The organism is Streptomyces sp. NPDC053069 (assembly GCF_044546895.1).
In the GTDB taxonomy this organism is placed as follows: domain Bacteria; phylum Actinomycetota; class Actinomycetes; order Streptomycetales; family Streptomycetaceae; genus Streptomyces.
The window spans coordinates 107131-163507 of record NZ_JBITZN010000019.1 but is presented as its reverse complement, the minus strand read 5'-3'; the positions used below and the strand labels follow the sequence as shown (position 1 = coordinate 163507).

Here is a 56377-nt window from a genome sequence, read left to right as displayed (position 1 = left end):
ATCGAGATCGCCGCCACCCGCGAGGGAAGGGTGCTCGGCCTGAAGGTGGACCTCCTCGCCGACATGGGCGCCTACCTGATGCTCGTCACCCCGGGCATCCCGATCCTCGGTGCCTTCATGTACCCGGCGATCTACAAGATGGACGCCTACGAGTTCACCTGCACCGGCGTGTTCACCACGCGCACCCCCACCGACGCCTACCGCGGCGCCGGACGCCCCGAGGCGACCTTCGCCATCGAGCGGACCATGGATGAGCTGGCGGCCGAACTGGGGCTGGACCCCGTCGAGTTGAGGCGTCGGAACTGGATCCGGCACGAGGAGTTCCCGTACACCTCGATCGCCGGGCTGACCTACGACAGCGGCAACTACGAGGCGGCCACCGAGAAGGCCCTCGCCCTGTTCGGCTACGACGGCCTGCGCGCCGAGCAGCGCGAGCGCAACGAGCGCGGCGACCCCGTACGGCTCGGCATCGGCGTGTCGACGTACACCGAGATGTGCGGTCTGGCGCCGAGCCGGGTGCTGCGCGACCTCAGGTACGGGGCCGGCGGCTGGGAGGCGGCGAGCATCCACATGCTGCCCACCGGCAAGGTCGAGGTCGTCACCGGCACCAGCCCGCACGGGCAGGGCCACGAGACCTGCTGGAGCCAGATCGCGGCCGACGTGCTCGGCGTGCCCTTCGACGACATCGAGGTGGTGCACGGCGACACCAAGGCGGCTCCGCAGGGCATGGACACCTACGGCTCGCGGTCGCTGGCCGTCGGCGGCGAGGCCGTGCACCGGGCCGCGCGGACGGTCGTGGAAAAGGCCCGGAAGGTCGCCGCCCACCTGCTGGAGGCCAGCGAACAGGACCTGGAGTTCAGCGGCGGCGTGTTCTCCGTCAGGGGGTCACCGGAGGCCCGCAAGACCATCCAGGAGATCGCGTTCGAGGCGTTCACCAACCACGACCTGCCCGACGGTGTCGAGCCCACGATCAACGCCGAGCACGTCGTGGACCCGGAGAACTTCTCCTACCCGCACGGCACCCATCTGTGCGCGGTCGAGGTCGACACGGAGACCGGGAAGACCAGGATCCGGTCGTACGTCTGCGTCGACGACGTGGGCCATGTCGTCAACCCGATGATCGTCGAGGGGCAGGTGCACGGCGGTCTCGCGCAGGGCATCGCCCAGGCGCTGTACGAGGAGGCCGTGTACGACGCCGACGGCAACCTGGTCTCCGGCACCCTGGCCGACTACCTCGTGCCGTCGGCGGCCGACCTGCCGGAGTTCACCACCGACCGGACGGAGACACCCGCGACGTCGAACGCCCTGGGCGTCAAGGGAGTCGGGGAGGCGGGGACGATCGCGTCGACGCCCGCCGTGGTCAACGCGGTCGTGGACGCGCTCAGGCCGCTGGGCGTGCGGGACGTACGGATGCCGTGCTCGCCGCACCGGGTGTGGCAGGCCATCCAGGAGGCACGCTCAGGAGGGGCCGACGGGACCAGCACGGCCGGCGGCACGGGCCAGGCCCGGTCCGGGCAGTCCGGACAGGCCGCGCAGTCCGGCGAGCTGGGCCAGTACGGCCAGCCGGGTGAGGAGGGTTCGGCATGATTCCGCCCGCGTTCGAGTACACCCGTCCGATGAGCGTGGACGAGGCGGTCCGCGCGCTCGCCGACGCCGGCGAGGACGCAAAGGTGCTGGCCGGCGGGCAGAGCCTGCTCCCCCTGCTGCGGCTGCGGCTGGCCTTCCCGGAACTCGTCGTGGACGTCGGCCGGATCCCCGAGCTGCGCGGGGTCCGCGAGGACGGCGACACGCTCGTCATCGGCGCGCTGACCACGCACCACGAAGTGGTCCACGACCCGCTGGTGCGCGAGCACGCCGGGCTGCTGGCCGAGGCGGCGGGCACGGTCGCCGACCCTGCCGTCCGGCACCGGGGCACCCTCGGCGGCTCGCTGGCGCACGCCGACCCGGCCGGTGACCTGCCCGCCGTGGCCCTGGCCCTGGACGCCGGCCTGGTCGTGACCGGTCCGGGCGGCCGGCGCACCATCCCGGCCCGGGAGTTCTTCGTCGACTACCTCCAGTCCGCGCTCGCCCCCGACGAGCTGCTGACGGAGGTACGGATCCCGAAGACGGACGGCTGGGACTTCCACTACGAGAAGTTCCACCCGGTCGCCCAGTCCTGGGCCATCGTCGGCGTCGCCGCGCTGGTACGGCGCGACGACGGGCGCGTCACCGACGCCCGCATCGGGCTGACCAACATGGGCTCCACCCCCCTGCGGGCCACGGCCGCCGAGGAGGCGCTGTCCGGCGCCGACGGTCCCGACGCCGTGGCGCGGGCCGCCGAGGCGGCGGCCGAGGGCACCCGGCCGTCGCAGGACCTGTCCGCCTCGCCCGAGTACCGGCGGCACCTGGCACGGGTGCTGACCCGGCGGGCGGTGCTGACCGCCACCGGAATGGGGTGAGCGCCGATCATCCGGATCGACGACCCGGAGCAGGTGGGGGCCCGCCTGGAGGAGACGGGATACCTCGTCGACGAAGGGCTGGCCGTCACCTGTTACCTGGCGCTGAGGCTGCACCGGCCGCTGTTCTGCGAGGGCGACGCGGGTGTGGGCAAGACCGCGCTCGCCGCCGCCCTGTCCGAGGCGCTGGGCGCGCCGCTGATCCGGCTGCAGTGCCACGAGGGCATCGACGCCTCGCAGGCCCTGTACGACTGGGACTTCCCGCGTCAGCTGCTGCACCTGAGAGCCGCCGAGGCGGCCGGGGTGACGGACGCGGACCGGCTGGAGAGCGAGCTGTACGACCGGCGCTTCCTGATCGCCCGGCCGCTGCTGCGCGCGCTGCAGACGCAGCCGTCGGTGCTGCTGGTGGACGAGATCGACCGGGCCGACGACGAGTTCGAGGCGTTCCTGCTGGAGCTGCTGTCCGAGTACTCGGTCACGATCCCGGAGCTGGGCACACTGCGTGCCGAGAACCCGCCGGTCGTCGTCCTGACCTCCAACCGCACCCGCGAGGTGCACGACGCACTGAAGCGGCGCTGTCTCTACCACTGGTTCGACCATCCCTCCTTCGCCCGTGAACTGGCCATCGTGCGGCGCCGGTTGCCCGGGGTGTCGGCGCGGCTGGCGGAGCAGGTCACGGCGCTGGTGCAGGCGCTGCGGGGCGCGGACCTGCTCAAACCGCCCGGCGTGGCCGAGACCCTGGACTGGGCCGAGGCCCTGGACGCGCTGGGGGCGAGCGAGGTGGACGCGGAGCTGGCGGTGGCGACGCTGGGCTCGGTACTGAAGTACCGGGAGGACACGGACCGGGCGCGGGGCCTCGATCTCGCGGCGGTCCTCGCGGCCCGGGGCGGGTGAGGGCGATGGCCACGACCGGGAGCGGTGCGAACCCGCCGCCGGGAGCGGACGCCGCGCAGCAGGGCGGGAACCCACGGCTGCGCCCCCCGCCCACGGAACCGCAGGCCGCGCACGCCGAGCGGCTCAGGACAATCACCGACCCGCTGGGGACGGACCCCGCACGACCCGACACGGACACCGACCCCCTCGGTGCGCGCCCCGGGCGGCTGGGGGCGGATGCCGTGTTGCTCGGGTTCGTGCGTGCGCTGCGGGCGGCGGGTGTGGACGCGAGCAGCGAGCGTCTGTACGCGTTCCTGCGTGCCGCGAGCGCCCTGCGGCCGGGAGTGCGTGCGGACGTGTACTGGGCGGGGCGGGCGACGCTGTGCGGCGGGCACGACGATCTGGAGCGGTACGAGCGGGTGTTCGCCGCGTACTTCGGGCCCTCCGGCGAGCAGGCCCCGCGCCCGGTGCGCGCCGCTCCCCCGCCCCGGCTCCGGCTGGTCGCCCGGCAGGCGCCGCACGGCGCGCCCGCACCCGGTGAGGGAGAACCGCCGGGACCGCCGGTCGCCGCGCTCGCCAGCTCGGCCGAGGTGCTGCGGCACCGCGACGTAGCCGAGCTGGACGCCGTCGAGCGTGCCCAACTGCGCCGTCTGCTGGCCGCGTTCGCGCTGCACGGGCAGACCCGGCGCTCGGCGCGGCGCAGGCCTGCCCGGCGCGGCGAGGTCGATCCGCGCCGCACCGTGCGGGAGTTGCTGCGGCGGGGCGGGGAGCCGGCCCGGCTGCGGCGGCACACGCGGGTGGCGCGGCCCCGCCGGGTGGTGCTGCTCGTCGACGTGAGCGGCTCGATGGCGCCGTACGCCGACGCGCTGCTGCGGTTCGCGCACGCGGCGGTGCGCACGGGCCGCACCGAGGTGTTCACCATCGGCACCCGGCTGACCCGGGTGACCAGGGAACTCTCGCACCGCGACCCCGATCTGGCGATGGCGGCCGTCGCGGCGGCCGTGCCCGACTGGCGCGGCGGCACCCGGCTCGGCGAGCTGGTGCGCGACTTCCTGAACCGCTGGGGGCAGCGCGGAATGGCGCGCGGGGCGATCGTCGTGCTGCTCTCGGACGGCTGGGAGCGCGGCGATCCGGAACTGCTCGGGCAGCAGATGCGCCGCCTGCATGCCCTGGCGCACCAGGTGGTCTGGGCGAACCCGCGCAAGGCGCGCCCCGGTTACGCGCCGCTGGCCGCCGGGATGGCGGCGGCCCTGCCCAGTGTGGACGCCTTCGTGGAGGGGCACAGCCTGGCGGCGCTGGAGCGGCTGGCGGCGGTGGTGCGGGGCGCTCAGGGGGGTGCGGGCCCGGTGGTCCCGCCGGCCCCGGTGGTCCCGGACCCGGTGGTCCCGGTGAAAGGAGCGGATGGTGCGTGAGATCCTGCCGGCGCTGGCTCGCTGGCACGCGGCCGGTGTGCCGTTCGGGCTGGCCACGGTCGTCGCGGTCAGCCGCAGCGCGCCGCGCGGCCCCGGTGCCGCCATGGCGGTGGGCCCGGACGACGAGGTCGTGGGAAGCGTGTCCGGGGGCTGCGTGGAGGGCGCGGTGTTCGAGCTCGCCCAGCAGGTGGTGGCGAGTGGCGAGGCCCGTCTGGAGACGTTCGGCTACAGCGACGAGGACGCGTTCGCGGTCGGGCTCACCTGCGGTGGTGAGATCACCCTGCTGGTACGGCCGGTGACGTCCGAGTCGGATCCGGAGTTCGGTGCGGTCGCCGCGTCGGTCGCCGGGGGCGAGCCGGTGACCGTGGCGACGGTGGTGGACGGACCCGCGCCGCGCGGCGCCACGCGCGCCGTCTGGCCGGACCGGGCGGCGGGCACGCTCGGCACGAGCGGCCTCGACGTCGCCGTCACCGCCGACGCACGCGGCGAACTCGCGCTCGGCGCCTCTCTCCTGCGGCACTACGGTCCGCACGGCGAGCGCCGCGAGGACGCCGTGACCGTGTTCCTCCAGTCGTTCGCGCCGCCGCCGCGCATGCTGGTCTTCGGCGCGATCGACTACGCCGCCGCCGTGGCCCGGATCGGTGACTTCCTCGGCTATCGGGTGACCGTGTGCGACGCGCGCCCGGTCTTCGCCACGCCCAAGCGCTTCCCCGCGGGCGTCGAGGTCGTGGCCGACTGGCCGCACCGCTATCTCGCCGGGACGGAGACCGACGACCGCACCGTGATCTGCGTGCTCACGCACGACCCGAAGTTCGATGTACCGCTGCTGGAGGAGGCGCTGCGCCGCCCGGCCGCCTACATCGGCGCGATGGGCAGCCGGAAGACCCACGAGGAGCGCCGCGACCGGCTCATGAAGGCCGGCCTGACCGAGGCCGAGCTGTCCCGGCTGCGCTCGCCGCTCGGGCTCGACCTCGGGGCCCGTACGCCCGAGGAGGTCGCCGTCTCCGTCGCCGCCGAGATCGTCGCCCTGCGCTGGGGCGGCACCGGCGCGCCCCTGACGACGACCGCCGGGGCCATCCACCCCACCCCCGCCTGACGCCTCCGGAAGGAGCAGGTCATGGAGCTGCACCACGAGTTCACCGTCCCCGTCCCGGTCGACGACGCCTGGCGCGCACTCCTCGACATCGAACGGGTCGCGCCCTGTCTGCCGGGCGCGGTCGTGGAGGACTACGACGGCGAGACCGTGACCGGCTCGGTGAAGGTCAAGGTCGGCCCGGTCACGGTCGCCTACCGGGGTACGGCCGTCTTCGAGGAACAGGACGCGGCGGCGCACCGCATGGTGCTGGTGGCGAGCGGCCGGGAGACCCGGGGCCAGGGCACGGCCCGCGCGACGGTCACCGGCACGCTCAGCGAACGCGACGGCGCCACGACGGTGTCGGTCCGAACGGACCTGACGGTGACCGGGCGCCCGGCGCAGTTCGGGCGGGGGGTGCTGGCCGAGGTGGGCGACCGCCTGGTGAGCCAGTTCGCGACCTGCCTGGCGGAGCGCCTGACGGAGCCGCCCCCGGCCGCCGAGGAGCCCGCGCGGGCCGACGGCACGCAGCCGCCGCCGGCCGAGGAGCCGGAGCCACTTGACCTGCTGCGCACGGCCGGGCTGCCGGTGGCCAAGCGGGCGACGGCCCTGGCGGCCGTGGTCGGCGTACTGGCATGGGCGGCGGTGCGACTGCGGCGGCGAAGGGGACGCACCACCCGGCGCCGGTGGCGGACCGTCCCCCGGAGGGAGGGTTGCCGGTGTGAGCCGTACCTCCGCCGGTACCACCGGTACTGACAGCCCATGCCCGCTACCGCGGCAGGCGGTGCAGGGTGACGTCGGTGAGCGCGCCGTCGGTGACGGTCGCCGTGAGGTAGGTGCAGTGGGGCTGGCGGCGCCGGTCGGTGGGTGAGCCGGGGTTGAGCAGGCGCAGGCCGGTCGGGGCGGTGGTGTCCCAGGGGATGTGGCTGTGGCCGAAGACCAGGACGTCGAGGTCGGGGAAGCGGGCGGCGCAGCGGGCCTCGCGGCCCTGGGCGGGGCCGGTCTCGTGCACGACGCCGAAGCGCAGCCCGTCCAGCTCGGCGTACGCCACCTCGGGGAGCCGGGCACGCAGCTCGGGGCCGTCGTTGTTGCCGTAGACCCCGATGAGCCGGCGGCTGCGGCTCTCCAGCAGGTCGAGGGTGGCGGTGTCCACCCAGTCCCCGGCGTGGAGGACGACGTCCGCGTGCGGGAGTTCGGCCAGCAGCGGCTCGGGGAGCAGCTTGGCGCGCTTGGGCAGGTGCGTGTCGGACATCAGCAGGAGGCGCACCGGACCAGCCTAGGTCGTCCGGGAGGTCAGCCGGCGCAGGCCGGTGACCGCGCCGAGTACGGCGGCGCCGGTGCCGAGGGCGGTGACGGCGGGGTGCCGGGCCAGGGCCTGCTGCCAGGAGCGGGCGTGGGCGCTGTCGTCGAAGGAGCCGTGGGCGCCCTGGTCCGCGGCGGGCTCCGTGTCCACCGGTTCGAAGAGGTTGTCCAGGCCAGCCGGCGGGATGCGGTCGGTCTGCTGGGAGTCGAAGCCGGTGCGGGCGAGGTAGCGGTCGAGCAGGGCCGGGGCCAGGCGGTTGGCCCAGATGGTGGCCACGGTGCTGGCACCGACGTAGTACTGCTTGCGGCGCGGATGGTCGGCCGCGTACACCACGCCCCGCGCGGCGACCTCCGGCTGGTAGATCGGCGGCACCGGCATCGGGTGCTCGGACAGCCGGGAGCGTACCCATTCGAACTGGGGTGTGTTGACCGCGGGCAGCTGGGCGACGGTGACGTGGACGTTGCTGCCGCGGTGCAGCAGTTCGGTGCGCAGGGAGGAGGTGAAGCCGTTGATGGCGTGCTTGGCGCCGCAGTACGCCGACTGCAGCGGGATCGACCGTTCCCCGAGGGCCGAACCGACCTGCACGATCGTGCCGCGGTCGCGGGGCAGCATGCGCCTGAGGGCGGTCCGGGTGCCGTTGACGAAGCCGAGGTAGGTCACGTCCGTGATCCGGCGGAATTCCTCGGGGGTGATCTCGTCGAACGGCGCGAACACCGATGAGAAGGCGCAGTTGATCCAGACGTCGATCGGGCCGAACTCCTTCTCCGCGGCCTCGGCGACGGCCTCCACCCGGGCCGCGTCGGCCACGTCGGCCGCCTGCACGAGCGGGCGTCCGCCGAGCGCCGCGACCTCGTCGGCCGCCGCCTCCAGGCCGCCCTGGCCGCGCGCGACCAGCACGACGTTCGCGCCGCGCCGGGCGTACAGGCGGGCGGTGGCGCGGCCGATGCCGGCGCTGGCACCGGTGATGACGACGGTGGGGGGCATGTTCCGCTGTCCTCCTGCTCCGTTCGGTACTGCCGTCTACTCCGTTCGGTACTGCCGTGCCCGCTCCTCGGCGAGGGTCAGGCCCAGTCCGGGTGCCCCGTCGGCGCCCGGTGCGATGCTGCCGCCGCCGGGGTCGAGGACACCGTCGAAGAGGAGCCGCTCGATGCGGACGTGGTCGTGGAACCACTCCAGGTGGCGCAGATTGGGTACGGCCGCGGCGGCATGCGCGTGGGCGTGCGGTGCGCAGTGGCCGGAGACGTCGATCCCGCGCGCGTGGGCGAGGGCCGCGGCGCGCAGCCAGACGGTGATGCCACCGCACCGCGTGACGTCCGCCTGGAGGCAGTCGACCGCGTGGGCGGCCAGCATGTGCTCGAAGTACGGCAGCGTGTAGCCGTACTCGCCGGCGGTGACGTCCATCGGCAGGCGGCTGCGCAGGTCGGCGAGCAGGGTCAGGTGGTCGGAGGAGACCGGCTCCTCGTACCAGGTGACGCCGTGGTCGGTGAGCGCGTCGCCGATGCGCAGGGCCTGGCCGCCGGTGTAGCCGCCGTTGGCGTCCACGTACAGGTCGACGGCGTCGCCGACGCTCGCCCGGGCGCGGGCGACCCGTTCGAGGTCGCGGGACGTGCGGCTGCCCCAGGACTCGGCGATCTTGATCTTGACGCGGGGGATGCCCTCGTCCTCGGCCCAGCCGCGCAGCTGACGGTCCTGGCGCTGGGCGTCGTACGTGGTGAAACCGCCGCTGCCGTAGACGGGCACGTCGTCGTGGGCGGCGCCGAGCAGGCTGACGAGGGGCAGGCCGAGCAGCCGGGCCTTGAGATCCCACAGGGCGATGTCGACGGCGGCGATCGCCTGGGCGGCCAGGCCGGGCAGTCCGGCGTTGCGCACGGCCCGGCACATCCGCTCGTTGGCGCGCGGCACGTCGAGCGCGGTCAGGCCGGTGACCGTCCCGGCGAGGAGTTCGCGGACGACGTGGGCGGTGGCGGCCGGGGCGTAGGTGTAGCCGAGGCCGGTGGTGGTGCCGGAGCGGACGGTGGCCAGGACGAGGGTGGTCCTGTCCCAGGCGAGGGTGCCGTCCGCCTCGGGGGTGTCGGTGGGGACGGTGTAGACGGCGGTGTCCACCGCGTCGATGGTCGGCTGGTCGCTCATGCCGCCTCCTCAGCTCCGGCGCCGGAGCAGCCGCAGCCCCAGTGCGGCGCCCACGGGAAGGGCCGTCGCGGCGGCGATCGTCGCCCAGCGGGCCGTGCGCGAGGGTTCGGGCGGGCGGCCGGCCAGGCGTTCCGGGTGGTCGCTGGGCAGGTTGCCGTCCAGGCCGAGCGCGAGGGCCTCGGCGAGGTGCAGGGCGCGGCGGCCGGTGCCGCCCTCCTCGATCTGGGTGCGGCAGCTGAAGCCGTCGGCGAGGACCAGGCTGTCGGGTGCCGCTCCGCGTACGGCGGGCAGGACGCCCTGTTCGGCGACGGCCATGGAGACCTCGTGGTGGCCGCGTTCGAAGCCGAAGTTGCCGGCGAGGCCGCAGCAGCCCTCGTCGAGGACCTCGGCGTCCAGGTGGGCGCGGCGCATCAGTTCGCGGTCGGCGTCGAACTTCATGATGGCGTGCTGGTGGCAGTGGGTCTGCACGGTCGCCTGCCGGGCGAGCTGCGGTGGCCGCCAGCCGTCGGGGGCGTGGTGGACGAGCTGCTCGGCGAAGGTGCGGACCTGTCCGGCCAGCCGCTGCACGTCCTGGTCGGCCGGCATCAGCTCGGGGGCGTCGGCGCGGAAGACGGCCGTGCAGGAGGGTTCGAGGCCGATGATCGGGGTGCCCGCCTCCAGGTAGGGGCGCAGCACTCCGAGCGTGCGGGTCAACACCTTCTTGGCGACGGGGAGTTGGCCGGTGGAGATCCAGGTCAGCCCGCAGCACACCGGCTCGGTGGGGACGGCGACGCGGAAGCCCGCGTCCTCCAGGACCCGTACGGCCGACTTCGCGATCGAGGGGTGGAAGTAGGTGCTGAACGTGTCGGGCCACAGCACCACGGTGCGCGGGTCGGACGGGTCCGGGTCCTCCTTCCCGCGGGACCGCCACCACTGGACGAAGGACTCCTCGGCGAACACGGGTGCCGAGCGGGCCTCGTCGATGCCGGCGAGCCGCTTGCCGAGGCGGGCCAGACCGGGCGCGTGGAGCGCGGAGTTGACCACGGAGGGGGCGATCCGGGAGAGCCGGGCCCACACCGGCAGGTAGCCCATGGAGTAGTGGGCCATGGGCCGGATGCGGCCCTCGTAGTGGTGAGCCATGAACTCCGCCTTGAGGGTGGCCATGTCGACGCCGGTCGGGCAGTCGGACTTGCAGCCCTTGCAGGCCAGGCACAGGTCGAGCGCGTCGCGTACGGCGGTGGAGCGCCAGCCGTCCTTGACCGCGGAGTCGGCGTGGCCGTCGAGCATCTCGAACAGCAGCCGGGCCCGGCCGCGGGTCGAGTGCTCCTCCTCCATGGTGGCCCGGTAGGAGGGGCACATGACGCCGCCGGAGTGGCTGCGGCAGTTGCCGATGCCGACGCAGCGCATCACCGCGCGGTTGAACGAGTGCTCGTCCTCGGGGAAGTCGAAGTGGGTCGAGGGGGTGGCCGGCCGCCAGGAGGGGCCGAGCCGCAGCTGGCCGTCGACGGGGTTGGGGTGGACGACCTTGCCGGGGTTCATCCGGTTCGTGGGGTCGAACAGCGCCTTCAGTTCGCCGAAGGCGGTCACCAGCCGCTCGCCGAACATACGGGTGAGCAGTTCGCCGCGGGACTGGCCGTCGCCGTGCTCGCCGGACAGGGAGCCGCCGTAGGAGGCGACGAGGTCGGCGGCGCGCTCCACGAAGCGCCGGAAGTGCGCGACACCCTCGGCGGTACGCAGGCCGAACGGGATGCGGGTGTGCACACAGCCCTGGCCGAAGTGGCCGTACAGGGACGGGTGGTCGTAGTCGAACTCGTCGAACAGGTTCTTCAAGTCCCGCAGGTAGTCGCCGAGCCGGTCGGGCGGTACGGCGGAGTCCTCCCAGCCCTCCCAGGTCTCCCGGTCGTCCGGCGGGCGCGCGGTGACGCCGAGTCCGGCCTCGCGGGCCTTGAGCATCTTCTGTTCGCGTTCGGGGTCGTCGGAGAAGGCAACGGTGCGCTCCTTCTCGTCGCGGCCGATGGCCCGGAGCAGGGCGTGGGCCTGCTCGTCGACGTCCTCCTGGCTGTCGCCGCTGTACTGGACCATCAGCCAGCTGTCGCCCTCGGGCAGCACGTTGAGGGAGTCGAGGTAGGCGCCCTCCTCGCGCATCAGCTGGGCCATGCGGCCGTCCAGCGCCTCCAGCTGGCTGGGCGAGCAGTGCTCCAGCAGCCGCGGTACGTCGTCCGCGGCGGCGCAGATGTCGTCGTAGCCGAGGACGAGCAGCGACTGGTACGCCGGCACCGGCACGAGGTCGAGTTCGGCGCGCAGGACCGTCACCAGGGTGCCCTCGCTGCCGACGAGTGCCCTGGCCACGTCGAAGCCGTTCTCGGGCAGCAGGGAGTCGAGGTTGTAGCCGGAGACGCGGCGCGGGATCTTCGGGTAGCCACGGCGGATGTCGGCGAGGTACTCGGTGGCGATGCGGTCGAGGCCGGCGTAGATCTCGCCGAGCCGCCCGCCGCCGCTGACGATCCGGTCGCGTTCGTCGGGCGGGGTGGGGCCGACCCAGGCGCGCTGGCCGTCGTAGGTGAGGATCTCCAGGCGCCGGACGTTGTCGACGGTCTTGCCGTAGGCCTGGGCGGAGGCCCCGCAGGAGTTGTTGCCGATCATGCCGCCGAGCGCGCAGTGGCTGTGGGTGGAGGGTTTCGGCCCGAACTGCAGCCTGTGGCCCGCCAGTTGCCGGTTGAGCTCGTCCAGGACGATCCCGGGCTCCACCACACAGGTGCGCCGCTCGGGGTCGACGGTGATCAGCCGGGTGCAGTACTTGCTCCAGTCCAGCACCACGGCGGTGTTGGTCGACTGTCCGGCCAGGCTGGTGCCGCCGCCCCGGGACAGGACGGGGGCGTCGAAGCGTGCGCACACCGACAGCGCCCGGGCGCCCGCCTCCACCGTGCGGGGGACGACGACACCCAGGGGGACCTGCCGGTAGTTGGAACCGTCCGTGGCGTAGGCGCCGCGGCTGCCGGCGTCGAAGCGGACCTCGCCGTCCACCTCGGCGCGCAGCGCCGCCTCCAGGCCGGTCATGTCCGCAGGGGTCATCTGCGCTCCCTTGAGTTCACCGACGTGCTGGCCCTTCCGGGGACGGGCGAGTACCCGTCAATTCATCAGGCAAAACTGAACAGTCCGAGCTGGACAGTTCCGGCTGTTGGTCCTAGGGTGGACGCCATGGCTGACATCTCCGACTCCGCCGTGCGCACCGCACGCGATCTGCGCGTGGTGTTCAGCCGGCTGCGGCGCCGCATCCGCGAGGTCGCCCAGGACACCGATCTCAGCCCTTCCCAGGAGTCGGCGCTCACCCTCGTCGGCAAGCACGGCGCCGCCACGGCCAGCGCGCTCGCCGCCGCCGAGGGGGTACGCCCGCAGTCGATGGCGACCACACTGGCGGCCCTGGAGCGGCACGGTCTGATCCGGCGCGCCCCCGACCCGGACGACGGCCGCCGCCAGCTGGTCACCCTGACCGACGCCGGGCGGGCCCGTATCGAGGGCAACCGGCAGATCCGCGAGGAGTGGCTGGCCCGCGCCTTCCAGGACCGCTACACCGAGGAGGAACGGCAGACGGTGCGCACGGCGCTGGAGCTGATGCAACGGCTGTCGCAGCCGTGATACCGGGGCTCACCGCCCTGTTGCCGGCGACGACCCAGCCGGACCGCTCGCTCGGCCGGCTCACCACCGCACGGACGACCACCCTTCGAAAGGTCTGACCAGCCCATGTCGCTCACCACGCTCGACCCCCGGACCGCCCTCGTCGCGATCGACCTGCAGCACGGCATCGTGGGCATCCCCGTCAAGCCGCACACGGCGGCGGACGTCGTCTCCCGCACGGCCGAGCTCGCCGACGCCTTCCGCTCACGGGGGCTGCCCGTGGTGCTGGTGCGGGTCTCCTTCGCGCCCGACTGGGCCGACGCGATCCCCGGCCGAACCGAGCACCAGGCACCGGTGGCCGCCTTTCCGGAGGGCTGGGACGTCATCGTCGACGAGTTGTCCGGCCACGACGGCGACATCCATGTCACGAAGCACAACTGGAGCGCCTTCCACGGCACCGACCTGGACGTCCAGCTGCGCCGCCGCGGCATCACGCAGATCGTGCTGACCGGCATCGCCACCAGCATCGGCGTGGAGTCGACCGCCCGCGACGCCTACGCCCACGGCTACCACGTCACCCTCGCCACGGACGCGATGGCCGACGCCTACGCCGAGGCACATGCGAACAGTGTCGAGCGGATCTTCCCTCGGCTCGGTGAGAGCGGCACGACCGCCGGGATCCTGGAGCTGCTCGCCAAGACCTCCAACTGACCGGCCGGCCCGGCCCCTTGCCGCGGGATACCCGCCCGCCGCCGCGAGGGGCCGGGTTAGCATGCGGCCACGCGCACCGTGCCACGGACGCAACGGCCGGCGGACGAGGGGGGCTTGGAACCGGATGCCGGTGAGCTGTTCCGCCGCAACCACCCGCGCTCCGCGGTCGTCGTCGAGCGCTGCGGCTCCGGGGTCGCCGTGCCGGGCGGACGGACCCTGACGACCACGACGACCTGGAAGGCATGAGGCGTGCGACAACTGGGGATAGAGGGTGCCTGGGTGCTGGAGCCCCAGGTGTTCCCGGACGAGCGGGGCAGCTTCCACGAGTGGTTCCGGGGCGCGGACTTCCGCGAGACCACCGGCTACGACCTCGACCTCGCCCAGGCCAACTGCTCGGTGTCCCGGCGGGGTGTGCTGCGCGGCATCCACTTCGCCGACGTGCCGCCCGGTCAGGCCAAGTACGTCACCTGTGTGCGCGGAGCCGTCCTCGACGTCGTGGTGGACATCCGCGTCGGCTCCCCCACCTACGGGCAGTGGGAGGCGGTACGACTGGACGACGGGACCCGGCGTGCCACGTTCCTCGCCGAGGGCCTCGGACACGCCTTCATGGCGCTCACGGACGATGCCACGGTGGTGTACCTGTGCTCGACCGGATACGCGCCGAAGCGCGAGCACGGGGTGCACCCGCTGGACCCGGCGCTGGGCATCACCTGGCCCGAGGGGATCGAGCCGGTGCTGTCGGACAAGGACGCCGAGGCCCCTCCACTGGCCGAGGCGGAGCGGTCCGGGCTGCTGCCCACGTACGCGGCCTGCTCCGCCCACTACGAACGGCGGCGCTCGGGCGGGCTCAGCGGCTGACGCCTCGGTCGGCTCAGTCCTCGCCCCGCACGATGTTGTCCTCGCAGACGGTGCCCTGCTGCGCCCGGCCGCGGTCCACCGTCGCGGGGAGACAGGTCCGCACTCCCCGGCCTCGCCGGCGGCGGGCCTTCGCCCAGCCGGTCTCGGCGTAGGGCAGGGCGGGTTTCTCACTGGGATGCGCGGTCACGTCGTCCATCTTCCTTCTGCGTTCTGCGTTCTGCCGGCCGGAGCCGGTCCGCCGGCCCTGCGTGGGCCCGTGCGCGGCCGTGCCTCATCGGGGGCCTGTCTGCGATGTGTGCCTCACCGGGTCCCCGGAGCGCCGCGCCCGCAAACCCGGCGCCCCCCGCACCCGCTGAGCCCCCTGCACCAGCGACCCCCTCAGGTCCGGCCGCCGCCTCCGCCGCCGAAGGACCCGCTGGAACCGGGCGACCAGCGGGGGCGGTGCTGGTCGTCGGCGCGCCGGGAGCGGACGTTGCCGATCTGATGGGGAGTGAGCCGCTCGTTGTCATCCCCGGCTTGAGGCAGCTCGTCGGGTTCACGCATCTCGACGGTCTCGTGGACCGGGCCGGTCGGCGGCATCGTGGGGTGCTCGTGGGGTCGCGGCGGGGCCGGTTCGCGCTCGCGTACCTTGAAGCCGAGCCGGACGGCCCAGATCAGTCCCGCGACGCAGGCGACCCCGGCCAGCAGGATGAGGACGTATCCGAAGACCTGCGCACCCGCTGCTGCTACGTACATGGCGACGTTCATGGGGCGCCGGGTACCCGGCCGAGCGACGGATACGACCCCCGATACGAGGCGTGGCGCGCCGGAGGCCGAAGGTCACGCGGAGTAGCGTCATCCGCGATGACGGAACTACCCGAATTGCCGGACACCCAGGAGATCGTCGCCCGCTACACGGCACCCGCCCCGCGCCCGGGCCGGGCTGTGCTGCGCTGGCTCTCCACCGCCGACCACAAGGTGATCGGCCGGCTCTACATGGTCACGGCGTTCTGCTTCTTCCTGCTCGCCGGGCTGCTCGCCCTCGGAATGCGCGCGGAACTCGCCCGGCCGGGTCTGCAGTTCCTGAGCAAGCAGGGCTACGACCAGTTCTTCACCATCCACGGCACCATCATGATGCTGCTGTTCGCGACCCCGATGTTCGCCGGGTTCGCCAACGCCGTGATGCCGCTGCAGATCGGCGCGCCCGACCTGGCCTTCCCGCGGCTGAACGCGCTGTCGTACTGGATGTACCTGTTCGGCGGCCTGATGGTGGTCTCCGGCTTCCTGGTGCCCGGCGGGGCGGCGGCGTTCGGCTGGTTCGCCTACGCGCCGCTGAACAGCGCCTACTACTCCCCCGGCGCGGGCGGCGACCTGTGGGCGATGGGGCTGGTGATCTCGGGTGTGTCGACGACGCTGACCGCGGTGAACTTCATCGCCACGATCGTGTCACTGCGCGCGCCGGGCATGACGATGTTCCGGATGCCGATGTTCACCTGGAACGTGCTGTTCACCTCGATCCTGATCCTGCCCGCGTTCCCGGTGCTCGCGGCGGCGCTGCTGGCACTGGAGGCGGACCGGAAGTTCGGGGCGCACGTCTTCGACGCGGCGAACGGCGGGGCGCTGCTGTGGCAGCACCTGTTCTGGTTCTTCGGGCATCCGGAGGTCTACATCGTGGCGCTGCCGTTCTTCGGGATCGTCTCGGAGATCATTCCGGTGTTCTCCCGCAAGCCGCTGTTCGGTTACGTGCCGATGATCGGGGCGACGATCTCGATCACCATGCTGTCGGCGGTCGTGTGGGCGCACCACATGTTCGCCACCGGCGCGGTGCTGCTGCCGTTCTTCTCGATCATGTCGTTCCTGATCGCGGTGCCCACGGGCATCAAGTTCTTCGCGTGGATCGGCACGATGACCGGCGGCTCGGTGTCGTTCGAGACCCCGATGCTGTGGTCCATGGGCTTTCTGGTGTCGTTCCTGCTCGGCGGGTTGAGCGGGGTGCTGATCGCCTCACCGCCGCTGGACTTCCATCTGACCGACACCTACTTCATCGTGGCGCACCTGCACTATGTGCTGTTCGGCACGGTGGTGTTCGCCATGTTCGCCGGATTCTACTTCTGGTGGCCGAAGTTCACCGGGAAGATGCTCGACGAGCGGCTCGGCAAACTGCACTTCTGGCTGCTGTTCCCGGCGTTCCAGCTGACGTTCCTGGTGCAGCACTGGCTCGGCGAGCAGGGGATGCCCCGCCGGTACGCGGACTATCTGCCCACGGACGGCTTCACCCTGCTCAACACCCTGTCGTCGGCGGGCGCGTTCCTGCTGGGCATCTCCACGCTGCCGTTCCTGTACAACGTGTGGCGCACCGCCGCCAAGGGCGAGCAGGTGACCGTGGACGACCCGTGGGGGTGGGGGCGGGGCCTGGAGTGGGCGACGTCGTGCCCGCCGCCCCGGCACAACTTCGTGGCGCTGCCCCGGGTGCGCTCGGAGTCGCCCGCCTTCGACCTGCACCATCCGGAGGTCGAGCAGCCGGCCGGGGAGAAGGAGATCCGATGAAGGCGGAGGCGATGCTGTTCGGCGGGGTCGCGCTGTTCTTCGGCGGGGTCGCCGCACTGTACGGGGTGTGGTCGGGAGAGGAGGCGGGCACGGTCGCGCTGGTCGTCGCGTGCGGGATGGCCGGCCTGGTCGCGTTCTTCTGCCTGATCCAGTACCGGCGCCGCGGGACGCGGGCGCAGGACCGCACCGAGGCGGAGGTCGCGGACGCGGCCGGGCCGGTGGCGTTCTTCCCCGACGAGAGCCTGTGGCCGATCGTCACCGCGCTCGGTTTCGCCCTGACGGCGACCGGCGTGGTCTTCGGGCTGTGGCTGTTCCTCATCGGCCTGGGCGTTCTGGCGCGCGGGGTGTTCGGGATGGTGTTCCAGTACGCGCACCGGTGAGCGCTCTGCGCGGGGCGCCGGGCCGGAACGTCTCCACGGGCTCGTGATCGGTCTCGTAGCCGCCGGTGACGCTCTGCCGGATCTCGCCCGTCGGCACGCCCTCGGCGAGGCGCTCGTTCTCGGCCGCCGTCAGGGCCCGGCACAGCCACCGGGTCACCAGGAAGGCGAGGACGGGTGCCACGATCAGGGCGATGCGCAGGACCCAGGTGATGGCGTTGACGGAGATCCGGAAGGTCTGGGCGATGACGTCGTTGCCGCCGGCCAGCAGCAGCACGCCGTAGAACACGGTGCCCGCCACGCCGAGCCCGGTGCGGACGGACCGTTCGCGGGGCCGGTCGCACAGGTGCCGTTCGGCCCACCACTCCCCGGTGAGGCGCTGTTCGACGAACGGATAGGCGTACAGCGCGGTGAACAGCAGCCCCGGCAGGACGACCGCGGGGAGCAGGACGTTCCACATGAGGGTGTGTCCCGCGACGTTCGTCTCCCAGGGCGGGACCAGCCGCAATGCGCCCTCCAGGAAGCCGACGTACCAGTCGGGCTGGGAGGCGGTGGACACCTGGTCGGGGCGGTAGGGGCCGTAGTTCCAGACCGGGTTGACCTGGGCGACGCCGGCCAGCAGCACCAGCAGGCCGGAGACGATGACGGCCAGGCCGGCGGAGGTGCCGGTGAACTGCGGCACGAACGGCTTGCCGACGGCGTTGCGCTGGGTGTGTCCAGGACCGCGCCACTGGGTGTGCTTCAGATGCACCACCAGCATCAGGTGCACGGCGACCAGGGCGAGGAGAGCGCCCGGGAGCAGCAGGACGTGCAGCGGATACAGGCGGGTGATGATGTCGTGGGACGGGTACTGGCCGCCGAAGGCGAGGAAGGCCACGTACGTGCCGACGACCGGGATCGACAGCATGATGCCCTGCGCGATGCGCAGCCCGGTCCCGGACAGCAGGTCGTCGGGGAGCGAGTAGCCGGCGAAGCCCTCGGCGAGCGAGACGGCGAACAGGGTCACCCCGATCACCCAGTTCAGCTCGCGGGGCCGGCGGAACGCGCCGGTGAAGAAGATCCGCAGCAGGTGCGCGCCGATCGCGGCGACGAAGACCAGCGCGGCCCAGTGATGGGTCTGCCGCATCAGCAGCCCGCCGCGCACGTCGAAGCTGATGTGCAGGGTGGAGTCGAAGGCGGCCGACATGCGCACACCGCGCAGCGGCACATAGCGGCCCGCGTAGACGACCTCGCGCATCTCCGGCTGGAAGAACAGGGTCAGCCAGACCCCGGTCACGATCAGCACCAGCAGGCTGTACAGCGCGAGTTCGCCGAGCAGGAAGGACCAGTGCTCCGGGAACGCCTTGCGCAGCAGCGGGCCGGCCTCGTACACCGGCAGCCGGGCGTCCGCGGCGTCCACGAGCCGCTCGGCGCGGCGCCCCGTACGGCTCATGCGGTCTCCGGCTCCGCCGCCGCCCGGGCCACCTCGGCCTCGACCTCGGGGCGCGGCCGGCCCGTCTCCTTCGCGTACTCGCTCACCGCGGTCTGCGCGTCCCGGGCCAGGTCCCGCCAGGCGCGCAGCGCGGTCTCGTAGGTGCCCGACTGGGCACCGCTCATCCGCCGTTCGGCGGGCGGGCCGTAGGCGTCCCGCAGCTCCTCGACCGTGGCGTGGGCCGCCTCGGCCGCACGCTGCTTCTGCACGAGTTCTTCGAAGGTGTGTGCCACACCAATCGACCCTAGGCACCGCATCCGGGATACGCCTCTCCAACCTGCCAAAACGCACCCGTGTGGCGGTCAACCACGGGGGACGGCCGGCCGCAGGCGACACGAGGCCGCCCGTGCCGGCCAGCCGCCCGGTACCCGGCCGGCCCCGGCGGTCAGCCGCCCGGTACCAGGTCGGCCCAGACCTGTTTGCCGCCGCTGACCGGGAGGGTGCCCCAGGCTGCCGATACCGCTTCGACCAGGAGGATGCCCCGGCCTCCGGTGGCCTCCCAGCCGATGCTGGCGGGCTTGACCGGACTGCGCGGGGAGGAGTCGGCGACGGCGAGACGGAGACGGTGGTTGACCAGGCTGAGGTCGAGACGGACCTGCCCGCCGGTGTGCACGAGCGCGTTGGTGACGAGTTCGGAGACCACCAGCAGGGCCGTGTCGAGGGTGTCCTGCGAGACGCCCCAGGCATTCAGCGTGCGCCGGGTGAAGCGGCGGGCGTGCCGCACCGCCTCCGGCACCCGCCACACCGTCCAGCTCTCGCGCAGCGGCCGTACGGCCATGCCGTCGTAGCGCATCAGCAGCAGGGCGACGTCGTCGTCGCGGTGCGCTCTGGTGAGCAGCGCGTCGGCGACCAGGCCGAGGTGGGCCGGGTCGGCGGCGGACAGCTCGCGGGCGAACCGGTCCATGCCGACGTCGATGTCCTCGTCCGGTGACTCCACCAGGCCGTCGGTGGTCAGCGCGATCACCGTGCCGGGCTGCAGCCGCAGCGGGGTCATCGGGAACTCGGCCCGGGCGAGCACTCCGAGCGGCGGGCCGCCCTCGGCCCGGACGATCTCGGCGGTGCCGTCCGGGTGGCGCAGCACCGGGTGGAGGTGGCCGGCGCGCACGCACCAGGCGGTGCCCTGCTCCATGTCGACGTCGACATAGGCACAGGTGGCGAAGAGGTCGGTCTCCATGTCCAGGAGGAGCCGGTTGGCGTGGTCCACGACCACGTCCGGGGCGTGCCCCTCGGCGGCGTAGGCGCGCAGCGCGGTGCGCATCTGGCCCATCAGGGTCGCGGCGCCCGCGTTGTGCCCCTGGACATCGCCGATGACGAGGGCCACATGGTTGTCGGCGAGCGGGATGACGTCGTACCAGTCGCCGCCGACCTCCAGGCCGGCCGTGGTGGGCAGGTACCGGGCGACGGCGACCGCACCGGGCAGCCGGGGCAGGCGGCGCGGCAGCAGGGTGCGCTGGAGCATGCCGACGAGTTCGTGCTCGGCGTCGAAGGCGTGGGCGCGCAGCAGGGCCTGGCCGGTGAGGCCCGCGCAGGCGGTGAGCAGGGCGCGTTCGTCGGGGCCGAAGTCGCGCGGGCGGTCCCAGCCGATCAGGCAGGCGCCGGCCATGCGGCCGCCGGCGGGCAGCGGCAGCACCGCGAGGCCCCCGGGGCCGACCTCGGCGAGGGCGGGCTCCAGCTCGGTGCCGGCCGGCCAGATCCGGGCGCGGCCCTCGCGCAGCGCGGCGGCCAGGGTGGGCATGGTGCGCACCGGCGCGTCGGGCCACTCGGTGCGCCACTCGCTGCGCCACACCTCGGGCCAGGCCTCGGGCTGGGGCGGGTCGAGGACGGTGACGACGAGCCGGTCGTTCTCCAGTTCGGCGAGCGCGATCCGGGAGGCCTGCAGCGGCCCGCGCAGGGCGGCGACGACGGCGTTGCCGACGTCCTTGACCGTGCCGGCGGTGGCGAGGGCGGCGGCCAGGCGCTGCACCCGGGCCACGTCGGTGACGTCGGAGCGCAGGGTGGAGGCGTCGGCGACGGTGCCGACGAGACGGGCGGAGCGGCCCTCGCCGGCGGGCTCCAGCCGGCCGCGCAGCCGCAGCCACCTCGGCGCGCCGGACGGCTGCAGGATGCGGAACTCCAGCTCGCGCTCGCCGATGGACATGTGGTCCGCCTCGACCACGGACATCAGCGCGGGCAGGTCCTCGGGCACGGTGCGCCCGAGCAGGGTCTCCACCCGGCCGTCGAAGGCGTCCCGGGCGAGCCCGAACAGGCGCAGGATCTCGTCGCCGACCTCGACCCGGCCGCTCTCCATCACCAGGCTGAAGGCGTCCGGCGGCAGCTCGCCCCGCTCGCCGGCGGGCGCGGCCGGAACGGGTACGGCAACGGCACGGACGATCAGTTCCAGGCAGGCACGGTCGTCGGCGCCGAAGCCGCCGGGGTGCTCGCTGACGGCCAGCAGACAGCCGCCGCCCGCCGGGCCGAGCGGCAGGGCGGCCAGGGAGAAGTCCGGGGACGGGGTGCGCCGTGCCTCGGGGCAGCCGGCCAGCTGCTCGGGGCCGAGCCACAGCGGGCGTCCGGTGCGGTGGGCCTCGGCGACCGGGGAACTGCTGTCGGCCGGATAGGCGTCGCGCAGTCCGTACAGGGTGCGGGGCAGGCCCGCGGACTCGGCGAGGAACAGCTCGGACGGGAAGTCGCCGGGCACGTACACCCCGGCGAAGGACGCCCCGGCGAAGACCAGCGCCTGTTCCAGGACCCGGTGGAGCCGGCCGGGCGTGTCGGGGGCCGTGGCGAGCGTGTCCAGGGCGGCTTCGGCACGCTCCGGCGCCGTTCGCGTTCCGCTGATCGCAGCGCCCTCACTCACCACGTTCGCCATTACAGCGCGTACGGGCCCGCGGCGCAGCCCCTGCGGACGTTCCGGGTGTTCCCGGCGCGTGCCCGTGTCGTTCGAAAGCCGCCGAACGCATCTTGACGCGTGAGTTCCGCACGGTGTCCTCGTGACAGACGTGACTGTCCGCACCCGTCCGGCTCCTGCGAGTGTCTTTTCCGGTCACACGACGAGGGGCGGGAGGCGCATGGACAAGCGGTACGAGGTGTACGCGCTCGCCGACGGGCACTTCTACGACACGCCCGACCGGCTCCCCGGGACGGACGGGGCACCGGCGGCGCTGTTCGCGACGGCGCGCCGCACCGTCCCGGAGGGCTGGCACGCGGCGCGCTCCGGCGACTGGCTGACGCTGACCCCGCTCGACGCCGACGGGGCGCCGCTTCCGTCGCCGGCGCAGGGCTGGAAGGTGCACTCCTCGGCGACCGCCGCGAACGCGGAACGGATCGCGGACATCGTGTGGGACTACTGCGTGCCGCGCCGCATCCCGTTCAAGTTCGTGCCCGGCCCGCATCTGCTGCACCTGCGCAACGCCAAGTACGCGGGCCGTGACACCAGCGGCAAGTTCGTCACCGTCTACCCGGCGGACGAGGATCAGCTGCAGCGGGTGCTGCGGGAACTGGGCGCACTGCTGGAAGGTTTCGAGGGGCCGTACATCCTCACCGACCTGCGCTGGCACGACGGACCGCTCTACGTCCGCTACGGCGCTTTCGCCCGCCGGTACGTCGTCGACGAGCGCGGCTCGCTGGTCCCGGCGGTGACCGACGGCACGGGCCGGCTGGTACCGGACCGGCGGGCCCCGTCCTTCCAGGTGCCCGCGTGGGTGACGCTGCCGGAGTTCCTGCGGCCGCACCTGGAGGCGCGCAACACCACGACGGTCGGCGAGCTGCCGTACCGCATCGAGAAGGCGCTGCACTTCTCCAACGGCGGCGGCGTGTACGTCGGCACCGACACCCGGGACGGGCGCCGGGTGGTATTGAAGGAGGCCCGGCCGCACGCGGGGCTCGCCGCCGACGGCGCGGACGCGGTGGCCCGGCTGGAGCGGGAGAAGGCGGCGCTGGAACGGGTCGCCGGCACCGGTGTGGTGCCCGAGGTCCGGGACTGGTTCACGCTCGGCGAGCACCGGTTCCTGGTCATGGACCACTTGGCGGGCCGCCCGCTGAACTCCTTCTTCGCCGAACGGCATCCGCTGCTCACGCCCGACCCGGACCCGGCGAAGGTCGCCGCGTACACGGCGTGGGCACTGCGGATCAACGCGGCGGTGGAGCGGGCGGTGGCAGCCGTGCACGCGCGCGGGCTGGTCTTCAACGACCTGCACGTCTTCAACATCATGGTCTCCGAGGACGACCAGGCCGGGGACGAACGGGCCGGGGGCGAACAGGCCGAGGACCAACAGTCCGTGCATCTCATCGACTTCGAGGCCGCCGCCCCCGCCGAGGCGAACGCCCGGCAGACCGTCGCCCACCCCGGTTTCTTCGCCCCGCCCGACCGCCGCGGCACCGACGTCGACCGCTATGCGCTGGCCTGTCTGCGGCTCGCCCTGTTCCTGCCGGTGACCACGCTGTTCGTGGTGGACCAGGGCAAGGCCGCGCATCTCGCCGAGGTGATCGCCGAGCAGTTCCCGGACGTGCCGCGTGCCTTCCTGGACGAGGCGGTCGCCGAGATCACCCGGGACGCGGCGGGCGGGCGGCGCAGCCGGCCGGCCCCGCCGGTGGTGCCCGGCGACTGGCCCTACAGCCGGGACTCGATGGTGAAGGCGATCCTCGCCTCCGCCACCCCCGAACGCGACGACCGGCTCTTCCCCGGTGACATCGCCCAGTTCTCGGACGGCGGCGGCCTCGGCCTCGCGCACGGCGCGGCCGGGGTGCTGTACGCCCTCCAGGTGTCCGGGGCCGGACGTTACGACGAGGGCGAGCGCTGGCTGCTGGCCCACACCGCCCCGCCGCCGCCCGGCACCCCGCTCGGCCTGTACGACGGCCTCGCGGGTGTCGCCCTGGTCCTCGACCAACTCGGCCACAGGCAACGGGCGTTGGACCTGGTCGACGGCATACTGCGGGAGAACTGGCGCAGCCTCGCCTCCGATCTGCACGGCGGACTCGCCGGGCTCGGCCTGGTCCTCGGCCGGCTCGCGGACACGACCGGCGAGCCGGCCCTGCGGCAACACGCCGCCGAGGCCGCCGACATCCTCGTACGGCGACTCACCGAGCCTCTTCCTGACACCCCGCGCCGACGCGCCGGGCTGCTGCGCGGCGCGACCGGGCCCGCGCTGTTCCTCCTGCGCCGGTACGAACAGACCGGTGAGGACCGCTTCCTGACGGCGGCAGCCGAGGCGCTCCGCCGTGACCTGGACTGCTGTGTGACCCAGGAGGCGGGCGGCGGCCTGGAGGTGGACGAGGGCTGGCGGACGCTGCCCTACCTCGGTGACGGCAGCGTGGGCATCGGACTGGTCCTCGACGACTATCTGGCGCACGCGGACAGCGCGGAGTTCGAGCGCGCCCGGACCGGCATCCTGACCGCCGCCACCTCCCGTTTCTACGCCCAGCCCGGTCTCTTCCAGGGCCGCGCGGGAATGATCCTGCACCTCGCCCGCGGCACCGCGCCGGGCGTCACCCGGGAACGGCTGGAGCAGCAGATCGCCGGGCTCGGCTGGTTCGCGATGGACTACCAGGGCCAACTCGCCTTCCCCGGGCATCAGATGATGCGGCTGTCCATGGACCTCGCCACCGGTACGGCAGGCTGCCTGCTCGCGCTCGCCGCGGCCCGCGACGACGCCCGCACCGCGCACCTGCCGTTCCTTCCGCCGCCACCGGCGGCCCCCGCACGCGGCTCCGCACCGACGGAGCCGTGACACACAACCCCCGTCCCCAACCAGGAAAGGACAACGTCATGGCACTGCTCGACCTGCAGACCCTTGAGTCCGAGGAGTACACCCACACCGGCGCGAGCACCGCGAGCCTGCTCTCCTGTGTGTCCGCGGCGAGCGTTCTGCTCTGCCTCTGACCGGGTGAGTCCACGGCTCCGGACCGCACCGTCCCGTGGGGGCGGTGCCGTCCGGGGCCTTCCCGTTCCCGCCCGACCCGAGCGAGGCCGCAGCCGATGAACTCCCGCCCCGACCGCGCCACTTCGGCAGCCGCCCGTGCCTTGTCGCGCGCGGTGCTGCGCCAGGGCGGCGCCCGCTGTGCCGTGCTCTGCGCGGTGAGTACGGCGGCCACGGCGGCCGGTCTGCTGCTGCCCGCCGTGCTGGGCCACACCCTGGACCTGCTGCTGGCCCGCGCCCCGGCCGCCCTCTGGGTCGCCGGCTGCGCCGGGCTCGTTCTGCTGCTCGCCCTGCTGGACGGCTGCGCGGGTGTGCTCAGCGGCACCGTCGACGCGCAGGCCACCGCATGGCTGCGCCGGCATCTCACCGGCCACGTCCTGGCGTCGGGTCCGCGTGCGGCGGCCCGGTTCGGCGCCGGGGATCTGGTGGCGCGGCTGGTCGGCAACGCGGCACAGGCGGGGACGGCGCCGGGTGCGCTGGCCGCCCTGCTCGCCGCGCTCGCCGGACCCGTCGGGGGCGTGGTGGCGCTCGCTCTCATCGACCCCCGCCTGGCGGCCGTCTTCCTCATCGGGGCTCCGGTCCTGGCCCTGTTGCTGCGCGCCTTCACCCGGGACACCTCCGCGTGCGTGGCCGACTACCAGCGGGTGCAGGGCCGGATCGCCGGCGCGCTGGCGGAGGCGGTCGACGGTTTCCGTACGGTCCGGGCCGCGGGCATCGAGGACCGCGAGACCGCCCGGATCCTCAGGCCGCTGCCCGAACTGTCGCGTGCCGGGCACCGCATGTGGCAGGTGCAGGGGCGGGCCGCCGCGCGGGCGGTCGCCGTGGCACCCCTGCTGAACCTGGGCGTGCTGGCGGTGGCGGGGCTGCTGCTGGCGCGGCACCGCCTGTCCGTGGGCGAGGTGCTGGCCGCCTCCCGGTACGCGGTGCTCGTCACGGGCGTCGGCGCGCTGGTCGGGCAGCTGGCCGCACTCGCGCGGGCCCGCGCGGCGACCGGCCGGCTCGCCGAGGTACGCGCCGAGCCGGCACCCGGACACGGCACACGCCGCCTGCCGCCGGGCAACGGCCGGCTGGAGCTGCGGGCGGTCAGCGCGCTCCGGGGCGGACGAACCGTCCTGGACGGCGTCGACCTGACCGTCCCGGGCGGCACCACCCTGGCGGTCGTCGGACGTTCCGGCGCAGGCAAGACCCTGCTCGCACAGGTCGCCGGCCGGCTCGCCGACCCCGACACGGGCGAGGTCCTCCTCGACGGCGTCCCGCTGCGCGACCTCGCCCACGCCGAACTGCGCCGCGCCGTCGCCTACGCTTTCGAGCGCCCCGCCCTGCCGGGTACGACCATCGAGGACACCATCGCCTTCGGTCTCACGCCCGCGACACCTGCCGCCGTCCGGGCCGCCGCCCGGCGCGCCCAGGCCGACGGCTTCGTACGGCGCCTCCCGGACGGCTACGCCACCCGCACCGCAGACGCACCCCGCTCCGGCGGCGAGTCCCAACGCCTCGGCCTGGCCCGCGCCTTCGCCCAGGGCGGCCGGCTGCTGATCCTCGACGACGCCCTGTCCAGCCTGGACACGGTCACGGAACACCACATCAGCCGGACCCTGCTGGCCCCCGACCCGTCGCGCACCCGCCTGCTGATCGCCCACCGCGCGACGACCGCGGCCCGCGCCGACCGGGTCGCCTGGCTCGACGCCGGCCGCGTCAGGGCGGTCGGGACCCACCGGGAACTGTGGCGGCGGGAGGCGGAGTACCGGGCGGTGTTCAGCGGCGAGGGAGGAGGGGAGAGGGAGGACGGAGAAGGGGAGAGGGAGGACGGAGAAGGGGAGAGGGAGAGCGCGACGGGGGCGGCACGGACCACCGGCACCGGGGTGCCACGGGAGACCCCGGCCGGGCGCGGGAACGCAGGCGCCGTCGAGAGCGGGGCCGGGGCGGAGGGCCACTGACGGCGGCGGGGACACGGGACGGACACCGCTCCGGGAACCGGAGCCGCCGCGCATGCCGGGCGGGGACCGGGAGCGGGCACATACGCCGGACCAGGACCGGAAGCCGACGAAAGGGCGGAGCAGGACCACAGGCGGGACTGGCACACCGGACCAGGACCCGAAACCGACACACACCGGGAGCGGAAGTTGGGGAGCAAGGGCGGGGAGCGGGAGGCGGCGGGGGTGCCGAGCGGGGGACGCCGGTCCCGGCTCGCCGGTCGGTCCGGTGCCGTGGCCGCGGGCCGGATCCCCGGGGACCCGGTGTCCGTCCGTGTCCGAGCGGGCCGGTTCGTGCGGGAGCGGTGGCGGGTGCTGGTCCGGCTCGGCGTGTGGTCCGTGCTGGAGGCGGGACAGACCTTCCTCGTCGGATACGCCCTCGCACGGGCCCTGGACGCCGGGTTCCTCGCCGGGAACACCCGGACCGGGCTGCTGTGGCTGGGCGCCGCGGGACTTTCGGTGTGTGCCGGGGCGTACGGGACCGGACGGGTGTACGGCGTGGTCGCCGAGCTGGTGGAGCCGGCCCGGGACCGGCTGGTGACGGCGGTGGTCACGCGCGGGGTGCGGGAGGCGGACACGGGTGCGCTGTCCGGGCTCACCCAGCAGGTGGAGATCGCCCGGGACACGCTCGCCGGTGTGGTGATGGTGACCCGCTCCTTCCTGTTCACCGCCGCCGGCGCCCTGATCGGCCTGTTCTCACTGGCCCCGCTGCTCCTCTCGGTCGTCCTGCCGCCGCTGCTCGCCGGGGTGGCCCTGTTCGCCGCGACGCTTCGGCCACTGGCCCGCCGCCAGGAGGCGTTCCTCGCCGCCGACGAGGCACTGGCCCAGGAGCTGGGCGCGCTGCTTCCGGCGCTGCGGGACGTCACCGCGGCCGGTGCCGAGGAGCGGGTCGCCGACACCCTCGGCGAACGCACCGACACGGAACTGCGGGCCGCCCGCTCCCTGGCGCGCTGGAGCGTGGCCCGGGTGGCCGCCCTGGCGGTCGGCGGCGAACTGCCGGCGGTCCTGCTGCTGGTCACTGCGCCGTGGCTGCTCGACCACGACGTCACCCCGGGCGCCCTGGTCGGCGCGCTCGCCTACGTCACCCAGTCCCTCCTCCCGGCCCTGCACACCCTCGTCCACGGCCTGGGCACCAGCGGCTCCCGCCTGACGGTCGTACTGCGCAGACTGAACCGGGACTCTCGACCCCGGGCAGAGCAGCCCCCCAAGGGGCGCGGGGCCGTGTCCATCAGCGGCTCCGCCGCGGGGCGCGACCAGCCACGGCAGACCGGCACCCGCCACACGACCGCACTCGCCCTTTCCCCCCAGTCCCCGCCCGCCCTTTCCCTTTCCTCCCTCACCTTCGCCTACGGCCCCGCCAGTGAACCCGTCCTGCACAACCTCGACCTCATCCTCCAGGAGGGCGCCCACCTGGCGGTCGTAGGGCCGAGCGGAATCGGCAAGTCGACGCTCACCGCCCTCATCGCCGGTCTGCTCACCCCGCAGCACGGCACCATCCGGGTGTACGACCACCCCGTCCCCGCGCCGCAGGCGACCGTGCTCATCCCCCAGGAGGCCTACGTCCACACCGGCACCCTGGCCGAAAACCTCACCCTCTTCCGCAACGGTCCCGTGCCGGAGGCCGAACTTCTGGCAGCCGCCGACGCGGTGGGACTCAGCCCGCTCCTGGGGACACTGGGCGGCCTGAGCGCCACGGTCACCCCGGCGGAGCTGTCCGCAGGCGAGCGGCAGCTGATCGCGCTGACCCGCGCCTACCTCTCGCCCGCCCCGCTGGCCCTCCTGGACGAGGCGACCTGCCATCTCGACCCGGAGGCGGAAGCGCGCGCTGAACGGGCCTTCGCGGCGCGTGCGGGCGGCACGCTGATCGTCGTCGCCCACCGGATCAGTTCGGCCCGCCGCGCCGAGCGGATCCTCGTCATGGACGGCCCGCGCACCGCCTGCGGCACCCACGGCGAACTCCTGCGCACCTCGGACCTGTACCGGGACCTGGCCGGCGGCTGGACGACGCACCCGGCGCCGCAGCCCGGCTAGTCACGCCCTCCCCCGCGCGCCCAGTCCTCCCCCGCACACCCAGCCTTCACCGTCACACCCACCCCTCCCCCTGCGATATGCGAATCGCGTCGATCCGGTTGCGTGCGCCCGTCTTACGGGTGATCGACGCCATGTAGTTGCGGACCGTGCCGAGGGACAGGTGCAGGCTGCCGGCGATCTCCGCGATGGAGGCGCCCGCAGCCGCGAGGGACAGCACGCTCAGCTCACGTCTGGTCAGTGGCATCTGGGCCGCCTTGAGGAAGCCGAAGCCCAGCGAGGCGTCGACGAAACGTTCCCTCTTGGCGACGGACCGGATGGCCCCCACCAGCCGGTCCGGTGAACCCGCCTTGTCGACGAAGCCGAGCGCGCCCGCCTCGGCGGCCCGCTTCAGCAGTCCCGGCCGGTTCCCCTGGGCCAGCACCACGAGCGCGGGCGGCCTGCCGCCGGTGCCGGGCGGGCACAGGTCGCCGAGCGGCGGCATCCCCTGGCCGTCGGTACAGTCGAGGTCTGCCGCGCACACGTCCGGGCATAAGGACCGCACCCGGGTGGCGGCACCCTGCCACGGCGTGTCGTGCACATCCAGTCCCGGCTCCCGGCGCAGCCACTCCGCCAGGACCGATCGCACCAGACACGCGTCGTGCACCAGAAGCACCCGGATCACTGCCCGCCCCCTCGGCTGTTCGTCTACACCCGTTCTCGTCGCCGCCCGTGTCGTGCCACGGCACAGCGCGTGCCCATTCTTGGGCGCCGTTACCATTCGCGGGCGCGGAGATCCGGCCATCGGGGTGCGCGGGGGCGCACGCGAGGCGCCCGTACGCCGCCCGCGCTTCCACCACAGGGGCATGGAGGCGGGCGGAGCGGGTATCCGGAGGCATCCACCGCCACGGGACCACAGACCGCGGCCGGGGCACTCGCCATGCGCGGGGCGCTGCCGTGAGGGAATCTTGTCCCCAGGATGCGCGGCGCGGCCGTACGAGGAGGTGGTCGGCGTGTCCGAGGGGCCGGGCCGGGGACCGGCACCGGCGGCCGACGGGGCGCCGGCCGCCCAGCCGGTGCTGTCGCTTGCGCTTGTGTCGATGATGCACGAGGTGCGCGCGCACTCCGGCGCGGTCTACCTGCTCAGACCCGACGAGCCGGTCCTGGAGATGGCGCTGATGGCGGGCATGCCCCGCGCCTTCGCGGCGCCCTGGCAGCGGGTCGGGCTGAGCGCGCCGATACCGGTCGCCGACGCGGCGCGCGAGCGGCGGTTGGTGTGGGTGGGCAGCGAGGAGGAGATGGCCGGCCGCTATCCGCGGATCGCCGTGGTGCTGCCGTACCCGTTCGCGCTGGCCGCGCTGCCCGTGGCGACGGAGCGCCGGTTGTACGGCGCGGTGTTCGTGACCTGGCCGGGTGCGCACGCGCCGGAGCTGTCCGACCGGGACCGGGACCGTCTGTGGGCGGCCTGCGACCGGCTGGCGCTGCGGCTGGAGCGGGCCGCGCGGGACGACCGGCCGCTCGGGGGCGAGGCCGATGTGGTGGCGGAGCCGGTGGCGGGCGTGGCCGACACGCTGGGCTCGGCGGAGGCGGCGCGGATGGTGTCCCGGCTGCCGTACGGGCTGGTGTCGCTGGATCTGCACGGCCGGATCGGGTTCGTCAACACGGCCGCCGCCGAGCTGCTCGGCAGACCGGCCGGCGAACTGCTCGGCACGCTGCCGTGGGTGTCGGTTCCCTGGCTGAACGACCCGATGTACGAGGACCGTTACCGGGCGGCGCTGCTCAGCCAGCAGGTGACGTCGTTCGTGGCGCTGCGTCCGCCGGGCGAGTGGCTGTCGTTCCGGATGTATCCGAGCACGACCGGGCTGAGTGTGCGGATCAGCCGGGCCCGGGCGGTGGCGGACATGGCGCGGGGTACGCCGCAGGAGGGCGCGTCCCCGTCCCGGCTGGTGACGATCTCCCAGGTGCTGAGTCTGGCGGGCGCGCTGACCGAGGCGGTCGGGGTGCAGGACGTGGTGCAGCTGGTCTGGGACGAGGTGGCTCCGGCGGTCGGCAGTCAGGCGATGATGATCCTCGGCTCGCAGGGCGGGCGGCTGCACGTGCTCGGGCATCGCGGGTACGGCGACCCGCACACGGTGGAGCGGTTCCACGGTGTGCCGCTGACCGAGCGGACCGCGGGCACCCAGGCGCTGAACAGCGGGGTGCCCGCGTTCTTCGACTCCCGAGAGCAGCTGGAGCGGCTGTATCCGCGCCGGAACGAGATCCCGGACGGCTTCGCGGCCTGGGCGTATCTGCCGCTGATCGCGTCCGGGCGGCCGGTGGGCACCTGTGTGCTGGCGTACGCCGAGCCGCATGTCTTCCCGGCCGACGAGCGGGCCGTACTGACATCGCTGGGCGGGCTGATCGCGCAGGCGCTGGAGCGGGCGTTGCTGTACGACGCCAAGCTCCGGCTCGCGCACGGGCTCCAGCAGGCCCTGCTGCCGCACTCCCTGGCACCGCCGCCCGGCATCGAGGCGGCCGCCCGCTATGTGCCGGCCACCCAGGGCATGGACATCGGCGGCGACTTCTACGACCTGGTGCCGACGCTGCCGCTGGCGGCGGCGGTGATCGGGGACGTGCAGGGGCACAACGTGACCGCGGCGGGCCTGATGGGGCAGATCCGCACCGGTGTCCGGGCGTACACCACGGTCGGTCAGGCGCCGCACGAGGTGATGAGCAGCACCAACCGGCTGCTGATCGATCTGGGTGCCGACCTGTTCGCCAGTTGTCTGTATCTACGGCTGGACCCGGCGCGTGGGCGGGCGGTCATGGCCCGGGCGGGGCATCCGCCGCCGCTGCTGAGACGGCCGGACGGGCGGGTGCGGGTGCTGGACCTGGCCGGCGGCCCGCTGCTCGGGATCGACGCGGCGGCGGTGTATCCGACGACCGAGGTGTCCCTCGCGCCCGGCTCCGTGCTCGTGCTGTACACCGACGGTCTGGTGGAGGCGCCCGGCATCGACATCGAGGACGCGCTGGCCGGCCTCGGCGGACTGCTGACGGAGATCGGCGACCAGCCGCTGGAGCAGCTGGCGGACGAGGTCGTCCGGCACAGCGCGGCGGCGCGGGAGCGGGTCGACGACGTGGCGGTGCTGCTGCTGCGGGCCCGCGAGGGCGCGTGAGAGGGGATGAGAAGGGTCCGGCCCTCCCGCCGGAGGGCCGGCCCACCCCGGCCGGCCGGAACCGCGGGTGAGGCCGGCCGGGGAGCTGGGTGACGTTCGGGTCAGCGACTGCCGGTCAGGGACGATCCGTCGTGGGCCGAGCCGGCGCCGGACTGGTCGCTTCCGCTGCCGGACTGGTCGCCGGAGCCCGCGCCGTTCCCCGATGGGGCAACGGTGCCGTTCCCGGACTGGTCACCGGCCGAGGCGGACGGGTCGGCGGATCCGGACTGGTCGCCGGCGCCGGACTGGTCACCGCCCGCGCCGGACTGGTCGCCCGCCGAGGCCGACGGGTCGGCGGAACCGGACTGGTCGCCCGCGCCGTTGCCGTTGTCGCCGGCGCCGCCGTTCCCGCCGTTGCCCGCGTTTCCTCCGTTGCCCGCATTCCCTCCGTTGCCCGCGTTGCCGCCGTTGCCGCCGTTGCCGAGGGTCGCGCCGGTCGCCTGCAGGGCGGCGGTGACCGGCTGGAAGAAGGTCTCGCCGCCGCTGGTGCAGTCGCCGCTGCCGCCGGAGGTGAGGCCGACGGCGCCGCCGTCCTGGGTGAACAGGGAGCCGCCGCTGTCGCCGGGCTCCGCGCAGACGTTGGTCTGGATGAGGCCGTTGACGGTGTCGACACCGCCGGGGTTCGTCTCGCTCTGGAAGTTCACGGTGGCGTCGAGCCCGGTGACCTGGCCGTCGTGCAGCCCGGTGGTGGATCCCATGCGGAACACGGTCTCGCCGACGGTCGCGTCGGCGGCCTGGGTGATCTGCACGGTCTGGCCGTTGCCGGTGTTGACCTCGCTGGGCGCCTGGGTGGTCGCGTCGTTGTACTTGACGAGCGAGAAGTCGTTGCCGGGGAACGTGGCCTGGTCGACGGTGGCGATCGGCTGGCCGTTCTGGGAGTCGGACCAGTCCTTGGCGGCGACTCCGCAGTGACCGGCCGTCAGGAAGGCGGGGCTGCCGTCGGAGGCGGTGACGTTGAAGCCGAGGGAGCAGCGCACGCCGCCCTGCTGGGTCTGGGAGAAGATGGCGTCGCCGCCCGAGACGAAGGTCTTGAAGGTGCCGGCGGACTTCTTCAGGGTGGCCATGCCGGAGCCGAGGCTCCGGACGGTCGACTGCAGTCTGTTCCACCGGGCACCGGTGACGGTGGAGTCGGCGGTGACCAGGATCTTGTTGGTGCGCGGGTCGACGGCCCAGGAGGTGCCCGGGATGGTCGCCCTGGTCTTCAGCGTTCCGGCGGCTGCCTTCAGGGCGCGGGTGCTGTTCTTCACCTGGCGGACGACCGCACCCGCCTGCTGTGCCTGGGCGATCGTGTTGCTGTCACCGCCGACCACGTCGACGACGAGCTGCTGCTTGCCGCTGTCGAAGTACGACCCCGCGAAGGCGTCACCGAGGGACTTCTGGAGCTGCGCGGCCAGGTTCGAGGCCTGAGTGGCCTTCAGCGTCTTCGCCGTGCCGGTGGTGCCCGACGCCTGGTCCTTGTCCTGCGACGCGTTGGCGTTCGGCAGCAGGAGGGCCGCCGCTCCGAGCGCCGCGACACCGCCCACCGCTATCGCGGCCTTGCGCTTGGGCATTCGCTTGTGACTCAAACTTCTCGACCTCCTGGGGACGGGGGCTCTGCCACTGACGGGCAGTTGATTGCGGGGCGCCTGGATGGCCGTACGTACGGACCGGCTGCGCGGTGTGTTCAATTCCGTTTCCCAACAGCCGTACCGGACGGGCGAATCGGCCATGGTCCGCGTGTCGTGGAAGGCCGCCGGGAACAATCCCCCGTATGACGATGACCCCCGCAGAAGCCGACAAGATCCTCTCCGCCAACTTCGCCCCCTGGGTGCTCGATCTCGGACTGACCGTCGAGACGCTGGGCGAGGACCGGGCCGTGCTGCGACTGCCCTGGTCGGAGCGGCTGGCCCGGGAGGGCGGCGGGCTGTCGGGGCAGGCGCTGATGGCCGCCGCGGACACCGCGACGGTGATCGCGGTGTCCGCCGCGCGGGGCGGCTTCGTGCCGATGACGACGGTTCAGCAGTCGACGTCGTTCCAGCGCGCGGTGACCGGTTCGGATGTCCGGATCGAAGCGATCCTGACGAAGCTGGGCCGCCGGATGGCGTTCGCGGACATCACGCTGAGCGATGCCGGTTCGGGGGCGCTCGCGGCCCGGGCGAGCACGGTGTACGCGATTCTGGGCTGACACGCTCCGCTACTGATCAGTAACGGTCCGTTCTGAGCACGATGTGGAATCCCTGCTTCAGGGAATCTACACATTGAATACTCAACCAAGTCACCGCCGACCGGGGATCTGCACATCCGCGCGCCCCCCGGCACACCTTTGGCGTGGAGTGCCGGTTTCGCCGTCCGGCGGGCAAGGGACCGGACGCGCCGATGCGGTGCCGCATGTGAAGGAGTCGCCGACACCGCGTGCACACGCCTGCACGGATGGCCCCTTTCCACCGTCAAATTCCCAGGTGAGAGCCCTGGTTGATTGGAAGCGCGCCCCGTGTGCGTGCTTTGATCCATCGCACCGCGGGGGTCGCGGCGGGCTCCCGGAGACGGGGGTCCGGCGCCCGCGGCCGCGGCCGTCCGTCTGTCCCCAGAGGGGGCCGCTCTCCCCCTTGTGAAATATCCATCAGGAAGGGAAGTTCCACCATGAACTCCACCCCCCAGGTTGAGACCGTCGAGATCTCGGACGCCGAGCTGGACAACGTCTCCGGCGGTCTCTCCGTGAACGCCCTCAACACCGTGACCGGTGCTGTGAACGGCGTCGCCCCGGTTTCCGGCGTTGCCGACACCGCCATCAGCACGGTCGAGGGTGTCACCGGTCTGAACGTCGCCCCGGTCACCAACCTGGTCGCCGGTCTCTGATCGCACCTCGTTGCATCGGAAGTCCCGGAGCCGTTCGTCGGCTCCGGGACTCTCGGATGCCCTGAAACACCAGCGTCTCTCCCACAGGTGAGGGAAGTCCCGTGCAGTTCCGCCAACAGGCCCTCGCCAAGCTCCAGTCGCCCGAAGAGCTGGACCTTCCAGTACGGCTGGCCCGCCCGCAGGGCTGGCTCGCCCTGGGTGTCACCGTCGTCGTCATGGCGGCGGCCTCCGTCTGGGCCGTGACCGGTTCGGTCGCCTCCACCGTCGGCGCACCGGCCGTCCTCACCCACGGGCAGGGCAGTTATCTGCTGCAGAGCCCGGTGTCCGGCCAGGTGACGGCCGTCCTCGCCAAGCAGGGCGAGCGGCTGCCCGCGAACGCGCCCGTCCTCAAGGTCCGTACCGGCCAGGGCGATTCCGTGGTCCGCACGGTCGCCGCGGGCCGCGTCACCGCGCTCGCCGCCACCATCGGCCAGATCATCCGGACCGGCACGAATGTCGCCGCGGTGGAGAAGGTCGCGCACGCCTCCGACCCGCTGTACGCGACCGTGTACGTCCCCGCCGAGAACGCCGCCGCAATCCCGGCGCACGCCGCAGTCGACCTCACCGTCTCCTCGGTGCCGACCCGGACGTACGGCGTGTTGCGCGGCCATGTGAAGGCCGTGGACCGCACCGCGCAGTCCGCCCAGTCGATCTCCGCGTTCCTCGGCGACAGCCAGCTCGGCGAGCAGTTCACCCGCAAGGGCCGCCCGGTGGCCGTCCTGGTCGCACTCGATGAGTCGACGGCCACCAAGAGCGGTTACCGCTGGTCCACCACCGACGGGCCGCCGTTCCGGCTGGACTCCATGACGCTCGCCTCCGGTTCGATCAAGCTGGCCGACCAGCATCCCGTCGATTGGCTCCTGCCGTGACCGTTTCGACCGAAGGCCCGCGGGCTGCCCGCAGCCGCAGACGCGCCGCCCCGGCCAAACGGCGGCCGGTCCCCAAGCCCCGTGGCGGCACGGTCCGTACTCCCACCGTGCTCCAGATGGAGGCCGTCGAGTGCGGCGCCGCCTCCCTCGCGATGGTCCTCGGCCACTACGGCCGGCACGTCCCGCTGGAGGAACTGCGCATCGCCTGCGGTGTCTCCCGCGACGGCTCGCGCGCCTCCAACCTGCTGAAGGCCGCCCGCGGTTACGGCCTCACGGCCAAGGGCATGCAGATGGACCTGGCCGCCCTCGCCGAGGTGCGGGCACCGGCCATCCTGTTCTGGGAGTTCAACCACTACGTCGTCTTCGACGGCATGGGCCGCCGCTTCGGCCGGCGCGGCGTGTACATCAACGACCCCGCCAAGGGCCGTCGGTTCGTGCCCATGGAGGAGTTCGACGGCAGCTTCACCGGTGTGGTGCTGGTCATGGAGCCGGGCGAGGGCTTCACCCGGGGCGGCCGCAGGCCCGGGGTGCTCGGCGCGATGCCGGCCCGGCTGCGCGGCACCGCCGGCACCCTGCCCGCCGCCGTCCTGGCCAGCCTGCTGCTGGTCGCGGTCGGCGCCGCCGTACCCGCACTCAGCCGCACCTACATCGACACGTTCCTCATCGGCGGCCAGACCTCCCTGCTGGGCGTGCTGTTCGCATCGATGGCGACCTGCGTCCTGCTCACCCTGGTGCTCACCTGGCTGCAGCAGGCCAATCTGCTGCACGGCCGGATCATCTCCTCGACCCTCTCCAGCGCCCGCTTCCTGCGTCATCTGCTGCGGCTGCCGGTGACGTTCTTCGCCCAGCGCTCCCCCGCCGACCTGGTGCAGCGGCTGCAGTCCAACGACCAGGTCGCCGAGACCCTGGCCCGCGACCTCGCGGCAGCGGGCGTCGACGCGATCGTCGTCGTGCTGTACGCGGTGCTGCTCTACACGTACGACCCGCAGCTGACGTTCGTCGGCATCGGCGTGGCCCTGCTGAACGTGGTCGCCATGCGGCTGGTCGTACGGCTGCGCGCGACCCGTACGGCGAAGCTGCGCGCGGACACGGCGCGGCTGACCAACACCTCGTACACCGGCCTGCAGCTGATCGAGACGATGAAGGCGACCGGCGGTGAGGACGGCTACTTCCGCAAGTGGGCGGGGCAGCACGCCGCCACGCTGGAGGAGCAGCAGCGGCTCGGTGTGCCGAGCGCCTGGCTGGGTGTGGTCGCTCCCACCCTCGCCACCTTCAACAGCGCGCTGATCCTGTGGATCGGCGGCCTGCGCGCGGTCGAGGGGCACATCTCGGTGGGTCTGCTGGTCGCCTTCCAGGCACTGGTGACCCGGTTCACCGCACCGCTGACCCGGCTCAACGGCGTGGCGGGCCGCATCCAGGACTTCGCGGCCGACGTGGCCCGGCTGAAGGACGTGGAGAACTTCCAGACCGACCCGCTCTACGCCCGCCCCGGCGGCGCCGACTCCACCCGCCGGCTGCACGGACATGTCGAGCTGGAGAACGTCACCTTCGGCTACAGCCCGCTGGACAAGCCGCTGCTGAGCGGCTTCGACCTGACCGTGGGACCGGGTCAGCAGGTGGCGCTGGTGGGCGGCTCGGGCAGCGGCAAGTCCACGGTGTCCCGGCTGATCTCGGGCCTGTACACCCCGTGGGACGGCGTGATCCGCATCGACGGCCGCCGCCTGGAGGACATTCCGCGCGGCGCGCTCGCCGCCTCCGTCTCCTTCGTCGACCAGGACGTGTTCCTCTTCGAGGGCTCGGTCCGCGACAACGTGGCGCTGTGGGACCCGTCGATCCCGGACGAGGCCGTGCTGGAGGCGCTGAAGGACGCGGCCCTGTACGACGTGGTGATGCGCCGGCCCGGCGGCATCCACAGCAAGGTCGAGCAGGACGGACACAATTTCTCCGGCGGTCAGCGCCAGCGCCTGGAGATCGCGCGGGCGCTGGTGCGCCGGCCCAGCATCCTGGTGCTGGACGAGGTGACCAGCGCGCTGGACGCGGAGACCGAGCTGGTCGTGATGGACAACCTGCGCCGGCGCGGCTGTGCCTGCGTGGTGATCGCGCACCGGCTGAGCACGGTCCGCGACAGCGACGAGATCGTCGTGCTCCAGCACGGCACGGTCGTCGAGCGCGGGCGGCACGAGGAGCTGGTGGCGCGCGGCGGTGCGTACGCCGCGCTGGTCAGGGAGCGATGAGATGACGACCGTTCAGGAGGGCTACGACGGCGACCTCGTCCTCGGTGCGCTGGGGTCCCTGGGCACCCGCATGGACTGCGCCGGTCTCAACCGCCTCGACCTCGAAGGCCCGCAGGTGCTGTGGCTGGTAGCGGCCGGCGCGCTCGACCTGTTCGCGGTGGACGCCGTCCAGCAGGGCCACTGGCACCACCTGGGCCGGCTGGAGGCGGGGGCACTGCTGCTCGGCCCGGTCGCCGGGCCCCAGCACACCCTGGTGGCCCGCCCGGTCCGCGACTGCGTGGTGCACCGGATCAGCCTGCGCGAGCTGTACCAGCCGGCCAACACCCAGACCTGGTCGTACGACGAGTACGGCAACCCCCAGTACGTGCCGCCCGCCACCAGCCCGCTGGAGTACGCGGTCGCGCTCGGCGTAGGCCGCGGTCTGTCCGTGCTCTTCCAGGCGCCGATGGCGGAGGAGCGGGCCCAGGCGCCCACCGACGACGACGTGTTCTGGATGCAGGTGCCGCCGGGCAGCGTCCAGTACGGCTCGCTGTACGGCGCGGAGGCCGCCGCCGACCTGCTGATGGACCCGGCGCTGTGGCAGTCCATGGTGGACCAGCAGTACCGGCTGCTGACCGCGCTGGACCGGTGGATCGAGCAGCTGGAACGCACCCACGAGACCCGTACGGCCGCCGGGATCAAGGCCGGTGAGGCGGTGCGCGCCGAGGCGGACCAGACGCTGCTGGCGTCCATCGGCAAGCGCTCGGCCCGCCGCACGACGGCCGCCGACGCCGACGCCGGGTACGCGGCCTGCAAGCTGGTCGCCGAGGCGGCCGGGATCAAGCTCGCGGAGCCCGCGCAGAGCGGCACCGAGAGCGAACGCCTCGACCCGGTCGAACGGGTGGCGCTCGCCTCCCGGGTGCGCACCCGGGCCGTACGGCTGCAAGGACGCTGGTGGCGGGAGAACGTCGGCCCGCTGGTCGGGCACCGGGCGCTGTCCGGGGCACCGGTCGCGCTGCTGTGGCGGCGCGGCGGGTATGTGGCCGTCCATCCGGGCACCGGCCGCGAGACGCCGGTCGAGAAGGCGAACGCGGAGGAGTTCGAGCCGCGCGCGGTGATGTTCTACCGGCCGCTGCCCGACAAGGGGCTCTCGCCGTTCGGCCTGCTGCGGTTCAGCCTTCAGGGCACCCGCGGGGACCTGCTCGGTCTGCTGCTCGCCGGGCTGGTGACGGTGGCGATCGGCGCGCTGGTGCCGATCGCGACGGGCAAGGTGCTCGGCGAGTACGTGCCGCGCGCCCAGGAGGGCCTGATCGTCCAGGTGTGCCTGGCCGTGATGGTGAGCGGCGTGGTGGCGGCGGCGTTCACGCTGCTGGAGAACCTGTCCATCCTGCGTCTGGAGGGCCGTATCGAGGCCGCGCTGCAGCCGGCCGTCTGGGACCGGCTGCTGCGCCTGCCCACCCGGTTCTTCACCCAGCGCTCCACCGGTGAACTCGCCAGTGCCGCCATGGGCATCAGCGCGATCCGCCGGCTGCTGGCGGGCGTCGGCCCGGTGGTCGCGCAGTCGGTGACCGTCGGCGCGATGAACCTGGGCCTGCTGTTCTGGTACAGCCCGTCGATGGCCCTGGCGGCGATCGGCATGCTCGTCGTCATCGCCGCCGTGTTCCTGGGGCTCGGGCTGTGGCAGGTGCGCTGGCAGCGGAAGCTGGTGGTGCTCGGCAACAAGCTGAACAACCAGGCCTTCCAGACCCTGCGGGGGCTGCCCAAGCTGCGGGTGGCGGCGGCCGAGAACTACGCCTACGCGGCCTGGGCCCGGGAGTTCGCGCACAGCCGTGAGCTGCAGCAGAAGGTCGGCCGGATCAAGAACCTCACCACGGTGCTCGGCGGGATCTATCTGCCGGTGTGCACGCTGCTGATGTTCATGCTGCTGGCGGGCCCGGCCAAGGGCGCGATGTCGGCGGCCGACTTCCTCACCTTCAACACCTCGGTGACGATGGTCCTGACCTCGGTCACCCAGCTGACCGGATCGTTCGTCTCGGCGGTGGCCGCGCTGCCGCTGTTCGAGGAGATCAAGCCGGTCTTCGAGGCGACCCCCGAGGTGCGCACGTCGAGCACCCGGCCGGGCCCGCTGTCCGGCGCGATCGAGGCACGCCGGCTCTCCTTCCGGTACGCCGACGACGGCCCGCTCGTCCTGGACGACGTGTCCTTCGCCGTCCGGCCGGGCGAGTTCGTGGCGGTCGTCGGACCCAGCGGCTGCGGCAAGTCCACGCTGCTGAGGCTGCTCATCGGCTTCGACAAGCCGGTCTCCGGCAGTGTCCTGTACGACGGCCAGGACCTCGCGGCGCTCGACCAGTCGGCGGTGCGCCGCCAGTGCGGGGTGGTGCTCCAGCACGCGCAGCCGTTCACCGGCTCCGTCCTGGACGTCATCTGCGGCACCGAGCCGTACACGCCGGAGGAGGCGATGGCGGCGGCGGAGCTGGCGGGTCTCGCGGAGGACATCAAGCGGATGCCGATGGGCCTGCACACCATCGTGGCCGCGGGCGGGGCGATCTCCGGCGGTCAGCGGCAGCGCCTGATGATCGCCCAGGCGCTGATCCGGCGACCGCGCATCCTGTTCTTCGACGAGGCCACCAGTGCCCTGGACAACGACACCCAGCGCATCGTCATCGACAGCACCCGCAAGCTGAACGCCACCCGGGTCGTCATCGCGCACCGGCTGTCGACGGTCCTGGACGCCGACCGGGTGATCGTGATGGAGGAGGGCAAGGTCGTCCAGCAGGGCACCCCGGCCGAGCTGCTCGCCGACACCACGGGCCGGCTGCACGAGCTGGTGCGCCGGCAGCTGGCCTAACCGGGCTCCTCGTCGGCATCCGGGTGGTCGTCGTGGTGCGGCATCCAGTGGTGCTCGCAGAACCAGCGGCCGAACAGGGCACCGCCGTAGATGACGAAGCCGACGCCGATGAGCCAGGACTCCACCACGAGCACGGTGCCGACGGCGCCGTAGCTGAGCGCGTTGGTGACGATGAGCGGGGTGAAGACGAGGTGGGAGAAGGCTCTCAGGCCGACCAGGCCGATGACCGTGGCCACGGCCCCCGGGAACAGCGAGCGCCAGTGGATCTGGCCGCCCAGCAGGAAACGCTGCCCCCACCAGAAGAACAGCACGCCGCTGACGGCGGACAGGGCGATCCGCTGGCCCCCGTGCAGCGAGTTCTTCGTCGCCACCTCCTGGTAGAGGTAGGCGGTGAGCACCACCAGCCAGGTCGCCTGTCGCCAGACCCGGTGCCAGGGACCGGGGGGCACGCCCCAGATCCGTTCGTAGGCGTTCTGCACGCTGCCGCCGAAGGACACGCCGAACACGGCCAGCAGGACACCGCCCAGGACGCTGGTCGTGCCGATGACCTTGCGCGGCGGGCTGATGACGTCGGTGATCACACGGGCGGACGGGCCGGACAGGCCCATGCCGTCGGTGAGCCACGAGGCGAAACCGCCCCGCACCAGGGGATCGGCGGCGGCGACCACGATGAGCAGCGGTGCCAGCGTCACCAGCGCCAGGGTGGCGAAGCCCATGGCCCGGTGCATCAGTTCCAGCTCGCGGCCGTGTTCGAGCAGGGCTCCGGCCCGGAGCCACTCCCAAGCGCGGTGCAGCCCGCGCCGCAACCGCCTCACGGCTCCTCCCGTGCTCGCCGCCCACACGCTGTCCTGTGCCGATTCATCCACCCCGGCGCGCTCCGGGCAACTCACGCCGGTGCCGTGTCGCGTGCCCGTGCTGTCGGTGACACGGCGGCGGAGTGGGCGGTTTGCGGGCGGTGCGCACCGGAGAATCGGAACCCGTGCGTACTCCTGCCGAGGTGCCCTGCCCGGAACCGGCCATGCCGGGCGTCCGGCGACGCCCGCTGATCCTGAGCGCGAGCATGGGAGCCGGTCACGACACCGTGGCCGCCGAACTGGCGCGGCGGGCCGCGGCGTGCGGACACGAGCCGCAGGTGGCCGACGTGCTGCGGCTGCTGCCGTACGGCCTGGGCGGCGGGCTGCGCCGCTCGTACCAGGCGTCGGTACGACACTTTCCCTGGGCGTACGCCGGTGTCTACGGCGCCTTCCTGCGCGGCGGCACGGGTCCGCGCCCGAGCGGAGTACCGCTGGCCCGGCTCGCCGGTGACCGGCTGACGGACCTCGTGCGGCGGCTGGACGCCGATGTGGTGGTGTCGGTCTTCCACCTGGCCGCGCAGCTCACCGGTCATCTCCGGGTCCGGGGCCGGCTGCGGGTGCCGAGCGCCGTCTTCCTCGTCGACTTCGCCGTGCACCGGCAGTGGCTGCACCCCGGCAACGACCAGTATCTGTGCCTCACGGACGGGGCGGCGGCCGAAGTGCGCCGGGCCGTGGGCAGGCCCGTCGTGACGACCGGTCCGGCGGTCGCACCGCAGTTTTGTGCACCGGCACCCGGTGCGGCCCGGTGGCGGGAGCGCTTCGCCGGGCAGGCGCCCGGCCGGCGGCCTGTCCTGCTGTCCGCCGGCGCCTGGGGCGCGGCGTCCCGGGCGGAGACCACCGCCCGGCTGCTGGCGGGGGCCGGATATCTGCCGGTGGTGCTGTGCGGGCGCAACGCCGGGCTGCGGGAGCGGGTGGCCCGGGTGCCCGGGGTGCTGGCCCTGGACTGGGTGGACGACATGCCCGGGCTGCTGTCGGCCGCGTACGCCCTGCTGGACAACGCGGCCGGCCAGACCGCCGTACAGGCCCTGGCCGCCGGGCTGCCGGTGATCGGGTACCGGCCGCTGCCCGGCCATGGGGTGGACGGGGTCCGCCGGATGGCCGACCTCGGCGTGTCGGAACTGGCCCCGGACGTGCCCGGTCTGCTGAGGGCCCTGGACAGGCTCACGGAAGGCAGCCCGGAGCGGGCGGAACGGGTGGCCCGGGGGCGGGCGCTGTTCCGGGGTGACCCGATGGCGCATGTGACGGCGCTGTGACGCGACGGCGCACATGTGACCGCGCTGTGACCCGACGGCGCTGTGACGCAGGAACACGGAACGCCGACGCCCGCACCACCGCGGCCCACCGCGCCGGTCAGCCGACGGGAGGCTGGGGGCTTGGGGCTCCGGAGCTCGGGGGCGAGGGCTCCGGGGCGCGGGCTCGGGGCCAGGGCTCGGCGCTCCGGGGCGCGGGCTCGGGGCCAGGGGCTAGGGGCTAGGGGCTAGGGCTAGGGGCTTGAGCCCCAGGCTGGGGGCCAGGGATCGGGGCTCCGGGACGCGGCTCGGGGCCAGGGCTCGGCGCTCCGGAGCTCGGGCTCGTGGCCAGGGGCCAGGGGCCAGGGGCTAGGGGCTTGAGCCCCAGGCTCGGGTCTAGGGATCGGGGCTCCGGGACGCGGCTCGGGGCCAGGGCTCGGCGCTCCGGAGCTCGGGCTCGTGGCCAGGGGCCAGGGGCCAGGGGCTAGGGGCTTGAGCCCCAGGCTCGGGTCTAGGGATCGGGGCTCCGGGACGCGGCTCGGGGCCAGGGCTCGGCGCTCCGGAGCTCGGGCTCGGGGACAGGGCCCAGGGGCTCCGGAGCTCGGGGCTAGGGATCGGGGCTCCGGGGCGCGGCTCGGGGCCAGGGCTCGGCGCTCCGGGGCGCGGGCCAGGGAGCTTGAGCCCGGGCTCGGGGCCCGGCTCGCGTTCGGCTCCTCAGCCTCTGCCCGGCCGGCGCCTCGGGCGGCCTCCGGCCTTTACCCGGCCACCGCCTCGGGCGACTCCCCGGCCCCTGCCCGGCCACCGCCTCGGGCGATTCGCCCGCGTCTGCCGGCCACACGTCGGGCGACCCCCCGGCCCCCCGACCCCGCATCAGCGCCCCCGCGTCCACCCAGCCACGCGGCAGGGGTTCTCAGTGAAGTGCCCCGTGGTCGCGCAGGGGGCCGATCGAAAGGCCGGCCTCACGGCAGTCCGTCACCAGGGCGGGCAGCGCGCCGAGGGCCGAGCGCCAGCAACCGGGGGCCGCGAAGCGGTCGGAGTCGTGCAGCAGGACGGTGCCACCACCGCGCAGATCCGCCGCGACCAGGTCCCGTACGGACGCCGGGGTGGCGTCGGCCGTCCAGTCCTTGCCCCACGCCGACCACAGCACCGGCCTCAGCCCGGCCCGGCGTGCGGCCAGCCAGCGTCCGGAGGTGAGGATCCCGTAGGGCGGCCGGTACCACTGCGGCAGGTGGCCGCAGACGTCGTGCACCGCGCGGACGGTCCGGGCGATCTGCGCGGCGTCCCGGGCGGGGGCGGGCTGCCAGGGGCGGTCGTGCGTCCAGCCGTGCACCGCCAGTTCGTGTCCGCGCCGGGCGGTCTCCCGGGCCAGCGCGGGATGGCGCACCACGTTCTCGCCGAGCACGAAGAAGGTCGCCCGCACGCCGAGCTCGTCCAGCGCGTCCAGGAAACGTGGCGTAGAGGCGGGGTCCGGGCCGTCGTCGAAGGTCAGCGCGACGTGCCGGCGGCGGCCGGTGCCGCAGAGCCCGGGGAACAGCAGCAGCCGTACGCCCGGGAGCCAGGTGGCCGCCGGTCCGATGTGTGCGGCCGCGACCCCGACCGGGAGCAGCAGGGCCGCCTTCCGCCATGGGCGGCCGGACATCAGGGACATCGCTGAACTGCCCTCCTGGTGGTGGGGCCCCGCTCTCTCACGGCGGCGCCCTAACGGTGTGCTCGGTTCGAGTGACGTGTCCTGCGGTCCCGGCGGTCCCGCACGTGCGTGTCCCACTCCTGTCCCTCGGCCGACGCGTGGCCGAGCCCGAGGCTGCCCGCACCGATCAGCCCGACACCGATGACTTCCGGAATCACGCGCAGTCCGAGATGGATCACCTCGTCGAACAGCACCCAGCCGAGGATGACGCTGGTGATCGCGTCGCCGAGGGTGAGGGCAGGCTGGGAGGCCGTCAGGGAACCGGCGCCGAACGCGCTCTGCAGCAGCAGGAAGGCGACGATCCCGACGGCGCCGGTGGCGTACAGCGACCAGTGGCCGAACATCGCGTCCGGCCCCTGGCCGAGCCGCCCCACGGCCTCCTTGAGCAGTGCGGCGGTGGTCGCGAAGGACACGGCCGAGGCGAGGCCGAGCAGCGCGGCCCGGGCGGCACCCTTCGTCGGACGGGCGGCCGCCACCAGCAGCACCACGGCACCGAGCGCTCCACAGCCGCCCACCAGCCAGGACCGGGGCGATGCCGTGGGCAGCCCGGCGGACGGCGACGCGGCCACGAGGAAGAGGGCCAGCCCGACGGCGAGGGCGGCGAACGCCAGCCAGGTCCGGCGGTCCGGCGCACGCCGGAAGACGACACTGCCCACGACCAGGGTGAACAGCAGCTCGGCGGCGAGCAGCGGCTGGACGAGGGACAGGCTGCCGGTGGCCAGCGCCCCGCCCTGCAGCACGCTGGACAGCGCCAGCAGCCCGGTGCCCGCCAGCCAGTTGGGGCGCTGCAGCAGATGGGTGAGCCGGCGCAGGGCGGCCCGCGCTCCGGTGCCCTCGTCGGATTCCTGCACGGCGGCCCGGCGCTGCAGCACCGAGGCGGAGGCGTTGGAGAGCGCCGCGAGCAGGGCGAGCAGCACGGTCACGGCGGTCATGGCGGTTCATCCGAAGCGCGCGGCGAGCCGCCGGTAGAGCCCGGGCGCGAGGCCGCGCACCCGGGCGGGGAAGCCCAGCCAGCCGGGGACGTACACCTCGTCCTTGCCGTGCAGCACGGCACTCCAGACGGCGTCCGCCACCCGTTCGGGTGACACAGGGCGGGGCCAGGCCCTCGTGTAGGGGGCGCCCCGCCGCTCGAAGAAGGGGGTGTCGACCACGCCGGGGATCACAAGGGTGACGCCCACCCCGGTACGGCGCAGCTCGTAGCGCAGGGAGTCGGCGAAGGCGGCCAGGGCGGCCTTCGCGGCGGAGTACACGGCCTCGCCGCGCACGCCGAAGCTGCCCGCGACGGATCCGATGAGCACGATGCGCCCCGAGCCGGCCGCGACCATGTGGGGCAGCAGAGCGCGCACGAGGTGCAGCGTGGCCAGCAGGTCGACGCCGACGACCTCGTCGATGCGGGCGTGGGGCATTCCGGTGAAGTCGCCGGCCCAGCCCACGCCGGCGCCGGCCACCAGCAGGTCGAGGCGTCCCGCGTGGTCCAGGACGAGATCGGTGAGCAGACGGCCGGCGCCCGGCCCGGTGAGGTCCGCCGGCAGGGCCAGGGCGCCGACCTGGGCGGCCACCTGCTCCAGGCGTGCGGTGTCGCGTCCGTTCAGCACCAGCCGCCAGCCGCCCTCGGCGGCGAGCCGGCGGGCGACGACGGCGCCGATGCCCGAGGAGGCGCCCGTCACCAGGGCGGCGCGGTGCCGGCCGGCCTGGTCCCGGGATCCTGGGGCGGGACCCGGCTCGGGGACGGAGGTCGCGACCGGCCCGGTGCGGTCCGACGGTCCTGCGGGGGGCGGGGCATGGGACATGGTGACGACCTCACTGCGACGTGTGTGCACGGGCTCGCGAGTTCCGGGGCCGAACCCTCGCGGTGTATCCAGGGCGCCACACACTGAAACACCGCGCACGGCGGAACCCCGCCGAACGCCTGCGTCGGCCGGAACCGAGGTGCCGAAATCGCCGGATGGTGCGGGCGGGGTACCGCCTGGCTGCGCACGACTCCTCTTCGTCCTGGGCGGCGCGGCCGTGCTGGGGCCGGGGTGGCTGACCGGTGGCTGATGGGCCGGTCAGGGGTGGCCGCCGCTGGAACCGGGGCTGGTGCGCCGGTCCGGTGACGCCTGCGAGCGGTAGGGCCGGCGGTGCCGGCCCGGTGTACCCGGCGCATTCCCTGGCGGGACGCTTGAGACGGCACGGGCGGGTAACCCGTGGTGGATCAAGACGTCGGCGAGGACGGGAGGAGGCGCCATGTCCGGCGGGAACGGTGGCAACGAGCACGAGGACCGGCCCGAGTCGGCGCTGGAGGAGGTGCTCCGGGAGGTCGAGGAGGCCGAGAAGCGCGACGAGGCCGAGGCTTCGGGTGCGGCCGGGGACGCCATCACTCCGAACACCGCGGCGCAGGAGCAGGCGGAAGGAGAGTGAGACGGCCGGACCGGCGGCTCACCGAAACGTTCCGGAGGGACACCGGGCGCTCAGAGGAAGACGGCTCTGAGGAAGCACGGCGGCTCCGAGGGAGCACCGACGGCTCCGGAGGGACCACCGATGCCTCATTGATGCCTTTCGGAGGCGGGGGTACCCGAACCTCATGAGCAGCCATCCCCGAGGCCCCCAGTTGCCCCCGCCCCGAGGCCCTCTGTCCGCCGCGATCACCGCGTACCTGCGCGGTGCGGGCTCCCTCCCCCGCCCCGAGGAGACGAAGGCGGCGGATCCCTACGGCGACGACCTGCAGCTCGCGCTGTACCTGTGCTACGAGCTGCACTACCGGGGTTTCGCCGGTGTCGGCCCGGAGTTCGAATGGGACCCGGACCTGCTTCGCGTCCGCGCCGCGCTGGAGCGGCGCTTCCTGTCCGCGCTGCGCGCCGACACGCCGTGCCATGACAGCCTCGACGACGCGCTCGCCGCGCTCCTCGTCGAACCGGCCGAGGGGACCGGGGTGACCCATTTCCTCCAAGCCGACGGCGAGTTGTGGCACCTGCGCGAGTACGCCGCCCAGCGCTCCCTGTACCACCTGAAGGAGGCCGACCCGCACGCCTGGGTGCTGCCCCGGTTGTGGGGGCGGGCCAAGGCGGCGATGGCGGCGGTGGAGTACGACGAGTTCGGCGGCGGCCGGGCCGACCGGGTGCACGCGCGCCTGTTCGCCGCGCTGATGACGGACCTGGGCCTGGACACCGCCTACGGCCGCTATCTGGACGCGGCCCGCGCCGAGATGCTGGCCGTCGTCAACCTGATGTCCCTGTTCGGCCTGCACCGGGAGCTGCGCGCCGCGCTGGTGGGTCATTTCGCCGAAGTGGAGATCACCTCTTCGCCGGGCTCCCGCCGGCTCGCCGAGGCGATGCGCCGCACCGGCGCCGGAGCCGCTGCGGAGTTCTTCTACGACGAGCACGTCGAGGCGGACGCGGTGCACGAACAGGTCGTACGCCATGACGTGATCGGCGGACTGCTCGCCGAGGAGCCGGAGCTGGCGCCGGACGTCGCCTTCGGGATCGACGCCACCGAGTATCTGGAGGACCGTCTGGCCCGTCGGCTGCTCGCCGACTGGCGCGCCGGGCGCTCCTCCCTGCGAACGCCCCTGAAGCCGGAAATGGCCCATACATCCTGAATGCCGGGGTACTCGCGCGATGTGATCACTTTGGCGCTACCGGGCGTGTACGCCCCCCAGGACGACACGGAGTTGCTGGTCGAGGCCCTCCGCGAGGAGGCTGTGCCGCCCGGTGCCCGCGTGCTCGACGTCGGGACCGGCAGCGGGGCGCTGGCCCTGGCGGCGGCCCGGCAGGGCGCCGAGGTCACGGCAGTGGACGTGTCCCGGCTGGCGGTGCTGACGGCACGGGTGAATGCGTGGCTGGCCCGGCTGCCGGTACGGATCCGGCGCGGCAACCTCTTCGCACCGGTCCGGGGCCGTACGTACGACCTGATCCTCGCGAACCCGCCCTACGTTCCGGCACCCGATGCCGGCCGGGGCCCGCGCGGCAGGTCCCGGGCCTGGGACGCGGGCCAGGACGGACGGCTGCTGCTGGACCGCATCTGCCGGGACGCACCCGCGCTGCTGCGCCCCGGAGGCGTGCTGCTGACCGTGCACTCCTCGCTGAGCGATCCCTATCGCACGCTGGAACTGCTGCGCGCCGCGGGTCTGAAGGCCGCGGTGATCCGGCGCCGCTGGATCGCCTTCGGGCCGGTGCTGCGCTCCCGGGAGGAGTGGCTGCGCGGGCGTGGCCTCATCTCCCCGGACGAACACAGGGAGGAGCTGGTGGTCGTCCGTGCCGAACGAACGCGCTGACCGGGCCCGTCGGATCACGGTGCAGCGGCGGGGGCCGCTGCTGGTGGAGGGACCGGTCGAGATCGAATTGGAGGACGGCACGACGGTGTCTTCGGACCGTTTCCGTGTCGCTCTGTGTACCTGCCGGCGCAGTCGCCGCTACCCCTGGTGCGACACGAGTCACCGGCGCAAGGTCAAGGACAGCGACTGAAACCGCTTGTTTTTCGCCGCTCCCCGGGAAAGGCCCCCCACGGGCCTGCCCGGGGAGCGGCTGTGTGCCCGGAATCCGGCGGGCGGCCCCACTCCGCCCGTCGGTTCCGGTGCGAGATCGCAGGTACCCCGCTCCAGGGGCCGCACTCCCCAGTTGCGGACCTGATCCGGCGTGTGCGGGGACACGTGCGATCCCGGTCTCTAGAAGGCGAAGACGCCGTCGCCGATGGCGTCACGCTCACAGCTGTTGCCGAAGGTGCGCTCGTACGAGACGCGTTTGCCCTGCCAGACGCCCTGGACGGTGACGACGACCGGGTTGTACAGCTTGTTGCACCACACCTCGCCGGCCTTCAGGGCGTTGAAGTCGCCGCCGGTGCCGCGCAGTGCTGCGCAGGCCTGGGCTGCGGCCGGGTGGGTGCCGGAGGCCGTGGGGGCGCACGTCAGAGTGACGGCGCGCTCCGGAGTGGCCGTGGCCGCGTCGTTGCCGTGGCCGGTGGTGAGCACCAGCGCCGAGGGGGCGTAGAGCGACGACGGGGCGGCGCCCGGTGCAGCGACGGCGGCCCCGGTCAGGGGTCCGCAAACGGCGGCGGCCGTGAGGCCGAGGGCCGCTGCCCAGCGCGCGGTGTTCCGCATTGTGTGCATCCTTCCGCTCGAACAGACGAGTCGCCGGCCCGGACCCGGTCGGGCGCCGGGGCGGCGAGCGCCACTCTGCCGAGTCCGCCGTGGAAACTCACATCGAACGCATGGGTTTCGGTAACCTTTCGTGTTGAAGTAGTGGCGTGAAGTCACGGAATCCGCACACCGTGACCCAGGAACTGAGCGGGTCCGGGGCTTCCGGGCCTTCCGGATGGCTGAAAATCAGCGCTTCGTTAATCGTCCTGAAACATTCCGACTCCGTCCGCGCCGGACCCCTTCGTGACGCCTTGTGTTCATGAAATGATCACCATGATCGGTGGCCCCGCCGGACCGGGCGACGACGCCCCGCAGGGCGGGCGGGAGTGTGACGGCAGGGCCTAGGCGTGCCGTCCCAGCGTTGCCGGCCGCGCCATTGGGCCCCCCGTACCCGCGACCGACAGGGAGCCGGGGCTCGCCGAGGTCGTGTCGGGTGTCCAGCGCTGGCCTGCGGAGCGGTCGCGGACCTTGACGACGAGGTCGGCGCCGGCGTTCTGGCCGGAGCTCGCGAGGGCGAGGGTCCGGTCCCAGTGGGGCAGCAACTCGCCCTGCTCGGTGCGGTCGTAGCGCACGTCGTCGCCCCGCGGGGAACCGGCGTCGGCGCAGGTGCCGAGGATCACCACACCGGCGTCGGCGTGCGAGTCCAGACACAGTCCCGAGTCGGCCGCGCTGCGCAGCAACCCGTCGGCGTCGTACGTCCACTGCTGGGTGAGGGCCGAGGAGCAGACGGCGAGGGCGGTGCTCGCCCCGGCCTTCGGTGTGCCCTTGATGTCCAGGCACAGCCCGGCGGCGGCGTTGCGCAGCCGGGTGGGACGGCCGGCGGTGGGCAGTTGCGCGGGGCCGGTGGCGGAGGACGGCGGGGACTGGCCCGTGGCGGTGCCGGGGACGGCGCTGGTCGAGGCGACCGGATCGGTGCCGTCGCCGCCGTCCGGCCACGCGCTGATCGCGAGGACGGTCGCCAGCAGCCCGGCCGAGGCGACGCCGACCCCGGTGAGCAGCGTCCTGGAGGACCAGGCGGTGCCGGGGATCCGGGCGAGCGGACCGGGCTCGCCGCCGCGCCGCCGGCCGCGCGGGGCGGGGTCAAGGGCCCCGGGTTCGCCGTCGCCGCGCCGCCGGGCGCCGGTCAGGGCGGCGCGGGCGAGCAGGCCCGGCTTGCCGCCGCGCCGGCGTCCGCCGGAGCGCCGGGAGCCACCACGGCCCCGGGAAGGGCCCGGACGGCGGCCGGGGCGGGATTCGAGGTAGCGGCGGGCGCCCCAGCCGAGCACGGCCTCGGCGAGCAGGACGCCCAGGGCTGCGTCTGCATGGCCCAGCTGCTCGGCGGCGTGCCGGCAGTAGGGGCAGGCGGACAGGTGCTCCTGGACGTCGGGCAGCAACGCGCCGGCACCGCCGCGGCGGATCGGAACGTCGAGCAGGCGGTTGTAGTAACGGCATTCCTTGCCGGGCGCGAGTTCCCGATGGGCCCGCACCAGGCCCTCCCGGAATTTCTCCCGCGCCTGCTCCAGTGCGACCGCCGCGCTCTCGATGTCCATGCCGAGCAGGGCCGCGGGAACGGTTATCGGCTCGGCCTCGACCTCGATGTGCCACAACAGCGCCTGCTCCGGCCGGGGAAGGGCGTGGAAGGAGCGTTCCGACAGCGCGCGGTTCTCCGGTATCAGGGTCTTCGCGGCGCGCATCCCACGGCCCCCGGCGGGTTTTCCCAGTCCGGGCAGTACGGCGGTGATCCGGTCGGTGCCGGACCAGTTGACGACCGTGTCCCGGACCGTCACCAGCAGCCGGGGGCGCAGCGCTTCGGCTCCTTCGCCGAGCGCGAGCCGGCCGAGGACCTGGTGGAAGGCGGTGGCGGTGACCATGTGGGCGAGCGGCCCGGACAGCGCCAGGCAGACGACCGCGTAATCGTGGGCCGGCTGCCAGTGCCGGGCCATCAGCAGGGCGGCGGAGCGGGAGCCCTCCGCGTCGGAGCCGGCCCGCAGCGGACCGGCGAGCAACTCGTCGGACTCCCCGGAGTCGTCGCCGGGCGGCGGATAGGGCGGACGAGGGGGGTGGGGGGTGAGCACTGAGCGTGTTCCTTATGGTGCGTGCTGCGTCGATGCGTACCTCTGCGGCGCGCGGAGAGGGGAATGGGCCGGAGTTCGGCCGGTGAAGTTCCGCTTCTGCCGGAGGAACCCCGGACTCTACCCCCCGCACGGGCGTTTCAACCCTCGCACAACTTCCACACGAGCAACAGAGCACCCGCACAACATCGGAAGTTTTGAAAGAGAGTCAAACAGCGGGCAGGGGCTCTGGTTTCGTGACCGGCTTTCGAGAAGTCATACGCCCCGTGTGAAGCGTGCGCACGAACCGGCCGGCCGCGCACGCTTCCGGAGGGTGCGGGCCGGTAGTGGACTGGGAGGCCTCCTGGGAAAGGCCCCGCGCGGGTGAGGGAGGTGCGCCCGCGCGAAACCGGCCGCCGGCCCCGTTCCTCCCGCCCTCGGCCGGCGGTCTCGCTCACCCTGCCCCGGCCGGCGGCCCCGGCGGCTTCCCCCGCCGGCCGGGACGGGCTGGGCCCCGCCACCGGAGTCCCGCCGTCCGCCGGCAGGGCGGAGCCCAAGTCGGTTGCAGGGCCTCCTCAGATCTGCCAGGAGCGCAGCCGGTCGGCCGCGCCGTACACGTCCGCCTTGCCCGACATCAGATCGCGGGCGAGGTCGACGAGTGCGCCGTACGGCGGGTCGATGCCGACGCCGCTGACGAACATGTAGGCCACGGCGGTCGCACAGGCGAAGCGGGCGTTGGCCGCGGGCAGGGGCTTGAGCACGGCGAGGGTGTGCAGCAGGGCGGCGGCCCGCCAGGCGGGGTCGGAGTCCACGCCGAGCCGGGGCGGATCCACGCGGTGCCGGGCGACAGCGGCGACCAGCGCGGAGAAGTCGTCGACCGCGGGCTGGTCGGGCAGGACCTCCTCGTGGCGCTGAAGCAGCCAGGGGACGTCGATATGGATGACGGAAGGCATGCGTCAGGCGGCCTCGTCCTTCGCAACGGGTTCGTCGTCGGGGAAGGCCGCCGCGAACTCCTCGGCGTGCGCGGCGAAGAACTGCCGGAAGGCCTCGGCGCCTTCCTGCAGGGCCCGGTGGCGCGCTATGTCGGCGGCTGCGGCCTCGCGCACGAGGGCCTTCATCGACGTACCGCGCTCCTTGGCGATCTGCCGCAGGTCCTCGAGTTCCCGTTCGCTGAACTCCACGTTGAGAGCTGGCATGTCCCTCACGGTACCGCGCGGGTACTCACCCGTAAATATCGGCAGGTCAAGTGCCCTTTTCCGCGGTACCCGAGGGGTGCGAAAGCCAAGTCCGATTCCCGCCGGTCAGCGAGCGTGGGGCGCAGCAGACTCGGCAGCACGGAAAGAGACCCCGGCAGGACACGAGGAGCACTCCGATGAGCACACGCACCCTGCACACCGTCCACCCGAGCCCGCTGGGCGACCTGCTGCTGACCGGCTCGGTGTCGCCGTCCGGCCTGACGCTCGGCTCCCTCAGTGTGCCGGGGCAGCGCGGCGCACCCACCGTCCGCGCGGAGGACCGCGACGACGGCCCGTTCGCCGAGGCGCACAGGCAGCTGGACGCCTACTTCGCGGGCCGTCGGACCCGGTTCGAGCTGCCGCTCGCTGCCACCGGCACCCCGTTCCAGCGGGCGGTGTGGCAGGCCCTCGACGACATCCCCTACGGCACGACGACCACCTACGGCGCGCTGGCGGCCCGCCTGGGCGTGCCGCGCGCCGGACTCCGCGCGCTGGGCCGGGCGCTTGGCGCCAATCCCCTGCTTCTGGTGCGCCCCTGCCACCGGGTGATCGGCGCGGACGGCACCATGCGCGGGTACGCGGGCGGAGTCGAGGGCAAGCGGTGGCTGCTCACGCACGAGGGTGCGCTGCAGCCGGCCCTGCCACGAGGCGCCCATCGGGAGGCGCTCGCTTCAACTCCCTGACGCCGAGGGTCGTGGACGTCGTCGAACTCGACCGATATCCGCCGGCCGGTGGAGGCCGGCGGCAGGGTGGAGGACAGCCGGCGGAGCGGCGGCGCGTGCGCAGGCGCCGGTCGGGTCGGTGATGCCGCCCGGGTTGACCAGGGCGAAGCGCCGGCCGTCCCGCAGCGGCATGGTGTGGCGGCCGCCGCGATGCTCAGCAGCGCTCCGGCCCGGCTCAGAAATGCTCACAACTGATCGTGAACAAACAGAGGTCGGGCACCCACGGCCGCCCGGGGTCGCAGATCGGCCGGATCTCCCCCTTGACCGTGTTCGACCGACCGGGCCGGGCCGGCGGAGGCCGTGGTTCACAGGAGTCCCCGAAGCACTACGCTGGAACGCGAGAGGTGCCACCTGTTCACTGTGAGTGTGCGCTTGGGAGCGGCGACGATGAGCCGGGTCTATCCGTTCGACGACGCGGCGACGGCCCGGGCTGTCATCGACGACGAGGGAAAGCTGGTCGAGTGGAACGAGGGCGCCAGGCGCCTGCTCGGCCACCCGGCGGACGCCGTCCTGGGCCGTCCCGCCGCCCGGCTGCTCGCCGGGGAGTACCCGTCGGCCCTGCCCACGGGCGCCCGCTGGGAGGGAACCGTCGGATTGCGCCACCGGGACGGCCGTACCGTGCCGGTCTGGCTGCTCGTGCACCGCCGGCCGCCGCACGACGGACACGGCGGCGACTGGCTCGTCGTCACCCCGCTGCCTCCCGAAGAACCGCCCGCCGAGGACGACCCGCTCGCCGCGGCGGACCTCATCCAGTCGCCGTGCGCGGTCGCCGTGTACGACGCGGAGCTGCGGCTGCGCCGGATGAACGAGGCGATGGCCGAGGTCATCGGGCTGCCGGAGGAGCGCCTGCGCGGGCTGCGGCTCGTGGAGATCGGCGGCCGGCCGCAGAGCGACGACCTGGAGCAGGGCATGCTCCAGGTGCTGACCACGGGCCGGCCGCTGGATGTGCAGACCTTCGTGCACACCGGCGGCGAGGACCGCGCGCATGCCTGGCTCGCCCGGATGGCGCCGGTCAGGGACGCGCAGGGCCGGGTGCGCGGGGTGTGCCTGGCCGCGCACGACATCACCGACAGCCACCGCGCCCGGCAGCGGCTGCAGCTGGTGAACGAGGCGAGCGTGCGCATCGGCAGCACGCTGGACGTCACCCGCACCGCGCAGGAGCTGGCGGACGTGTGCGTGCCCGTGCTCGCCGACTTCGTCACCATCGACCTGCTGGACCCGCAGGACTACGGCGGCGAGCCCCCGGCCCGCCTCTCGGCGCCGGTCACCCTGCGCCGGGCCGCCCACCGGTCGGTCCTGGACGGCGTGCCGGAGGCGGTGATGGAGCCCGGGCAGACGGAGGAGTACCCGGCCGGCTCCGCCCAGGCGGACTCGCTGACCGCGGGCCACACGATCACCGCGTCCGGGACCGTCGGCGACCTGCTGCCATGGCTTACCTGGCACAGCGCGCGCAGCGAGCGGGTGCGCAGATTCGGCATGCACTCCTCGATGTCGGTGCCCATCCAGGCCCGTGGGCTCACCCTCGGCGTGGCGGTCCTCACGCGGCACCGGCGCCCGGACCCGTTCACCGCGGACGACCGGCTGCTCGCCGAGGAGATCACCACCCGGGCCGCCGTCTGCATCGACAACGCCCGCCGCTACTCCCGCGAACGCGAGACGGCGCTCGCGCTCCAGCGCAGCCTGCTGCCGCGCACCCTGCCGCGCACGGCCGCGCTGAAGGCCTCCTCCCGCTATCTGCCGGCCGCGCGGGCCGGAGTGGGCGGCGACTGGTTCGATGTGATCCCGCTGTCCGGGATGCGGGTCGCGATGGTCGTCGGGGACGTCGTCGGACACGGCGTGGAGGCTTCGGCCACCATGGGCCGGCTGCGGACCGCCGTGCGCACCCTCGCCGACATCGATCTGGCCCCGGACGAGCTGCTCACCCACCTGGACGACCTGGTGATCCGGCTGTCGGAGGAGTCCGGCGGCGACGGCAGCCCCGGCGAGGTCGGCGCGACCTGCCTGTACGCCGTCTACGACCCGGTGTCGCGGCGCTGCACCCTGGCGCGCGCCGGGCACCCGCCGCCCGTGCTGCTGCGGCCGGGCGGCCGGCCGCATCTGCTGGACCTGCCCGCCGGTCCCCCGCTGGGCCTGGGCGGGCTGCCCTTCGAGTCCGCCGAGTTGGCACTGCCCGAGGGCACCGTCCTCGCGCTGTACACCGACGGTCTGGTGATGTCCCGGGGGCGGGACGGGGACGCCGGCCGCGAGCTGCTGTACGAGGCGCTGGCCGGGCACACCGGCTCCCTCGACGTGACCTGTGACCGTGTGCTGCACGCCCTGCTGCCGCCGGGTGGCGTCCCCGACGACGTGGCGCTGCTGCTCGCCCGCACCCAGGGCCTGCCGGCCTCGCAGGTGGCGACCTGGGACATCCCGGCCGACCCGGCACTGGTCGCTCCGATCCGCAAGCAGGTCGTGGAGCAGCTGGACACCTGGGGGCTGAGCGAGGCGGCCTTCACGGCGGAACTGGTGGTCAGCGAGCTGGTCACCAACGCCATCCGGTACGGCTCGCACCCCATCCGGCTGCGGCTGATCCACGATGCGACCACGCTGATCGTCGAGGTGTCCGACACCAGCCACACCGCTCCGCACCTGCGCCGGGCCAAGACCTTCGACGAGGGCGGCCGTGGCCTGCTGCTGGTCGCCCAGCTCACCCAGCGCTGGGGCAGCCGGCACACCCCGGAGGGAAAGACGATCTGGGCGGAACTGCCCCTCTTCGAGGAGGACGAGTAGCGCTCAGGACCCCGCCAGCCACGGCCGTACCTGTTTGCGGGCCTCGTGCAGACGGGACTTGAGCGTGCCGAGCGGGATGCCGACGCGCTCGGCGGCCTCGGCGT

Annotated in this window: 49 protein-coding genes (2 of these 49 running past the window's edge); 29 read left to right on the top strand and 20 right to left on the bottom strand. The window is 73.5% G+C overall.

All coding sequences use genetic code 11. The features are described 5' to 3' along the window. The 6 genes in view from ACIGXP_RS34640 to ACIGXP_RS34615 are tightly spaced (at most 33 nt apart) and all read left to right on the top strand, a layout consistent with a single transcriptional unit that may run on beyond the window. Positions 1-1587 carry the 3' portion of a xanthine dehydrogenase family protein molybdopterin-binding subunit gene (locus ACIGXP_RS34640; RefSeq protein WP_399775202.1) on the top strand. The gene continues 900 nt to the left of window position 1, outside the view, so the window shows 1587 of its 2487 coding nt (coding positions 901-2487); the start codon falls outside the window, past its left edge; its stop codon occupies positions 1585-1587. Next, positions 1584-2438 carry an FAD binding domain-containing protein gene (locus ACIGXP_RS34635; protein ID WP_399775199.1) on the top strand — a complete coding sequence of 285 codons (855 nt, stop codon included), beginning with the start codon at positions 1584-1586 and terminating at the stop codon, positions 2436-2438. Before ACIGXP_RS34640 ends, ACIGXP_RS34635 begins: the two co-directional genes overlap by 4 nt. Positions 2439-2471: 33 nt before the next feature. Continuing rightward, entirely contained in the window at positions 2472-3329 is an 858-nt protein-coding gene (locus tag ACIGXP_RS34630) for an AAA family ATPase (RefSeq protein WP_399775196.1), read from the top strand. A gap of 5 nt (positions 3330-3334) precedes the next feature. After that, complete coding sequence (locus tag ACIGXP_RS34625) at positions 3335-4720, top strand: VWA domain-containing protein (protein WP_399775193.1); 1386 nt, start codon at positions 3335-3337, stop codon at positions 4718-4720. Continuing rightward, positions 4713-5816: an XdhC family protein gene (locus ACIGXP_RS34620; protein WP_399775263.1), complete on the top strand. Its 1104-nt coding sequence runs from the start codon at positions 4713-4715 to the stop codon at positions 5814-5816. Before ACIGXP_RS34625 ends, ACIGXP_RS34620 begins: the two co-directional genes overlap by 8 nt. A 21-nt stretch (positions 5817-5837) precedes the next feature. Continuing rightward, positions 5838-6548: an SRPBCC family protein gene (locus tag ACIGXP_RS34615; protein ID WP_399775191.1), complete on the top strand. Its 711-nt coding sequence runs from the start codon at positions 5838-5840 to the stop codon at positions 6546-6548. A 13-nt stretch (positions 6549-6561) separates the two neighbouring features. On the opposite strand, the gene ACIGXP_RS34610 is transcribed toward ACIGXP_RS34615, so the two are convergent. The 4 genes from ACIGXP_RS34610 to ACIGXP_RS34595 are packed head-to-tail and all read right to left on the bottom strand — an operon-like array spanning position 6562 to position 12276. Next, positions 6562-7059, bottom strand: coding sequence for a metallophosphoesterase (locus ACIGXP_RS34610; RefSeq protein WP_363218861.1), 498 nt, complete (start codon positions 7057-7059; stop codon positions 6562-6564). 9 nt (positions 7060-7068) lie between these two features. Beyond that, positions 7069-8079, bottom strand: a complete 1011-nt coding sequence (locus ACIGXP_RS34605) for an SDR family oxidoreductase (RefSeq protein ID WP_399775187.1) — start codon at positions 8077-8079, stop codon at positions 7069-7071. Between the two features lie 36 nt (positions 8080-8115). Continuing rightward, on the bottom strand, positions 8116-9225 hold the full coding sequence (locus ACIGXP_RS34600; protein WP_399775185.1) for an enolase C-terminal domain-like protein: 1110 nt from the start codon (positions 9223-9225) through the stop codon (positions 8116-8118). A gap of 9 nt (positions 9226-9234) precedes the next feature. Next, entirely contained in the window at positions 9235-12276 is a 3042-nt protein-coding gene (locus tag ACIGXP_RS34595; RefSeq protein WP_399775182.1) for an FAD-binding and (Fe-S)-binding domain-containing protein, read from the bottom strand. Positions 12277-12402: 126 nt separating this feature from the next. Between ACIGXP_RS34595 and ACIGXP_RS34590 the strand changes: the two genes are divergently transcribed. The 4 genes from ACIGXP_RS34590 to rfbC all read left to right on the top strand — a co-directional run bounded on the left by ACIGXP_RS34590 (position 12403) and on the right by rfbC (position 14388). After that, positions 12403-12840: a MarR family transcriptional regulator gene (locus ACIGXP_RS34590; protein WP_363218865.1), complete on the top strand. Its 438-nt coding sequence runs from the start codon at positions 12403-12405 to the stop codon at positions 12838-12840. 105 nt (positions 12841-12945) lie between these two features. Then, a complete protein-coding gene (locus ACIGXP_RS34585; RefSeq protein ID WP_399775180.1) occupies positions 12946-13530 on the top strand; it encodes a hydrolase in 585 nt (194 codons plus the stop codon). A gap of 114 nt (positions 13531-13644) precedes the next feature. Then, a complete protein-coding gene (locus ACIGXP_RS34580; protein WP_363218867.1) occupies positions 13645-13776 on the top strand; it encodes a hypothetical protein in 132 nt (43 codons plus the stop codon). A gap of 3 nt (positions 13777-13779) precedes the next feature. Then, positions 13780-14388, top strand: coding sequence for a dTDP-4-dehydrorhamnose 3,5-epimerase (gene rfbC, locus ACIGXP_RS34575; RefSeq protein WP_399775176.1), 609 nt, complete (start codon positions 13780-13782; stop codon positions 14386-14388). Between the two features lie 13 nt (positions 14389-14401). Here the strand turns inward: rfbC and ACIGXP_RS34570 are convergent, their stop codons facing one another. Both ACIGXP_RS34570 and ACIGXP_RS34565 read right to left on the bottom strand, forming a co-directional pair. Beyond that, complete coding sequence (locus ACIGXP_RS34570; RefSeq protein WP_399775173.1) at positions 14402-14584, bottom strand: hypothetical protein; 183 nt, start codon at positions 14582-14584, stop codon at positions 14402-14404. Positions 14585-14766: 182 nt separating this feature from the next. After that, complete coding sequence (locus ACIGXP_RS34565; RefSeq protein WP_399775171.1) at positions 14767-15135, bottom strand: DUF6479 family protein; 369 nt, start codon at positions 15133-15135, stop codon at positions 14767-14769. A 96-nt stretch (positions 15136-15231) separates the two neighbouring features. Here ACIGXP_RS34565 and ctaD point away from each other — a divergent pair, with 96 nt between their 5' ends. Together ctaD and ACIGXP_RS34555 are read left to right on the top strand one after the other, a co-directional pair. Then, positions 15232-16914, top strand: a complete 1683-nt coding sequence (ctaD, locus tag ACIGXP_RS34560) for a cytochrome c oxidase subunit I (RefSeq protein ID WP_363218871.1) — start codon at positions 15232-15234, stop codon at positions 16912-16914. Then, a complete protein-coding gene (locus ACIGXP_RS34555) occupies positions 16911-17294 on the top strand; it encodes a cytochrome c oxidase subunit 4 (RefSeq protein WP_363218872.1) in 384 nt (127 codons plus the stop codon). The genes ctaD and ACIGXP_RS34555 overlap by 4 nt, the downstream gene beginning before the upstream one ends. Here the strand turns inward: ACIGXP_RS34555 and ACIGXP_RS34550 are convergent. From ACIGXP_RS34550 to ACIGXP_RS34540, 3 genes are all read right to left on the bottom strand, one after another. Further along, complete coding sequence (locus tag ACIGXP_RS34550) at positions 17230-18723, bottom strand: cytochrome bc complex cytochrome b subunit (RefSeq protein WP_399775169.1); 1494 nt, start codon at positions 18721-18723, stop codon at positions 17230-17232. The genes ACIGXP_RS34555 and ACIGXP_RS34550 overlap by 65 nt on opposite strands. Then, on the bottom strand, positions 18720-18995 hold the full coding sequence (locus ACIGXP_RS34545; protein WP_363218874.1) for a hypothetical protein: 276 nt from the start codon (positions 18993-18995) through the stop codon (positions 18720-18722). Before ACIGXP_RS34545 ends, ACIGXP_RS34550 begins: the two co-directional genes overlap by 4 nt. Before the next feature lie 152 nt (positions 18996-19147). Further along, a complete protein-coding gene (locus ACIGXP_RS34540) occupies positions 19148-21610 on the bottom strand; it encodes a SpoIIE family protein phosphatase (RefSeq protein WP_399775166.1) in 2463 nt (820 codons plus the stop codon). Positions 21611-21809: 199 nt separating this feature from the next. Between ACIGXP_RS34540 and lanKC the strand changes: the two genes are divergently transcribed. The 4 genes from lanKC (at position 21810) to ACIGXP_RS34520 (ending at position 28660) form a co-directional block, all read left to right on the top strand. Beyond that, positions 21810-24467, top strand: coding sequence for a class III lanthionine synthetase LanKC (lanKC, locus tag ACIGXP_RS34535; protein WP_399775164.1), 2658 nt, complete (start codon positions 21810-21812; stop codon positions 24465-24467). A 38-nt stretch (positions 24468-24505) separates the two neighbouring features. Then, positions 24506-24619, top strand: coding sequence for a SapB/AmfS family lanthipeptide (locus ACIGXP_RS34530; protein WP_363218877.1), 114 nt, complete (start codon positions 24506-24508; stop codon positions 24617-24619). Positions 24620-24715: 96 nt separating this feature from the next. Beyond that, on the top strand, positions 24716-26593 hold the full coding sequence (locus ACIGXP_RS34525) for an ATP-binding cassette domain-containing protein (protein ID WP_399775161.1): 1878 nt from the start codon (positions 24716-24718) through the stop codon (positions 26591-26593). 348 nt (positions 26594-26941) lie between these two features. Then, positions 26942-28660: an ATP-binding cassette domain-containing protein gene (locus tag ACIGXP_RS34520; RefSeq protein ID WP_399775260.1), complete on the top strand. Its 1719-nt coding sequence runs from the start codon at positions 26942-26944 to the stop codon at positions 28658-28660. A 52-nt stretch (positions 28661-28712) separates the two neighbouring features. Here the strand turns inward: ACIGXP_RS34520 and ACIGXP_RS34515 are convergent, their stop codons facing one another. Then, positions 28713-29321, bottom strand: a complete 609-nt coding sequence (locus ACIGXP_RS34515; RefSeq protein ID WP_363218843.1) for a response regulator transcription factor — start codon at positions 29319-29321, stop codon at positions 28713-28715. A gap of 319 nt (positions 29322-29640) precedes the next feature. Here ACIGXP_RS34515 and ACIGXP_RS34510 point away from each other — a divergent pair, with 319 nt between their 5' ends. Then, positions 29641-31791: a SpoIIE family protein phosphatase gene (locus ACIGXP_RS34510; RefSeq protein WP_399775257.1), complete on the top strand. Its 2151-nt coding sequence runs from the start codon at positions 29641-29643 to the stop codon at positions 31789-31791. Positions 31792-31892: 101 nt separating this feature from the next. Here ACIGXP_RS34510 and ACIGXP_RS34505 read toward each other — a convergent pair whose 3' ends face one another. Continuing rightward, positions 31893-33380: a S1 family peptidase gene (locus ACIGXP_RS34505; protein ID WP_399775254.1), complete on the bottom strand. Its 1488-nt coding sequence runs from the start codon at positions 33378-33380 to the stop codon at positions 31893-31895. Positions 33381-33580: 200 nt separating this feature from the next. Between ACIGXP_RS34505 and ACIGXP_RS34500 the strand changes: the two genes are divergently transcribed. From ACIGXP_RS34500 to ACIGXP_RS34480, 5 genes are all read left to right on the top strand, one after another. Further along, positions 33581-33994 (top strand): PaaI family thioesterase, encoded by a 414-nt coding sequence (locus ACIGXP_RS34500; RefSeq protein ID WP_363218845.1) that lies wholly within the window; start codon positions 33581-33583, stop codon positions 33992-33994. A 455-nt stretch (positions 33995-34449) separates the two neighbouring features. Next, the gene (locus tag ACIGXP_RS34495) at positions 34450-34665 is read left to right on the top strand and encodes a type A2 lantipeptide (RefSeq protein WP_363218846.1); all 216 of its coding nucleotides are present in this window, start codon (positions 34450-34452) and stop codon (positions 34663-34665) included. A gap of 101 nt (positions 34666-34766) precedes the next feature. After that, a complete protein-coding gene (locus ACIGXP_RS34490; protein ID WP_363218847.1) occupies positions 34767-35573 on the top strand; it encodes an HlyD family efflux transporter periplasmic adaptor subunit in 807 nt (268 codons plus the stop codon). Then, positions 35570-37807: an NHLP family bacteriocin export ABC transporter peptidase/permease/ATPase subunit gene (locus ACIGXP_RS34485; RefSeq protein ID WP_363218848.1), complete on the top strand. Its 2238-nt coding sequence runs from the start codon at positions 35570-35572 to the stop codon at positions 37805-37807. The genes ACIGXP_RS34490 and ACIGXP_RS34485 overlap by 4 nt, the downstream gene beginning before the upstream one ends. Position 37808: 1 nt before the next feature. After that, positions 37809-40634, top strand: coding sequence for an NHLP bacteriocin export ABC transporter permease/ATPase subunit (locus ACIGXP_RS34480; protein ID WP_399775156.1), 2826 nt, complete (start codon positions 37809-37811; stop codon positions 40632-40634). On the opposite strand, the gene ACIGXP_RS34475 is transcribed toward ACIGXP_RS34480, so the two are convergent. Beyond that, complete coding sequence (locus ACIGXP_RS34475; RefSeq protein WP_363218850.1) at positions 40631-41449, bottom strand: ribonuclease BN; 819 nt, start codon at positions 41447-41449, stop codon at positions 40631-40633. The two genes, ACIGXP_RS34480 and ACIGXP_RS34475, sit on opposite strands and share 4 nt — an antisense overlap. Before the next feature lie 203 nt (positions 41450-41652). Here ACIGXP_RS34475 and ACIGXP_RS34470 point away from each other — a divergent pair, with 203 nt between their 5' ends. Continuing rightward, positions 41653-42741 (top strand): galactosyldiacylglycerol synthase, encoded by a 1089-nt coding sequence (locus ACIGXP_RS34470; RefSeq protein WP_399775251.1) that lies wholly within the window; start codon positions 41653-41655, stop codon positions 42739-42741. An 886-nt stretch (positions 42742-43627) separates the two neighbouring features. On the opposite strand, the gene ACIGXP_RS34465 is transcribed toward ACIGXP_RS34470, so the two are convergent. The 3 genes from ACIGXP_RS34465 to ACIGXP_RS34455 are packed head-to-tail and all read right to left on the bottom strand — an operon-like array spanning position 43628 to position 46194. Continuing rightward, entirely contained in the window at positions 43628-44365 is a 738-nt protein-coding gene (locus ACIGXP_RS34465; RefSeq protein ID WP_399775154.1) for a polysaccharide deacetylase family protein, read from the bottom strand. A 50-nt stretch (positions 44366-44415) separates the two neighbouring features. Beyond that, a complete protein-coding gene (locus ACIGXP_RS34460) occupies positions 44416-45336 on the bottom strand; it encodes a DMT family transporter (RefSeq protein ID WP_363218852.1) in 921 nt (306 codons plus the stop codon). 6 nt (positions 45337-45342) lie between these two features. Continuing rightward, entirely contained in the window at positions 45343-46194 is an 852-nt protein-coding gene (locus tag ACIGXP_RS34455) for an SDR family NAD(P)-dependent oxidoreductase (protein WP_399775151.1), read from the bottom strand. Between the two features lie 436 nt (positions 46195-46630). On the opposite strand from ACIGXP_RS34455, the gene ACIGXP_RS34450 reads away from it, so the two are divergent. The 4 genes from ACIGXP_RS34450 to ACIGXP_RS34435 all read left to right on the top strand — a co-directional run bounded on the left by ACIGXP_RS34450 (position 46631) and on the right by ACIGXP_RS34435 (position 48846). Continuing rightward, positions 46631-46804 carry a hypothetical protein gene (locus ACIGXP_RS34450; RefSeq protein ID WP_399775149.1) on the top strand — a complete coding sequence of 58 codons (174 nt, stop codon included), beginning with the start codon at positions 46631-46633 and terminating at the stop codon, positions 46802-46804. 163 nt (positions 46805-46967) lie between these two features. Further along, the gene (locus ACIGXP_RS34445) at positions 46968-47981 is read left to right on the top strand and encodes an iron-containing redox enzyme family protein (RefSeq protein WP_399775147.1); all 1014 of its coding nucleotides are present in this window, start codon (positions 46968-46970) and stop codon (positions 47979-47981) included. Positions 47982-48026: 45 nt separating this feature from the next. After that, complete coding sequence (locus ACIGXP_RS34440) at positions 48027-48656, top strand: HemK2/MTQ2 family protein methyltransferase (RefSeq protein ID WP_399775145.1); 630 nt, start codon at positions 48027-48029, stop codon at positions 48654-48656. Then, positions 48637-48846, top strand: a complete 210-nt coding sequence (locus ACIGXP_RS34435; protein ID WP_399775143.1) for a CDGSH iron-sulfur domain-containing protein — start codon at positions 48637-48639, stop codon at positions 48844-48846. Before ACIGXP_RS34440 ends, ACIGXP_RS34435 begins: the two co-directional genes overlap by 20 nt. 200 nt (positions 48847-49046) lie before the next feature. On the opposite strand, the gene ACIGXP_RS34430 is transcribed toward ACIGXP_RS34435, so the two are convergent. From ACIGXP_RS34430 to ACIGXP_RS34415, 4 genes are all read right to left on the bottom strand, one after another. Next, complete coding sequence (locus tag ACIGXP_RS34430) at positions 49047-49478, bottom strand: subtilase-type protease inhibitor (RefSeq protein ID WP_399775140.1); 432 nt, start codon at positions 49476-49478, stop codon at positions 49047-49049. A 380-nt stretch (positions 49479-49858) separates the two neighbouring features. Then, positions 49859-51571 carry a ricin-type beta-trefoil lectin domain protein gene (locus tag ACIGXP_RS34425; RefSeq protein WP_399775137.1) on the bottom strand — a complete coding sequence of 571 codons (1713 nt, stop codon included), beginning with the start codon at positions 51569-51571 and terminating at the stop codon, positions 49859-49861. Positions 51572-52122: 551 nt separating this feature from the next. After that, positions 52123-52500, bottom strand: a complete 378-nt coding sequence (locus tag ACIGXP_RS34420) for a toxin Doc (protein ID WP_351241009.1) — start codon at positions 52498-52500, stop codon at positions 52123-52125. 3 nt (positions 52501-52503) lie between these two features. Beyond that, entirely contained in the window at positions 52504-52743 is a 240-nt protein-coding gene (locus ACIGXP_RS34415) for a hypothetical protein (protein ID WP_363220462.1), read from the bottom strand. Between the two features lie 176 nt (positions 52744-52919). Between ACIGXP_RS34415 and ACIGXP_RS34410 the strand changes: the two genes are divergently transcribed. Further along, complete coding sequence (locus ACIGXP_RS34410) at positions 52920-53465, top strand: methylated-DNA--[protein]-cysteine S-methyltransferase (protein ID WP_399775133.1); 546 nt, start codon at positions 52920-52922, stop codon at positions 53463-53465. Between the two features lie 426 nt (positions 53466-53891). Continuing rightward, positions 53892-56273 (top strand): SpoIIE family protein phosphatase, encoded by a 2382-nt coding sequence (locus tag ACIGXP_RS34405; protein ID WP_399775130.1) that lies wholly within the window; start codon positions 53892-53894, stop codon positions 56271-56273. A gap of 3 nt (positions 56274-56276) precedes the next feature. On the opposite strand, the gene ACIGXP_RS34400 is transcribed toward ACIGXP_RS34405, so the two are convergent. Continuing rightward, positions 56277-56377, bottom strand: the 3' portion of a protein-coding gene (locus ACIGXP_RS34400; protein ID WP_399775127.1) for an RNA polymerase sigma factor. It continues 448 nt past the right edge of the window; 101 of the gene's 549 nt are visible here — the last part of the coding sequence; the start codon falls outside the window, past its right edge — the gene reads right to left on this strand; its stop codon occupies positions 56277-56279.

What these genes read in the sequence shown, in the direction of transcription:
- ACIGXP_RS34635 (WP_399775199.1), top strand. Translation starts at nt 1,584, where the DNA reads ATGATTCCGCCCGCGTTCGAGTACACCCGTCCGATGAGCGTGGACGAG.
- ACIGXP_RS34625 (WP_399775193.1), top strand. Translation starts at nt 3,335, where the DNA reads ATGGCCACGACCGGGAGCGGTGCGAACCCGCCGCCGGGAGCGGACGCC.
- ACIGXP_RS34615 (WP_399775191.1), top strand. Translation starts at nt 5,838, where the DNA reads ATGGAGCTGCACCACGAGTTCACCGTCCCCGTCCCGGTCGACGACGCC.
- ACIGXP_RS34605 (WP_399775187.1), bottom strand. Translation starts at nt 8,079, where the DNA reads ATGCCCCCCACCGTCGTCATCACCGGTGCCAGCGCCGGCATCGGCCGC.
- ACIGXP_RS34600 (WP_399775185.1), bottom strand. Translation starts at nt 9,225, where the DNA reads ATGAGCGACCAGCCGACCATCGACGCGGTGGACACCGCCGTCTACACC.
- ACIGXP_RS34595 (WP_399775182.1), bottom strand. Translation starts at nt 12,276, where the DNA reads ATGACCCCTGCGGACATGACCGGCCTGGAGGCGGCGCTGCGCGCCGAG.
- ACIGXP_RS34590 (WP_363218865.1), top strand. Translation starts at nt 12,403, where the DNA reads ATGGCTGACATCTCCGACTCCGCCGTGCGCACCGCACGCGATCTGCGC.
- ACIGXP_RS34585 (WP_399775180.1), top strand. Translation starts at nt 12,946, where the DNA reads ATGTCGCTCACCACGCTCGACCCCCGGACCGCCCTCGTCGCGATCGAC.
- ACIGXP_RS34570 (WP_399775173.1), bottom strand. Translation starts at nt 14,584, where the DNA reads ATGGACGACGTGACCGCGCATCCCAGTGAGAAACCCGCCCTGCCCTAC.
- ACIGXP_RS34565 (WP_399775171.1), bottom strand. Translation starts at nt 15,135, where the DNA reads ATGAACGTCGCCATGTACGTAGCAGCAGCGGGTGCGCAGGTCTTCGGA.
- ctaD (WP_363218871.1), top strand. Translation starts at nt 15,232, where the DNA reads ATGACGGAACTACCCGAATTGCCGGACACCCAGGAGATCGTCGCCCGC.
- ACIGXP_RS34555 (WP_363218872.1), top strand. Translation starts at nt 16,911, where the DNA reads ATGAAGGCGGAGGCGATGCTGTTCGGCGGGGTCGCGCTGTTCTTCGGC.
- ACIGXP_RS34550 (WP_399775169.1), bottom strand. Translation starts at nt 18,723, where the DNA reads ATGAGCCGTACGGGGCGCCGCGCCGAGCGGCTCGTGGACGCCGCGGAC.
- ACIGXP_RS34540 (WP_399775166.1), bottom strand. Translation starts at nt 21,610, where the DNA reads ATGGCGAACGTGGTGAGTGAGGGCGCTGCGATCAGCGGAACGCGAACG.
- lanKC (WP_399775164.1), top strand. Translation starts at nt 21,810, where the DNA reads ATGGACAAGCGGTACGAGGTGTACGCGCTCGCCGACGGGCACTTCTAC.
- ACIGXP_RS34530 (WP_363218877.1), top strand. Translation starts at nt 24,506, where the DNA reads ATGGCACTGCTCGACCTGCAGACCCTTGAGTCCGAGGAGTACACCCAC.
- ACIGXP_RS34525 (WP_399775161.1), top strand. Translation starts at nt 24,716, where the DNA reads ATGAACTCCCGCCCCGACCGCGCCACTTCGGCAGCCGCCCGTGCCTTG.
- ACIGXP_RS34505 (WP_399775254.1), bottom strand. Translation starts at nt 33,380, where the DNA reads ATGCCCAAGCGCAAGGCCGCGATAGCGGTGGGCGGTGTCGCGGCGCTC.
- ACIGXP_RS34500 (WP_363218845.1), top strand. Translation starts at nt 33,581, where the DNA reads ATGACGATGACCCCCGCAGAAGCCGACAAGATCCTCTCCGCCAACTTC.
- ACIGXP_RS34495 (WP_363218846.1), top strand. Translation starts at nt 34,450, where the DNA reads ATGAACTCCACCCCCCAGGTTGAGACCGTCGAGATCTCGGACGCCGAG.
- ACIGXP_RS34480 (WP_399775156.1), top strand. Translation starts at nt 37,809, where the DNA reads ATGACGACCGTTCAGGAGGGCTACGACGGCGACCTCGTCCTCGGTGCG.
- ACIGXP_RS34470 (WP_399775251.1), top strand. Translation starts at nt 41,653, where the DNA reads ATGCCGGGCGTCCGGCGACGCCCGCTGATCCTGAGCGCGAGCATGGGA.
- ACIGXP_RS34465 (WP_399775154.1), bottom strand. Translation starts at nt 44,365, where the DNA reads ATGTCCCTGATGTCCGGCCGCCCATGGCGGAAGGCGGCCCTGCTGCTC.
- ACIGXP_RS34460 (WP_363218852.1), bottom strand. Translation starts at nt 45,336, where the DNA reads ATGACCGCCGTGACCGTGCTGCTCGCCCTGCTCGCGGCGCTCTCCAAC.
- ACIGXP_RS34455 (WP_399775151.1), bottom strand. Translation starts at nt 46,194, where the DNA reads ATGTCCCATGCCCCGCCCCCCGCAGGACCGTCGGACCGCACCGGGCCG.
- ACIGXP_RS34450 (WP_399775149.1), top strand. Translation starts at nt 46,631, where the DNA reads ATGTCCGGCGGGAACGGTGGCAACGAGCACGAGGACCGGCCCGAGTCG.
- ACIGXP_RS34445 (WP_399775147.1), top strand. Translation starts at nt 46,968, where the DNA reads ATGAGCAGCCATCCCCGAGGCCCCCAGTTGCCCCCGCCCCGAGGCCCT.
- ACIGXP_RS34430 (WP_399775140.1), bottom strand. Translation starts at nt 49,478, where the DNA reads ATGCGGAACACCGCGCGCTGGGCAGCGGCCCTCGGCCTCACGGCCGCC.
- ACIGXP_RS34420 (WP_351241009.1), bottom strand. Translation starts at nt 52,500, where the DNA reads ATGCCTTCCGTCATCCATATCGACGTCCCCTGGCTGCTTCAGCGCCAC.
- ACIGXP_RS34415 (WP_363220462.1), bottom strand. Translation starts at nt 52,743, where the DNA reads ATGCCAGCTCTCAACGTGGAGTTCAGCGAACGGGAACTCGAGGACCTG.
- ACIGXP_RS34410 (WP_399775133.1), top strand. Translation starts at nt 52,920, where the DNA reads ATGAGCACACGCACCCTGCACACCGTCCACCCGAGCCCGCTGGGCGAC.
- ACIGXP_RS34405 (WP_399775130.1), top strand. Translation starts at nt 53,892, where the DNA reads ATGAGCCGGGTCTATCCGTTCGACGACGCGGCGACGGCCCGGGCTGTC.